Origin of the sequence: Oceanospirillum multiglobuliferum (assembly GCF_900167095.1) — a bacterium.
In the GTDB taxonomy this organism is placed as follows: Bacteria; Pseudomonadota; Gammaproteobacteria; order Pseudomonadales; family Halomonadaceae; genus Oceanospirillum; species Oceanospirillum multiglobuliferum.
On the sequence record NZ_FUXG01000001.1, the window covers coordinates 230686 to 288356 of the forward strand.

The following is a 57671-nucleotide window of genomic DNA, read 5'->3' on the forward strand; positions in this document are numbered from 1 at the left end:
AGTGCATCTTCAGCACCAAAATCTACAAGTATTGAATAGCCTTGCAAGCCCAGCACCATGCCAATAAATAAACCTGAGACACTGATGATCGCAATCGAAAGTACACCAGTAACGTAGATCTGCTTTATTAGCAGCCTGAAATTTTTTAGTACATAGCTTGCGCCGAGTAGCGCCGACAGTAGTAGCTGCGCTGAACGTCCCAATCCTGCAATGAGAGCCAGAATTCGAGCACCGATTTGCTGTAATAAATCCAGCATGAATCACATTACCCCTAAAGCCAACCTGCAACTTATCTTTAAAGCTTTACTAAAGCTTGGTCATTATATCTTTTGCAAAATCATCTGCTGGAAAGCGAAATGCCACTGGGCCATCGGGCAATCCTTGAATAAACTGTTTCACTTCTAGCTTTTCGCTGCGAATAATCTCCTCTGGAGATCCTTCTGCCACCACTTTGCCACCTGAAATAACACAAACGTGGTCAGCAATGCTTAAGCTCTCATCAATATCATGAGATACCAACACGGTTGTCATATTCAGCGCATCGTTTAACTGACGAATAAGCTTTACCAAAACCCCTAATGTAATAGGATCTTGCCCAACAAAAGGTTCATCATACATCATCAGCTCAGGATCTAAGGCTATAGCCCGAGCCAATGCCACACGACGCCCCATGCCGCCAGAAAGCTCTGATGGCATTAAATTACGAGCACCGCGCAAGCCAACAGACTCTAGCTTGATTAGCACCAAGTCTCTAATCATATCCTCAGGCAGCGCGGTATGAACCCTGAGAGGAAAAGCCACATTTTCAAAAACATTCAGCTCTGAAAATAAAGCACCACTTTGAAACAACATACCCATGCGGGTTCGCAGCTCAAACAGAGGCTTTCGTGCAAGGCTAGGCACCTCAATACCATCAACCACAATGGAACCAGAGTGGGGTTTTAGCTGTCCACCAATCAAGCGAAGAAGGGTTGTTTTGCCTGTGCCGCTAGGGCCCATTACAGCGGTGATTTTGCCGCGAGGAATTTTAAGGCTTAAACCTGAAAAAATAGCCCTTTGTTCACGCTTAAAAACCAGATCGGTAATTTCAACAAAACTGTCGTTACCAGATGTCATTAAAGTCGGAACCTTATGTGTGTATAAACTCGATAAAATTCAGGCGGTCACTTTACCCCAGTGCCAACAAAAATACATCTTCTGTTGTTAATCTAAACAGAGGTATTGATAAAAAAGCCTCAACTATTCCGTTAGCGTCTCGCTACGGTTAAACTTGTCGGCACTGACAGCTGTTCCATAATTGCCAGCCGACTCAACCTTCTACCCATCACTTAAATATTGAGCATCATGATTCTTTACTCTGTAATTGCTTTAATTATTGGTCTTGCTTTACTAGTCTGGAGCGCAGATCGCTTTATTGGTGGTGCCGCTGCAACCGCCAAAAATATGGGCATGTCACCACTGCTTATAGGTATGACCATTGTCTCTATTGGTACTTCAGCGCCTGAAATTCTAGTGTCTACTATCTCTGCCATGAGTGGAAACCCTGGTATTGCGATTGGTAACGCCCTTGGCTCTAACATAGCCAATATTGGTCTGGTGCTAGGCATCACTGCATTGATTGCACCTCTGCCAATAAATATGAAACTGATGAAAAAAGAGATTCCACTCTTATTGGGTGTAACGGTACTTGCTGGCGTTTTAATGTTTGATGGTGAGTTAACATTTCTGGACTCATCAATTTTATTGGCTTGTCTAGTCGGCACACTGTTTTTACTCTTTAAAGGTGATGAGGGTGCGGCTCAAAGTGATGATGAAATCCCTGATCTATCTCAGAAGCAAGCGCTGTTCTGGTTAATTGTTGGTTTGGTATTGTTGATTGCCAGCTCGCGTATTCTGGTATGGGGTGCAGTGAATATCGCTCAATACTTTGGTGTTAGCGACCTAGTTATTGGTTTAACAATCGTTGCTATTGGCACAAGCTTACCTGAGCTAGCGGCCAGTGTGGCAAGTGCGCTAAAAAACCACCATGAAATTGCGCTTGGTAACGTAGTAGGTTCTAACATCTTTAACTTGCTGGCAGTATTGCCTGTGCCAGGTTTCTTTGCAGCGACGGTACTTGATGCGGGCGTGATGGAACGAGACTACCTTGTTATGGCTGGTATCACATTCCTGGTTGCTGCGCTCATTGTTATCATGCGCAAAAAAGCCAAGTTAAACCGTTTGGAAGGCGGTATCTTTGTTGCTGTTTATGCTGCTTATATGTATGCACTGTACGCTTCGACTTTAGCTTAATCTGGATCTGAATTATGCACGCATATCTTGCATCGGCTCACCGTACCATTCGTTTAGAGGCTGAAGCAGTTGCACATCAAGCACAGCATCTTGATGAACACTTTGTACAGGCTTGCAATCTAATACTAAACTGCCAAGGTCGTGTCGTAGTAACTGGTATGGGGAAATCAGGGCATATCGGTAATAAAATTGCGGCAACCTTAGCATCAACAGGCACACCTGCTTTTTTTGTACACCCAGGAGAAGCTAGCCATGGTGATCTAGGTATGATCACTCGGGGTGATGTCGTTATTGCGCTATCTAACTCTGGTGAAACTAGTGAAGTCACAACATTAGTACCGCTGTTAAAGCGCCTTGGCATTCCGCTGATCAGCTTAACAGGCGCCAAAGAATCAACATTGGCCAAGCTATCTGATGCGCACCTATTTATTGATATTCAGCAAGAGGCCTGCCCTCTAGACCTAGCGCCCACTTCAAGTACAACTGCAGCCTTGGTACTGGGTGATGCCCTTGCAATTGCTCTGCTAGAAGCGAAAGGTTTTAGCGCTGAAGACTTTGCCTTTTCGCATCCAGGGGGCAGCCTAGGCCGTCGGCTACTTTTAAAAGTGAGCGATGTGATGCATGTAGGTGAACGTTTACCTTTGGTGCAAATAGGTACTGCTTTGCAGGCTGTATTATTGGAAATCACTCGTAAAGGTTTAGGTATGGCTGGAGTGGTAAATAGTATTGGCCAGCTACAAGGTATATACACAGACGGTGATTTACGCCGAACCTTAGATCAGGGTCTGGATATTCATAAAGTAATTGTGGACGAAGTGATGACAGCTCATCCTGTCACAGTTACAGCTAACATGCTGGCTGCGGAAGCAGTTGAAATAATGCAGCAGAAAAAAGTGAATGCACTATTGGTAACTGATACTAAGAAGACCGTTATCGGCGCACTTAATATGCATGATCTCCTGCGGGCAGGAGTGATTTAATCAGAGGTACTTATGAGTAATCTTGAAGCTGTACTCACCAAGGCACGTGCTATCCGCTTATTGGTATTAGATGTTGATGGTGTGCTCACTGATGGCAGTTTGTACTTCCATGCGGATGGCAGCGAGAGCAAAGTATTCAATAGTCTCGATGGCCACGGTATTAAAATGCTACAGGCCAGCGGAGTTGAAGTTGCAATTGTCACTGGACGACGTTCACAAATGGTTGCCCAACGTGCACAGGCGCTAGCTATCAAAACGGTTATGCAAGGTAGGGAAGATAAGCTAGTAGCGCTGAAAGAGATCCAAGAAACCAAAAAATTAGACTGGTCTCAAATAGCCTATTGTGGAGATGATTTACCTGACTTGGCTGCGATTAGAAATGCAGGTCTAGGGATAACAGTACCAAATGCCCCAGAGTATATAAGAGGCTATGCTGACTATTGCTGTAGCGTGCAGGGCGGGCAAGGGGCAGTACGAGAAATCAGCGATCTCATTATGAAAGCTCAAGGCACTCTACAAGATGCAATTGATCATTATTTGCTCGGGTTTTAAGCTCAATGCTATTTGGTAAACGCCTGAAAAAACGTGCTGTCAGCCTTATAGGGCTGAGTATCTTAGCCATAGTTATTCAGTTTTTAGATAACCAAAGACCACAGCCTGTCGACCTGTTTTCAGATCTTCCAGACCAACACTTAGAGCCTGACTATTACACTGTCAAAAGCTTCTATAAGGAGTTTAACACAGAGGGTAACTTGAGCCGGACATTACAATCTGACCGATTGGTTCACTACCCTGAAAGCGAAAACACTTTAATGGAGCAGCCTTTAATCATTACCTTTAATGCGCAGGGCTCTCCACTATGGCAGGCTAAAGGGGACAAAGGTCGCCTTGAAGGTGACGGCGACCATTTTTTACTTACAGATAATGTGATGATTTGGAAGACTGAGACGCTTGCAGCTGAGAGCGCGACACCTAGCAACGATTTCAAACTAAAAACAGAATCAATGAGCATTAATTTAAAAGATGAGTACGCTCATACCAAAGACCCAGTTGAACTAGAGTCAAACTTTGGCAATACTCATGCCATAGGCCTTGAAGCCAATCTAAAAACCAATCAAATCAAATTGTTAGATCAAGTTCGAGGAACCTATGCACAGTAAACGGGTAAAGCAGAGCATTAGTACAGATCAACAATTATTACTGGTGATTGTTGCTACCTGTGTCTTTTTTCTAATAAGTTTTAGTCGTATCAGCTTGGCACTGGAAAGCGATCGCCAGCAACCGATTCAGATAGAGGCTCAGCAGGCAGAATTCAATCCTGAGACTGGCATTGCAGTTTACACTGGCAACGTAAAAATGGAGCAGGGCAGCCTAAAAGTTTCAGCAGATCAGATAACTATCTATCAAAATGATCAAAAAGAGGTCGATAAGGTTGTTGCAACCGCAAAGTCCATCCTTGTACATATGCAGCAGCAACCTAAACCAGATGAGCCACTGGTTCATGCCTATGCACAAAAAATTGAGTATCTTTCTGCGGAACAAGAGATGCTTTTGCAAAAGAATGCTCGTTTAGAAAATGGCCAAGATCAGTTTGCAGGGGATAAGATTCGCTATCATTTACAAACCCGTCATATTAAAGCATGGGGTGCTGAAGAAAGTGATGATTCAGAAGCGGCAGTAAAAGGGCCTCAGGTAAAAATTATTTTATACCCAAAAACACAGACTAATGCGCAGGATAAGGGGCAATGAAAACCCTAAAAGCGGCTCATCTCGCAAAAGCCTACAAAAAACGACAAGTGGTTAAAGATATCAGCCTTGAAGTTAATCAAGGGCAGGTTGTAGGCTTACTAGGCCCTAATGGAGCAGGAAAAACCACCTCATTTTATATGATTGTTGGGTTGATACGCTCTGATGCAGGCTATGTCAAAATTAATGATGAAGATATTACAGCACTTCCCATGCATGGCAGGGCGCAGCGCGGTCTAGGTTATTTACCTCAAGAAGCCTCCATTTTTCGGAAACTTACCGTTGAACAAAATATTCTAGGTATTCTTGAAACTCGAAAAGAACTCAGTAAGGCACAACAAAAAGAGCATCTTGAGCGTCTTTTAAATGAGTTTAGTATCACACATATTCGCAAAAGTTTAGGCATGAGTTTATCTGGTGGCGAGCGTCGGCGCGTAGAAATTGCGCGTGCCTTAGCTACTGAACCAGCCTTTGTTTTGCTAGACGAACCCTTTGCAGGCGTAGATCCTATTTCAGTAAATGAAATCAAATCTATTATTCGTCAGCTTAAGGCGCATAATATTGGTGTGCTAATTACTGATCATAATGTGCGGGAAACCTTGGATATTTGTGAAAAAGCCTATATTGTCAGTGAAGGACAAATTATTGCTGAAGGCGATGCTCTAGATGTGATGAATAATCAACAAGTTAGAGAAGTCTATCTAGGGCATGAATTTAAGTTATAACCACTTATCGGGAATAAGCCGTAACCTATGAAGCCGGCATTACAGCTTAAAATTGGTCAAAGTTTAACCATGACACCTCAGTTGCAGCAGGCGATACGCCTATTGCAGCTTTCAACGTTGGATCTACAACAAGAGATTCAAGAGGCTCTCGAGTCTAATCCTATGTTAGAGCTTGAGGATGAATTCGAATCATCTCCAAGCAGCGATGATAAAGAGCTTGAATTTCAAACTAAATCTGAAAGTCTTGCCAGTAACGCCGAGCACTCAGATGCTGAAGTTGAGCATGAAAGTTATACGGCAACTGCGGAGGATAGCTGGCAGGATTCTATTCCTGAAGATTTGCCCGTTGATGGTGGCTGGGATGATATTTATCAAGAAAGCCTTTATACCTCTTCCTCTGGCTCAGGTGATGATGACAACAGTGTATTTGAGCGTGGTACAGTAACAGAGACACTACAAGATCATCTGCTATGGCAAATCAATTTATCCAGCCTGTCTCCGCAAGATGTATTGATTGCAGAGAGTATCATTGACAGCATTGATCCAGACGGCTATCTGAACTCAGACATTGAAGAGATCTGGCAGGGCTTACAAACTCGGCCAGAGTTTCAAAATACTGAGTTTGAGCTAGAGTTTGATGAGGTTAAAGCTGTTTTAGGTTTTGTCCAGCATTTAGATCCTATTGGCTGTGGTGCCAAAAACCTACAAGATTGCTTACTTATTCAGTTACAAACGATTGATACTACACCTTTTTTATTAGAAAAAACCCGAAAGCTGATCACTTTCTATTTAGAGTTACTAGGCAGTCGAGATTTTGCTCAGTTAATGCGTAAACTACGGATTAAAGAAAATGAGCTACAAGAGATTATCGGCTTAATCCATAGCCTGAATCCTAAGCCTGGCGCGTCGATCTCAACGGAACATGCTGAATATATTACGCCGGACCTTTTTGTGACTAAAGAACATGATCACTGGAAGGTTGATCTTAACCCAGATATTGCCCCAAAAATTCGTATTCATAATACATACTCTGGATTGATCAAACGTGCAGATAGCAGCCCTGATAACACCTTTATGAAAAATCAGCTGCAAGAGGCACGATGGTTCTTAAAAAGCCTTCACAGCCGCAATGAAACTCTATTAAAAGTAGGTTTAGAGATAGTCAAGCGCCAACAGGCTTTTCTAGAAATAGGTGAAGAAGGTATGAAACCCATGGTGCTGCACGATATTGCTGACGCCATTGGTATGCACGAGTCAACAATATCCCGTGTTACAACACAGAAGTATATCCATACACCACGAGGTATTTTTGAATTGAAGTACTTTTTCTCCAGTCATGTGAGCACAAGCTCAGGTGGGGAAGCATCTTCAACCGCAATTAGAGCATTGATAAAAAAACTGATAACCGATGAGCCACCCAGAAAACCTTTTAGCGACAGCAAACTTGCGAATATGCTAGCAGAGCAAGGTATAGAGGTGGCTCGCCGTACCGTAGCAAAGTACCGTGAAGCCATGAATATTCCACCCTCGAACGAACGTAAGAGGCTGATTTAGAATTGCTTTACAAAAAAAAGGTTTGCAAATACCACAAAAGCGATACAATCAAATTGCAGACCGCGAAATAATAAGGAGCTCGTTATGCAATTGAATATTACCGGTCAACAACTTGAGTTAACTGATGCACTTCGTGACTATGTTTCCGAGAAATTCTCTCGCTTGGAACGTCACGCAGATAACATTACTAACGCACAAGTTACTCTGAAAATAGAAAAAGAACGTCAGATTGCAGAATCCACTCTACATGTAGTTGGCGCAGATTTACACGCCACTGCAGAAGCAGAAGATATGTACGCCTCAATCGATCTACTGATTGATAAAATTGACCGTCAACTGATTAAACATAAGGAAAAAGCTCAAGCTCGCAATCATGGCAATGTCGTTCGTTAATATGCCTGTTGCTCACTGAGCCTATAATCTTATCCATGTTACTCAATTCCGTTCTGACTCCCCTAAGAACCCTTGACGGGGTTCCTGGGGGTAGTAAAAAAAGACTCCTCGAATTCTTCGGCAAATATATTTCCCAACAGATATCGACCCTAGATAGCATTGAAGTTTTTGACAACTTAATTGCGCGTGAACGACTGGGAAGTACAGGGGTTGGCGAAGGTATTGCAATACCTCACTGTCGGGTGAAAAACTGTACAGAAAGCATAGGTACATTTATTCGTCTAAAAGATAAAATCGATTTTGATGCAATTGATGGTAAGCCTGTTGATCTTCTCTTTGTGTTATTAGTACCTGAAGAGGCTAATGATCAACATCTTAACTTACTGTCAACGCTTGCTGAAAAGTTCTCTAATCCTGAGTTTTGTCGTCTATTAAGAGAGGCACCTAACGCACAAGAACTGTATCAACTTTGGGTTACAGACTAATCTAAGATATAACTTTTGCAGTTTTATGATTAAAGGGGGGTAACCCAATGAAGCTTGTGATTATCAGTGGTCGGTCTGGCTCTGGCAAAAGCATCGCCTTACATGTGTTGGAAGACCTAGGCTATTTTGCGATTGATAATCTCCCTATTGGGCTACTCAGTGCACTACCCTCACACCTACCGAGCAGCAATCAACGTATTGCTGCTAGCATTGATGCTAGAAATATCGCTACAGATCCAATGGGGATTCAACCCCATTTGAATGCGTTGCGTGCTAATGGGGTTGCGGCCAGTATTATTTACTTAGATTCCGATGAAGCAACTCTGATTGAGCGCTTTAACGCTACTCGCCGAAAGCACCCTCTATCATCAGAGAAAATCTCATTAGCGGAAGCAATTGAAGCAGAAGCCCAACTACTGGAAACAATTGCTGAGCAAGCCGACCTACGTATAGATACCAGCAGCTTAAGTATTTACGACCTGCGCGATATTATCGCTCAGCAGATCAGCAGCACCAGCCCTCGTACAGTCGCATTACAGTTCCAATCTTTCGGCTTTAAACGGGGTGCGCCAAAAGACTGCGATTATATTTTTGATGTCCGTTGTCTACCGAATCCCTATTGGGAAACACACTTAAGAGGTTTTACAGGACAAGACCAACCTGTTATTGATTTTCTCAATCAAGACTTCAGTGTTAGGGCAATGATCTCAGATATTTCTGGGTTCTTAGACAAGTGGCTGCCAAGCATTATTGCCAGTAGCCGTAGTTATATCACGGTCGGCATTGGTTGTACGGGAGGGCAGCATCGTTCAGTCTTTGTTGCTGAAGAGCTGTCTAAGCGCTTTCAACATCAATACCCTCAAACTTTGGTCAGGCATCGCGATCTTTCACAGGCTGTTAAGGAGCATCACTGATGCTTGATTTTACGGTGATGGTCACCAACAGCAAGGGATTTCATCTAAGACCTGCTTCACAGCTTTTGCAGTTAGTATCAAAACTTGAAGCCACAGTGACTTTGCGCCATCCCGCCTCAGGCCGTAAGGCCGACTGCCGCAACATGATGGCGCTAATGCTAATGTCTTCACCCAAAGATACTGAATTTGTCATCGAAGTTATGGCAGAGTGTGAAGCCCATGAACTAGCCGCCAAAGCACAAATCATTAAGCTTTTTGATAACGGCTTTAACGAGCACAGCTAAATCTGCCAATTGTCAAAAAATCCAGTTATTATCAAAGGATACATCACCCAATAACGTAGATGTGATAGCTATGGCCAGCGATAACTATGAAGTAACACCTATGATTGAACGTCTGAACGAAGCGATGGAATCGGGTGCATTTGCACAAGTTCGACGCATGATCAACCGCGGCTTACCTGCACAGGATGTTGCACATCTATTGGAATCGTCACCACCAAAAGAACGTGACTTGCTTTGGAGTATGATTGAAGCTGAGTTTCGTGGTGATGTACTGCAATATCTCACCGATGATATTCAGGCGATCTACCTGAACCGAATGAATCCTGAAGAGTTTTTGGCAGCAACCGAAGGCTTAGATACGGATGATATTGCTGACTTATTACAGCAGCTGCCCGATACCATTATTAAAGAAGTCTTGGTATCAATGGATACCCAAGACCGCCACCGCGTTGAGGCTGTTCTATCATACCCTGAGGACACCGCTGGCGGCTTGATGAACACCGATACCATCACAATTCGTCCAGATATTACTCTAGACGTTGTGATTCGCTATCTACGCCGCCACCAGTCTATACCAGACTCTACCGACTCATTGATTGTGGTCAGTCGTAAAGATCACTTTATCGGCATGCTGCCTCTAACACGCTTATTAGTATCCGATCCGAACATTACTGTTCGAGAGGTCATGAACACCGATGCCATCGTGATTTCAGCTGATATGCCTGACAGTGAAGTAGCGAATCTATTTGAAAAGTATGACTTAATTTCAGCCCCCGTTATTGATGAGAACGGTGCATTGTTGGGGCGTGTAACCATCGATGATGTGGTTGATGTTATTCGAGAAGATGCTGAACACTCATTAATGAGCATGGCAGGTCTGGATGAGGATGAAGATACTTTTTCACCTGTTTTATTAACTGCCAAGCGCCGAGCAGTTTGGTTGGGTATTAATCTGCTTACCGCTCTTTTGGCTTCAGCTGTCATTGGGATATTTGATGCCACTATCGAGAAAGTAGTCGCGCTTGCTGTATTGATGCCCATTGTAGCCAGCATGGGGGGGATTGCAGGTAGTCAGACGCTTACGGTTGTTATTCGAGGTATGGCGCTAGGGCATATTAATTCTGGTAACACAGGCTGGCTAATTAATCGCGAGTTTATTGTAGGGCTAATTAATGGTGCGATTTGGGCAGCAGTCGTTGCTGGAGTTGCTATGTTTTGGTTTGATGATATGATGCTCGGTTTTATTATTGGCACAGCAATTATCATCAACCTTATTGTTGCAGTAGTTGCAGGTGCATCATTACCTTTGTTTTTGAAATGGATGAAAATTGATCCCGCCTTAGCTGGTGGTGTGCTACTAACTACTGTTACTGATGTAATAGGATTTATGGCCTTTTTAGGTTTAGCGACTGTTTTCTATCTTTAATCCTAAGCAACAATCTTAAGCAACCGAAAGCCGTGTTAGCGAATACACTGACACGGCTTTTGTTTCTAAACTAATTTTTGAACACTAGGCTACCTAAGCCCCTGCTATCATCATCTCTCCGATCAGAACAGAGCCTACGTGGGTATTGCCACGCGTGTCGATATCGGTGCCAATCGCCACAATCTGTTGATACATCTGATTAAGATTACCTGCGATGGTTATCTCATGTACCGGATACTGAATCACACCATTTTCGACCCAAAATCCAGCCGCCCCACGAGAGTAATCACCTGTCACCATATTTAAGCCTTGTCCCATTAGCTCTGTCACTAAAAGCCCTGTACCTAGCTTTGCTAGCATTTGATCGGCATCTTCTCCTGTTGAAGTCACACGTAAGTTGCGTGCGCCACCAGAATTAGCAGTAGTACTTAAACCTAACTTACGTGCCGAGTAACTACCTAACATGTAGCTTGCTAATATGCCATTTTGCACAAAAATATTGTCCCTAGTGGCCACGCCTTCTTGGTCGAAAGGGGAGCTGCCCATACCGCCTTTGATATTAGGCTGCTCATAAACAGAGACAAAATCAGGAAATAACTTCTCACCTAAGCGATCTTTCAAAAATGACGCATTGCGGTAAAGACTGCCGCCACTAATAGCCCCCATTAGATGACCAATTAAACCTGATGACACTTCTGGGCTAAACAATACAGGCGCTTTTGTTGTACTGAGCTTTTTAGGGTTCAAACGAGCAATGGTTCGCTCTGCCGCTTTTTGACCAATAGACTGAGGATCCGCTAATGCGAGCCACTGACGCCCCGAGTCATACCAATAGTCACGTTGCATGCCATCACCCTGACCTGCAATCAACACGCAACTTGCAGAATAGTTGGTGCTGGCAATCATGCCTGAAAAGCCATGACTGTTAGCATAGAGAAAAACACGCTCTCCGCTGTAGGCACTTGCACCATCAGAATTAGTGATTAAAGGATCTGCTCGGCCTGCGGTTTCACAAGCTAAAGCTTGTTCGACTAACTGATCAACTGATACGTTAGCTGGGAAATAAAGCTCAGGATCTTGCCAGTTCTTTGCCATAAGCTCAGCTTCCGCTAAGCCTGAAAATGGGTCTTCGGCAGTATGTTGCGCAAAAGCCAATGCTACATCAACCGCGTTGCTAAGCGCTGACTCCGTCAAGTCTGTAATGGAAACATGGCCTTTGCGTTGCCCCTTGTAAAGCGTTAAGGACAGGCTTTGGTCTTGGTTAAATTCTACTGTCTCCACCTCACCTAAACGGGCGTTTACTGATAAGCCACTGCTACCACCCAAAGAGACCTCTACGCTGGTGGCGCCACGCTGCTTAGCTTGCTCAATAAGCTGATTGGCACAAGCTGGCAGTTTTTGCTGCCATAGTTGAATCTGTTCGCTGTATTGTACGGACATAGGTCCCCCTTAATTCTTTATGATTGCTCAGTCGGCCATGTCAATGAACTGTGTTAGACTTATGTCATTTGATAACTGAACAAGTGAATGACATGACTGAAGATACGTTTGATGAGTACGAAGCCCCCAGCAAGAGCCAGATAAAAAGGGAAATGCATGCCCTACAAGTTCTGGGTAAAAAGCTGTTGGAGCTAAATGCTGATCAGCTGAAGCAGATTGTTTTAACAGATGATATGTTGGCTGCCATTGCTGAGTCTCGTCGTATTCGCGCTCATGAAGCACAGCGTCGGCACCTGCAATATATTGGCAAACTAATGCGCCATGAAGATATTGAAGCCATTTCAGCCAAGCTTGCACTATTTGATAGTAGCAGCGATGAATACAACAAACAGTTTCACCAATTAGAGCATTGGCGTGATCGTTTGGTCGCTCAGGGTGATGATGCGCTGAATCTATTGATGAATGAAAAACCAGAAGCTGATCGTCAATCTTTTCGCCAATTGATTCGTCAGGCTCAGAAAGAACAGTCTCAAGGAAAACCACCCGCAGCGGCCAGAAAGATTTTTCGAGAATTGCGCACACTCTATGGTCTTTAACTCTATCATCACAGAGTGATAAAGCACTTTGCAGTTGAGTGGCTACTATCGCCAACTTCAGCTGCAAAGTTTTAGTATTTATGTGCAAAGCAATGATCACTGCCCTGTGCCACCTACGGTCAACTCATCAATTTTGAGAGAAGGCTGACCTACTCCTACAGGCACACTCTGCCCATCTTTACCACAAACCCCTACACCATCATCCAAGCGCAGATCATTACCGACCATAGACACTTTTTGCATGGTTTCAGGACCATTGCCGATCAGGGTTGCACCTTTAATAGGTGCTGTCACTTTACCATCTTCGATTAAGTAGGCTTCACTGGCTGAGAATACAAACTTGCCAGACGTGATATCAACCTGTCCACCGCCAAAGTTAACTGCATAAATACCTTTCTTAACACTTTTGATCAATTCTTGTGGGTCATGCTCACCTGCTAGCATATAAGTGTTGGTCATACGTGGCATAGGTAGATGTGCAAATGATTCTCGACGACCATTGCCTGTTGGGCGCTGTCCCATCAAGCTTGCGTTCATCTTGTCTTGCATATAGCCAACGAGCTTGCCCTGTTCGATTAACGTGGTGCACTGTGTTGGTGTGCCTTCGTCATCAACAGATAAAGATCCTCTGCGATCTAGTAAGGTGCCATCGTCAACAATGGTACAAAGTGGCGATGCCACTTGCTCACCTAAACGTCCTGCAAAAGCAGAGCTACCTTTACGATTAAAGTCACCCTCAAGGCCATGACCAACCGCCTCATGCAGTAAAACGCCCGGCCAACCAGAACCTAATACAACAGGCATATTACCTGCGGGGGCATCAATTGCCTCAAGGTTAACCAATGCTTGGCGAACAGCCTCCTTAGCAACCGACTCTGCTAATCCTTTATCTAATAAAGTTTTCAGCGAATATCGGCCTCCCGCTCCAGCACTACCGCGCTCACGGCGACCATTTTGTTCTGCAATCACACTGACGTTGACGCGAACCAATGGTCGAATATCCGCGGCTAAAGTACCGTCTGATGCAACCACTAAGATTTGTTCGAAATTGGCTGAAAGAGAAGCTGTCACTTCTTTTACACGGCTGTCAGCCATGCGGGCAATAGCATCTGCCTCTTGCAATATTGCCAGCTTCTCATCAGCATTCAGAGCAAGTATGGGATTTTCTGCAGCATATAGCGGTTGGCAACGTACAGGCGTTATAATCTCTACTGCTTTTTGCTGTCCTTGGCGCACAATACTGCGTGCAGCAATAGCCGCTTGCTCTATTGCATGGGCAGAAATATCGCCGCTATATGAAAATCCTGTTTTCTCCCCAGAAATAGCGCGGACCCCCACACCTCGGTCAGCACTGTAACCTGCATCTTTAACAATGCCCTCTTCCAGTACCCAACTTTCACTCATAGATTGCTGAAAATAAAGGTCTGCGAAGTTAATGCCTACGCCCATCGCCTTTGCTAATAAGCCATCAAGTTGATCAACACTCAGGTCGCCAGGTAGTAATAGCTCTTGTGATACTCGCTCAATCATAGTCACTCTCAAAATCTGTAGCCTGCCGATATAAAGGTTTAGGCTAGAAAACGCGCTTCAACTCAATTTTTGGCTGGTCCCAACCACCTTTTACAGAATAAGTAGCACGCGTGAACTTATCGAATAAATTGCCAAATACTTTTTGCACTAAGTAAATTGTGCCACCAATTTGCGGGGCCCCAGCCAAAATAGCTGCTAGAGGCAGAGTTTCTGCTACGGGCAAAGTCACCGTCAGCTCTTGATCCAAGGTTTCATCTACAAAGTTGAGGCTACCTTTCATTTCAAACTTTGTAGAGCTGCCATCTACTTTTAACGGCTCTACAAATTGCCCCTGCCCATTCAGTATAGAAATTTTTCCAGAAACTTTGTTATAAGATAGGCCACTGCCTTTTAGATCAGAGAAATCTAGCTGTAAACGGCGAATCAATGATTCGAAGTTTAATAGAGAAATAAGCTTCAAAGCTGATGCTGACTTTACTTGTTCAAATTTCCCTTTTTCTAACTCAACAGAAGCATTACCTGAAAGGCTATTTGCCTTGAATTCGCTAGGGAGGCCCTGCCAATGTAGCCTGGTAGAAACTGCAGCCTTTTGGCTACTGATCATTACTTCAGAGCCGATAGCTTTTTGCATATCAGCAAGATCGCCACCTGCTATATTGTAGATCAATGAACTTTGCGCAGACTCTCCTGTAACTTTATGTAACAACCAGTCTAGCGTGCCTGAATGTGTCACTTTACCCTGCTGTAATTGATGTAGTTTGAGTTGCCTTGAACCTTCTTGAGCACGGTAGCTGGCACTTAGGGCTTGAGCGCTAAAACTATTAAAGCGCAGCTTTTTCACTTCTAAGTCAAAATCTGGCCAAGCTGCGCTAAACAATGAATTCAGTATCGATAAATCTTCTACAGCAGATTTTTGCTCTTCAGGCTTAGTCTCCGAAGGTTTTTGATAGTCAAGCTTATCCACTGATATGCCTATAGCAGGGTTATGTTCGGAACGCATAAATTTAGCCTGAAGCTCTTGGCTCGTAATGGCCGCGGATAGATCTTGATCTTTCAATGAGCTACTCAGCAAAAAGTCGTTTAGTGCGAAATCACCATAGCTTAAGCGGTCGCTCTTTAAGTTCAGCTGAATTTGATGCTCAGCCTCAGCAGAGTTAATTGAGCCATGCTTATTTTGCTCAGCACTTTTCTGGTTAGAACGAGTAATAGAGTCAGTTAAAGCCTGTTTAGCAAACTCTGCCTTTATAAATTCAACCCAAGGCTCAGTCTGTAGTTGCGGTTGTGAAAAAAACAATTGAGTAAGGTTGAGAGGAGCCTGAGGCATAGGTTGTTGCTGAGGTAAAACACCTGCCCATACATTAACACTGTAACTAGGGGCTGAAGGAATTGACTTTTGTGTCGTCCATAACCCTTTTGCTGTTAATTGGTCGGTATAGGCCACCTCAAAATGGTTGCCTGTAGAGGCAAAGTTCATTTCCAAATTGAAGTCTTTTATTTGCGCCTCTGATTTGCCAAAAGGCTCTGGCAAGTCGACCACGACTCCTTTTAAATCGCTCTTAACCTGTACATGGCTGATAGTATCAAGCTGTACTTGATACTGATACTCAGCTGTGCCTGACAGCCAAGGAGAAAAAACCATAGGTTGCCACTGACTGATGGCTGTTACTAAGGCTTGACCTTGACCTTGAATATTCACGACACCTGTATCCATATTAGTGTCTACATCAAAAGTTGTGTCACCGGCTAAAAACTCCGCCTCTCCCTTTACAATATTCAAGCCTTGCTGAATATCATAACGCACCACGGCATCAATTTTTTTAATAGGTGTTGAAAGTTCTGGTATTAGCAAATGATTGTCTTTGGCTTGCACCTCAACATGGCCGTAACCGTCTCGGCCATCGATAGGAAAGCTTAACTGAGTGTCTAGCTTCAATGGCGCCCCTGATAGTTGCCAGTGTAACAATGAATCAGGGGTTAATTTGGCCAAAGGTGTTTGAGTCAAAACTTGCCAACCCCATTCAGGTACAACCGGACCACTTAAATTTAAGCCCACGATGCTGCCTTGCTGATCTTCGGTCAACGTCACCTGCCCTTGCACATTTTCATTACCCAAGTAATGAGCATGTGAAACTTGAGCATCTAATTCAGTGCCGTCCACATATAACCTTGTATTCACCTCTGTAACACTGGGCCAATCAGGTAAAAACTGTAACTCCCCCTCATACACATCTAATAACAGCTGTGTTGAAGTTTGTCGCTCAGGATTAGTAGATGACAGGTCTAAGCTACCATCATAGATAAATCCACCTCGGCTAACTTTAGCTGTTTTAATGCCATTTTTTAGCCAATTCACCAGAGCGCTATCTACGATCAAGTCGGGAATTAAGCTTAGTCCAAACTCTTTCGCCACATCTGTCACAGCAACATTGAGATAAAACAGATCTTTCTCTGGCTGCTGATGTAACAACACATCAAACTCACCTGAAATACCTGAACTTGCTTTATTGAGCTGTAGGTTTTGACCATATACTCTAATAGCCTCACCAATATCCCAATTCACTTGCCCTTGAGTGCGATTGAAACTCCAGCCATTGCTGTACAGTAGAGGAAATCCCATAGCAAACTGATCGGAGTAAAATTGAATAAACCCCGAACTTGCCGTTGACTGTACATAACCATTTACATGCTGCAACGTCGGTGCACCGTAGTAGGCTGATACTCCCACATCATTTAAGTTAGTTTGTACTAATAATGGCTTTTCACTTGAGCTGGATAAGGTTAGGTTTTGTAGTTTGCCTGTGGGTTTTAAGCGCTCTAAAGCGTCAATACCATCGGTGGGTAGGTCTGGCCATTGGCGTAAAACCTGATCGACTGCTTGTAGGTCTATTTCACCTATTTGAGCCAGCCACTGCTCTGGAGAATATTCTACTAATAGCTGTTGTAGTGGAAACTGCTGCCCCTGTAACTGAAAAGAAAGCCTATCTGCAATCAGCTGCCAGCCATCATTTTGGCGCTCCCAAGACAATAAAGTATTAAGTGTTTCAAAACGAATCGTAGGAAAGCCTGTAGAGGCAAATCGGATACTATCTGCCAGCAAGTCTGCTTTTAAACTTATTAAGCGTCCCCCTTGCCAATGACTCCAAAGCTCCATTCCTGCATTCAGCTCTTGCAGTTTAATTGGTAAAAGATGTGCAAATTTTTCGACCCAAGGCGTCCAAGCTTGATTGTCTGCTTGCAAGTATAATTGAACATCAACACTATTCTGATCAAAGGGGTCTCCGCTTACTTCCATAATAAACGCCACTTGTTGAGCCGATTCTGTATCAAGCTGCAAGTTGCCCTGAATACGCTGTTTACCTTCTGATTCAAATACCTCCATGCGATTGCTAAACGCACGATATTGGCGGCCAAAGCGATCGTAAAATTCAAGCCAGACATATTCCATTTTTAAATGTTGTTGCGCGAGTAAGAACTCTAAAACCTGTGCCAATGGTTCAACATCTTTACGCAGCTGTTTGTTTGCAACATGACTGGGTATATCACTCTTTTTGGTCTCTTTAACAGCCTCCTCTTGTAAGGGAATTTTTCCCTTCAAGCTATTACTGTCCCAGCCTTTTAGCGCCCACAGCAGATCCTCTTGCTGTTGCAAGCGCAGCGTTACACCTTGAATAGAGGCTTGTCGAATAACGGGGAACTGGTAGCGAAAAGAAGCAAAGCTATCCAGCTCTAAAGAAAACGAATCAACTTCAATTGCAGGTAAATCAGTTTCGTTATCTTGATATCGAGAGTGAATTTTCACCCCATCAAATTGCAAGAAGGGGTCAAAACGGTTCCATTGTCCACCGAGCTGGCCAACATCTAAAACAATGGCCAGTCGTTCATTCGCCATGCGAATGAGATCCTCTCGGTAGTTTTCCACTAACGGAAAAAAATAACGGCCAATACTGACATAAGTAGCCAGTACCACCACTATGGGTAGTACCAGCCAAATCATACTATGGTTAAACAGGCTACGAAAAAAAGTCATCGTAAAAAAACCGTTAACCTATGTGCCAGTTAAAGTAACACAACATCAAACTGCTCTTGCCCATATAAGGTTTCAACCTGAAACTTAATGGTTTTATTAATAAAAATTTCTAGATCAGCAACACTAGCAGACTCTTCATCAAGTAAACGATCCACAATAGGCTGCGCAGCCAACACTAAATAGGTATCAGAGCCATAGGCTCGCTCTTCACGCAATATCTCACGGAATATTTCGTAGCAAACCGTTTCAGGTGTTTTTTGAGTGCCACGTCCTTGGCAAGTTGGGCAGGGTTCACACATGACCTGTTCTAAGCTCTCTCGTGTTCGTTTACGCGTCATTTGTACTAAGCCTAGCTCAGTGACCCCTGTCAGTTTAGTTTTTGCGTGATCACGCTCAAGATTTTTTTCTAATAGGCGCAGTACTTGACGCTGATGCTCAGGATCTTCCATGTCGATAAAGTCGATGATAATAATGCCGCCCAAGTTACGTAGTCGTAGCTGGCGCACAATTGCAGTAGCTGCCTCTAGATTGGTTTTGAAAATAGTTTCTTCTAGATTGCGGTGACCAACAAAAGCCCCCGTATTAACATCAATAGTGGTCATCGCCTCAGTTTGGTCTACGACCAAATAGCCACCAGACTTTAACTGCACTTTCCGGCCAAGAGCTTTTTGAATCTCGTCTTCAACACCATAAAGATCAAAAACAGGGCGTTCACCGGGGTAATACTCAATTTTTGACTCTAAAGCAGGTACAAACTCTTGTACAAACTCTTTTAGCTTGACGTAGTTCTCTTTAGAGTCGATACGAATTTTCTCAATTTCTGGGCGTACAAAGTCACGCATAGTACGCATAAATAGAGGCAGGTCTTCGTAAATAACGGTTTTTGGTTGTACATCTTTGCAACGGCGCTCAACAGACTTCCATAATCTTAATAGAAAATGGATATCAGCCATGATCTCTTCATCACCATAACCTTCTGCCGCAGTGCGAATGATAAAGCCACCTTTGGTCTCTTCTGCACTTCTGCCTTCCTGTTCAGCGTCTTGGGCTAAGCTGGCAGCAACGATGTTTCGCAATCTGTCTCGTTCTTGATCACCTTCAATACGCTGTGAAACCCCCGTATGTGGGGTATATGGCATATAGACTAAATAACGTGAAGGAATAGAAAGATGAGTGGTCAGGCGGGCGCCTTTAGAGCCTATAGGCTCTTTTGTTACTTGAACAATAAGCGACTGACCTTCGTGTAATAACGAGCTGATACTTCCAACATCACTGTTACTTCCCCGAGTAGCGGGTGCAACATCTGCGGCATGAATGAAGGCGGCCTTTTCTAAGCCTATATCAACAAAGGCAGCTTGCATGCCTGGTAACACCCTCACAACCTTACCTTTGTAGATATTACCAACGATGCCACGTCTTCTTGTGCGCTCAATGTAGACTTCCTGTAGCACGCCATTTTCAACAACTGCTACACGGGTTTCCATCGGTGTGATATTAATTAAAATTTCTTCACTCATCGCTCTTCCCCCTCGCGATAAAGTCGATAATTCTTCAACCTGTCAGCCAGCACCCGATGTTTGATTTAAAATAATATGGGTAAATGTCAAACTTGATGACAGGTATCATCTGTATGAGTCTTTAAAATCAGTGTAATTGATCAAAAATGCCCAATAATTTGCCGTACTAAAACAATACCACTTAGTCAGATTCAAGTATCTGAATATTAAAGCTTTCCAATAATTGAGCTGTTTCAAACAAAGGCAGACCCACGACATTGCTGTAACTACCCGAAACTGATTCAACAAAGATGGCCGCTAAGCCTTGAATGGCATAACTGCCGGCTTTGTCGGCAGGCTCTCCTGTATGCCAATAACGGCGGCACTCTTGCTCTGTTAAAGTACGAAACTTAACCTCCGTAGTGCTCAGTACAGAGCGTAGCTGGTCATTTTGACAAACAGCAACAGCTGTCATGACTTGATGAGACTGGCCAGATAACTGCATTAGCATTTCAATGGCATGAGCCTCGTTTTCAGGTTTGCCTAAAATGTTATGACCTAAAACGACAGAAGTGTCAGAACCTAATACCGGTAGAGTGGTGCCTGAGCGCTGCATACCAGCTGTCGCTTTCTCCTCGGCTAAACGTATTACATAGTCTTTAGGACTCTCGCCCACTAAAACAGATTCGTCCAAGTCCACTGGGTATTGCTGACAACGTAAGCCTAGTTGCTGTAGCAAAGCCAGCCGGCGTGGTGAGGCAGAGGCCAAACACAGGTCATAAGCTTCAGGCACGACAAGCTCCAAAAAAATATCTAAAAATAATAAGTTAGCGAATTTGAAAACGACGACGAATTGTACGCATTGCAATGAATAACCATGGCCATAAAATCGTGCTGGTTAAGGCTGGCAGCATAAAAGCAATCGTATCAGCAGCAACACCAGTTAAATTCTGGATCCATTGTGCAATCATCAGACTGATGCCAATCAGTACACCGACCATCATTGCTTGCTGCCAAGCACCATAGTTACGTAAACGCTGATAAAGTTGTAGAGAAAGTGCGGCCAATACTGCGCTAATCAATGCGTTTTGACCTAATAATGCCCCCTCCAAAAGATCAACACATAAACCGACAAAAAAACCACTGAACACACCAACACGGTTGGGTAGGGCTATACACCAATAGATTAATACCATTGAAACCCATTCTGGCTGGAACCAAAGTAAGCGATCAGGCAGTGGCATTGCTGAAAGTAGCAATGCGAAAAGAAACGATAGGGAGATGATTAAAGAGGGCACTATTGTTGCACTCCTGATTTTAAATTGTCCTGTTTCTCATCCGCAAGTTCTGGAGCAGTACCGGAGTCTATTGGCAAGCTTTCTAGCTGAATGTCAGCTAAAGATTTTGGGTTGAGCATCAGAACATAACGACTGCGATTTAACTGGGCTAAAGGTTTTGCCGTAACTCTGGCAAAAGGTTTACCTGGTTCATGTTTAACTTGATTGACCTCTGCAACAGGGTAGCCTTTTGGAAAGCGTCCGCCTAAACCAGAAGTCACAAGCAGGTCTCCTTCTTTGACATCAGCTGTATCAGGCACATGAGTCAACTGTAAGAGATCTAAGTCACCAGACCCAATTGCAACAGCACGAAAACCATTACGATTGACCAAAACAGGTACAGCATGAGCCGTATCTGCAATCAATAATACCCGACTGGTAAATGCACTGACTGAAATCACTTGCCCCATCAAGCCCAATGAGTCGACAACCGCCTGTCCTTCATAAACACCATCATTACGCCCGCGATTGAGCAACAGCAAATGTGTGAAAGCATCGGCATCTAACCCAATGACCTCACCTAATAAAAAATTATCATTAGAAGGTTTTTGCCCGTTTAGTAATTCGCGTAAACGTAGATTTTCAGCAATCAAGTAAGCCATACGTTGGTTTTTGCTAGAAAGCTGTAAAGTTTGTTCTTTTAATATTGCATTTTCTTCTAACAAATCATTACGGTCGGCAAAAGTTGTTGCTCCCCAAGACCAAAGACGAGTAGGTAGATCTACCGCCCATTGTAAGGGCGTGACAGCCACTGTCAGGAAGGAGCGCACTTGGTCCATGTGTTGATAACGAAAGTCAGACCAGATTAACAGTAGCGCTAACAGTATGCAGACAAGTAAGCGCAGCCCTACCGAAGGGCCTTTTACAAAAAGCGGGTTAATTGTAGTCTCCTTAAGCCTATCGTTTACTGGCCATGTCCGCAGATGATCGGTGGGCGAGCGCTGAGAGATGATAATGCGTAATAGTTTAAAAGATTAAACAAAAAAATGGCGGTATTCAAACCGCCATTTTTAATATAGGTCTTATTGCAAGTTGATCGAGCCATAAACTCAATCTTTACCGTCTAACCTTCAGTCGATAATAGATCAAAAGTATGTTGATCGATCATCTCTAAAGCACGGCCACCGCCACGAGCAACACAGGTTAGAGGCTCTTCTGCAATAATCACAGGTAAGCCTGTTTCATCGGCAATCAGCTTGTCTATATCTCGCAATAAAGCGCCACCGCCTGTTAGAACTAAGCCGCGCTCTGCAATATCAGAAGCTAACTCTGGGGGAGATTGCTCTAAAGCGCTCTTCACAGCTTGAACAATTGAAGATAATGGCTCTTGTAAAGCCTCTAAAATCTCATTGGAGTTCAAGGTAAAGCTACGCGGGATACCTTCCGCTAAGTTTCGGCCACGCACGTCAATTTCTTTCAACTCGCTACCTGGATAAGCACAGCCAATCTCTTCTTTGATACGTTCAGCGGTTGCTTCACCAATTAAGCTGCCATAGTGGCGGCGCACATAAGCCACAATAGCCTCATCGAAGCGATCACCACCAATACGCACAGATTGTGCGTATACCACACCATTCAAGGAAATAATGGCAATTTCAGTGGTACCACCACCGATGTCTACCACCATAGAACCGTTGGCCTCTTCTACGGGCAACCCTGCACCAATGGCAGCTGCCATTGGTTCTTCAATCAAGAATACTTCACGAGCACCTGCACCAATAGCAGATTCACGAATAGCACGACGCTCTACTTGTGTGGACATGCAGGGTACACAGACCAACACTCGAGGACTTGGCGTTAACCAGCTATTTTCATGCACTTTGTTAATAAAGTGCTGTAACATTTTTTCTGTAACATGAAAATCAGCAATTACACCATCTTTCATTGGGCGAATCGCTGTGATATTGCCAGGCGTACGGCCTAACATGCGTTTGGCATCTAATCCAACTGCAGCCACGCTACGTTGGTTTCCATGATGACGAATGGCCACCACCGATGGTTCATCTAGAACTACGCCGCGACCACGAACGTAGATTAAAGTGTTGGCGGTTCCCAAATCGATAGACAAATCGCTGGAAAACAAGCCTCTCAGTCGTTTAAACATGTGATTTTTTTCACCTAAAATCAATTTACCCTGTGCTGCGGGAACTCTATCAACCACCGCCGCACACGGCAAGATACAAATGTGCTAGGCGGGTGGAAATATGTTAAATTGCCTGCCTATTTTGTTATTAACCACTCACATTGTGCATTTTAACGCTCAATCAGGGTAGGAAGCTTCATGGCTCTAGATCAAACCGATGTTGAAAAAGTCGCTCATTTAGCGCGTCTTCAAATCGAAGAACAAGATATTCCGGAATACACTCGCAATTTGACCAGTATTTTAGACTTGGTCAGCCAAATGCAAGCAGTAGATACCGATGATATCGACCCACTGGCTCACCCGCTAGATGCCACTCAGCGTCTGCGTCATGATGAAGTCACTGAAACAAACCAACGCGAGCACTTCCAAAAAAATGCTCCAGCTATCGAAGCAGGGTTGTTTTTGGTGCCTAAAGTAATCGAGTAACGATCTGGTTATGTACAAAAAATTGCGTGCTGATGCTTAACATCTAGTGCGCAATTTTGCGATAACTCAATCAATATACACAGATTCGGGACACAGGCTGCACCAAAACAGCCCAACACCATAACCTTGTTTAAGGTGCGTGTCTTTAAAATTGGTAGTGAAGGATTTAATCCACCATGCACAACAAGACAATTGCTGAGCTGGCCAAAGGTCTTGCCGACGGTGATTTTTCCAGCGTCGAATTGACCCGCCATTTCCTTCAGCGTATTAACACGCTGGATAGTCAATATAATAGTTTTATCACTGTAACAGGTGAGCAAGCATTAGCACAGGCAGAAGCTGCCGACGCCTTACGCGCAGCAGGTAATGCGGGTAAGCTAGCGGGTATTCCTATTGCACATAAAGACATTTTTTGCACCGAAGGTGTATTAACAACTTGTGCTTCTAAAATGCTATCTAACTTTGTTGCACCTTATGATGCAACGGTAGTATCTCGCTTCAAGCAAGCGGGCTTGGTGACACTAGGTAAGACCAACATGGATGAGTTCGCTATGGGCTCATCTAATGAAAATAGCTTTTATGGCGCAGTAAAAAATCCTTGGGCCTTGGGTGCTGTGCCAGGTGGTTCATCAGGTGGTTCAGCAGCGGCTGTTGCAGCGCGCTTAGTACCTGCGGCAACGGGCACGGATACAGGTGGTTCTATCCGCCAACCTGCGGCATTTTGTGGTATCACAGGCTTAAAACCGACTTATGGTCGAGTTTCTCGTTGGGGCATGATCGCTTACGCTTCTAGCCTTGATCAAGGTGGTCCAATGGCACGCACCGCTGAAGATTGTGCACTATTGCTCAATGAGATGGCGGGCTTTGATCCTAAAGACTCCACTTCGCTGAAGAAAGCTGTTCCAGACTATACAGCGGACTTGAATCAGCCTTTGGCAGGCCTGCGTATTGGTTTACCTAAAGAGTATTTTGGTGAAGGTCTATCTTCAGAGATGGGCGACACCATTATGACTGCTGTCAAAGAGTTTGAAAAATTAGGCGCTACGATACATGAAATTAGCCTGCCTAATACAATGCTAGCTATTCCAGCCTATTACGTGATTGCACCTGCCGAAGCCTCATCTAACTTATCCCGTTATGATGGCGTGCGTTTTGGTCATCGTTGTGAAAACCCTGTGAACTTGGAAGATCTTTATAAGCGTTCTCGTGGCGAAGGTTTTGGTAAAGAAGTGCAGCGTCGCATCTTAGTCGGCACTTATGCGCTGAGCGAAGGCTATTACGATGCCTATTACCGTAAAGCTCAACGTATTCGCCGTTTGATTCAGCAAGACTTCCTGAATGCTTTCAACGAAGTTGATCTAATCATGGGGCCGACCACGCCTTCTGAAGCATTTGATCTGGGTAGTAACACTGATGATCCAGTACAGATGTATATGGAAGACATTTACACTCTAGCGGTCAACCTTGCAGGTCTCCCGGGCATCTCTGTACCAGCAGGACTCGTTAATGGCCGTCCTGTAGGTTTACAGATTCTGGCAGGACACTTCCAAGAATCCCAGTTACTGAATGCTGCTCACCAGTTCCAGAATGCCACCAATTGGCATCAACTGGCACCGACTGCAAATCAGTAATTCACCGCAACCCTGTTTTATCGAGGATAATACTATGGAATGGGAAGCAGTGATCGGCCTGGAAATTCACGTCCAGCTCGCCACCCAATCTAAAATTTTTTCCGGTGCTAGCATTGCGTTTGGCTCCGAACCGAACACCCAAGCTTGCGCTGTTGATTTAGGCTTGCCGGGCATATTGCCAGTACTGAATGAAACCGCCGTTGAAATGGCGGTTAAGTTCGGTTTGGCTGTCGATGCTGAAATTGGCATGAAGTCTGTTTTTGAGCGCAAAAACTACTTCTATCCTGATCTGCCAAAAGGCTATCAAACCACACAAAATGATCTGCCAATTATTGGCCCCGGTTTAGTGGAGATTCAGTTAGAAAACGGCACAAGTAAACATATACGTATCCACCATGCACACTTAGAAGAAGATGCGGGTAAGTCGCTGCATGAAGCGTTCTTCGATGAAAATGGTCGTGGCATGACGGGTGTCGACTTGAACCGTGCAGGCACTCCACTTTTGGAAATTGTTTCTCAGCCTGAAATGAACTCTGCTAAAGAAGCGGTTGCTTACATCAAAGCGGTACACAGTATTGTAACCTATCTAGGCATATCTGACGGCAACATGGCAGAAGGCTCTATGCGTTGCGATGCTAACGTGTCAATGCACTACAAAGGCACACCACTGGGCACACGCTGCGAAATCAAGAACATCAACTCGTTTAAATTTATCGAAAAAGCGATTAACCACGAGATTGAGCGTCAGATTGAGCTGCTTGAAGACGGTGGCCGAGTAATTCAGGAAACTCGCCTGTACGATCCCGATAAAAATGAAACTCGCTCAATGCGTAGCAAGGAAGAAGCTAACGACTATCGCTACTTCCCATGCCCTGATCTATTGCCTGTGGTGTTAGATGAGGCTTATATTGAGCATATTCGCAGTGAAATGCCTGAACTGCCTAAGCAGAAAAAGCAGCGCTTTATTGATGAACTTGGCTTATCAGCTTACGACGCTAGCGTACTCTCTTCTACTCGTGCGATGGCAGATTATTTTGAGCAAGTTTTCCAAACTTGTGGCGATGCTAAGTCTGCTGCGAATTGGGTAATGGGCGAGCTTTCTGCTCAGATGAACAAAGATAATGTTGAAGTTGAAAATTGCCCAGTCTCTGCTGTTCAATTGGGTCAATTGGTTAAGCGTATCATCGACAGTACTATTAATGCCAAAGCGGCTAAGCAAGTATTTGTGGCCCTGTGGGAAAAAGAGGGCAATAGTGTCGATGAAATTATTGCTGACAAGGGCTTAAAACAAGTTACTGATACAGGGGCTATTGCAGCTGTTGTTGATGAAGTTCTGGCTAAAAACCCTCAACAGGTTGAGCAGTACTTAGCGGCACCTGCCGATAAGCGCGGTAAGATGATTGGTTTCTTTGTTGGCCAAATTATGAAGGCTTCTAAAGGCACTGCAAATCCGCAAATGGTAAACCAGCTACTGAGTGAAAAGCTCGGTTAATCTGCTTTATCAACAGGTAACAGAAAAGCCTTGTGATTTATTGTCACAAGGCTTTTCTATATCAAATTAACCTGTTAATTCTGCCTCAATAATACTGACCTGATTCCGGCCATTTTGCTTAGCGTAGTATAAGCAATGATCAGCCCGAGACAGTAAAGCATCCGCACTATTATCTTGTTCAGTGAAAGTTGCCACACCGATTGATACTGTGAATTTTAATATTTTCTGATCAGCAAGTTCCAGCTCCAGCGCTGCCAGTGTTTGTAACATGCGCTCTGCTACTTGCAGTGCTTGTGCTTGATCTGTTTGCGGTAGTACTACCGCAAATTCTTCTCCTCCTAAGCGCCCTGCGATATCGGTGTCTCGAAGTAAGCCTAAGCAGGTTTTTGCCAATAACCGTAGCACATCATCCCCAACGGCGTGACCATATTGGTCGTTAACTTTCTTAAAATGATCAATATCTATCATTAACAAAGAAAGTGGCGTTCCATATCGGTTAGAACGACTGAACTCAACTCCTAAGCGCTCCATAAACTGGCGGCGATTAGGTAGATTAGTCAGCTCATCGGTATTTGCAATGTACAGTAAACGGGCTTCTGCCTGATACTGCTCAATTAACATACTGACAAAGCCTGCATGGCTTTCAATTAGCTCTAAGTCATGAGCGCTGGGGTGAGAGGGCTTAGCGTGATAAATCGCAAAGGTGCCTAATACACGACCATTTTTACCTAAGATAGGCTCAGACCAACAACTGGCTAAACCATAACTGATTGCCAAATCTTTATAGTTAGCCCAATAAGGGTGCTGTTGAATATCCTCTACAATAACTCGGGCTTTGCGATAGGCTGCAGTACCACAGGAACCTACCGCTTCGCCAATTGCGACCCCATCAATCGCCTTGTTATAGGCTTCAGGTAAGCTTGGGGCGGCGGCTAGATGTAAATGTTGTCCAGAGCCATCTAGTAATAATACAGAGCACATAGCCCCTTTATCTTGAGCTTCAATACCCTTAATGATGAGCGTTAATACTTCATTTAATTCATAACCATTCAGTGCTGCCTGCATTGCTTGACTACGGCTACGCTCAAGCAGCAACAGAGCGTGCTGGCGAGTAACGTCTTCACCAGCACTGAGAGTACCTAGTATGTTACCCTCTACATCATATTGCAGCGCATTGTGCCATGCGATTAAACGAAGTTGTCCATTTTTAAGGCGGATAACACTCTCGGTATATCGTACTAAACTCGTCTGCCCTTGCATTAAATCTTTGTACTGTCCGCGCAATACCCTAGCCTGCTCAACAAAGCCCTCACTGAACCATTGCTTGTGCAAAATTTCATGTTCATCATAGCCTAACAGTTCACAACCTTTACGATTAATCAGATTAATATGACCATTAACATCAAGTGCAATAATGATAGTCTCAACCGTATCTAGGTAGGTTTGTGCTTTATCTCGTTCACGCTCTACTCTCTGATGAGTTTTAACTAGATCACGCATAATCCATAAAATTAGTAATGTCACCAGTAAACCAGTGAATAAAACAATATTAGCTCGGTTACTTTGAATGTTGCCTTGATTAACAAGCTCTTCAGGCGATATGGCAAACTCAAAGCGCCATTTACGTCCAACCGTCATAAAATCAATTTGATGATGCAACCAATCTGGTTCAACACTCTCCCAGTTTCTTTTAGCAACGGCTCTATGAGTATTCTCTGTCACATCTACAACACTAAGTGCGACACCTGAGGAGTGTGCAAACTGTTCCAATAGAACTTGTGGTTTAACCAAAGCACCAACAAAACCTTGAATTCTTAACTTACGCTGCTGCGTATCTTGAGAAATATGTTCAGGGCCAAATACGGGCCGAAAAAAAACAACTGAGGCACTACCCTCACTGTCTTGTATCAATTTGAAAGGGGCAGTGGAGGCAAACGGAATACCTTCTTCTAAGGTTGCTTGCATCGCTTTTTGATTCAGTGATCTAGAGCTTGCATCAAAACCAACTATTGAATGGTTTTTTTCCATTGGCTCTGTATAGAACACAGGGTAATACAGGGCATTATTTTGCGAAGGAATAGCAGTATTTTTAGCAGATGACAGTTCTGTAATATGCCCTGAGAAGCCTTGGCTTTGCAAAAAACGCTCAAAATTTGGACGCTCAGCATGCATAACTTTGGGCATCCAATGTATGGCCCAAAACTCAGGATGCCGCTGCAAAACAGTGTAGGTAAAAACTTTAAACTCTTCGCGCTCAACTTTCTCGCTGCTGTCAATCAAAGCGCCAACAGCATCTAGCACCTCTGTTGTTGCGTTGATACTACTTAGTAATAAGGCTTGCCGCTCGTAGGCCATTGTCTCTGTAACAGCACGTTGTTCACGACCAACTAATAATTCCGTATACCAGTAAGCCAACAGGCTAATACTAAAACCAACCACCGCAGTAATCCCTAAATAAAGGCGCTTACGCCCTTTTTTGGGAGATGCTGTCACTGAGGAAGTCTGTAATGGTCTTGCATTTATTGGCGTTTGGGGCATATATAAAATCCGAACCATTACACTAGGGTTAACACAGAAGAGGCCCTATACGATAAACCTATCAATATTGGCCTCTTCTATTAAGTACTCATGCAGAAACCTTTCCAAAAGTGTTCTTATATTCTCTGGCCACTGACCGGAAAATACCAAAATACTTTTATTCAGGTGCTTACCTAGCATTTAAAATGACAAGCTGGCTCACTTCTTACTACTGCTGAACATTGTGATAGACGTTTTGCACGTCATCTAAGTCATTTAGTAAGTCTAAGAATTTTTGGAACATTGCCTTATCATCATCACTGGATATTTCAGTGCTGTTTTGTGGTACAAACTGTATTTCGTCGACCTCAAAATCAATCTCACCGAAAGTATCTGTTAATGCTGTTTTTGCTTTAAAGTAATCGGTATTCGGTGCGAAGACAGTAATTATGCCCTCTTCATTTTCGATCTCACCAACATCCACATCCGCTTCCATTAGTGCTTCTAAAACAGCTTCTTCATCATCATGTTTAAACGCAAAAATTGCGCTGTGATCAAACATGTGGCTTACGCTGCCTTGAGTACCAATTTTGCATTTCGTTTTAGTAAAGCAAGTACGCACATCACCGAAAGTACGATTTGGGTTGTCTGTTAAGCAATCCACAATCACCATACAGCCACCTGGACCAAAACCTTCATAGCGTGCTGTGGCAAAGTCTTCGCCCTGACCACCTTTAGCTTTTTCAATCGCTTTCTCAATCACATGGCTAGGTACTTGATCTTTCTTGGCACGTTCAAGTAGTGAACGTAACGATAAGTTACCAGCAGGGTCAACGCCACCTGCTTTAGCACAAACGTAAATTTCACGACCGTATTTACTATAAACTTTGGTTTTCTGACCAGCCGTTTTGGCCATCGATTCTTTACGGTTTTGGAAGGCTCTGCCCATTGCGATGTCCCATTATCTCGGTTCAAAATGAAAATTTTAAAGTTAAGCTTAAGTATATAAAATATTAAACGAGGATTTAATACCGTGCATTCTAAGGGATATAGTCCTGTTTATTCTTCAGTATTTTTAGCCTTGGCTTTCAGCCACGGATTAACCGCAGGTTGCGTCCCCTTTGTCTGACCTGTATTTCTCTTAGAGACGCTGCCATTTGATCTATTATTTTGACCTTTTTGTGCCGCTGCTGCTTGGCTTGTATTTTTAGATAAGCTTAACGTAGCCCTAGCTTTTTCAGCCTCTAATGCTCTAGTAGTTTTAGTTGCGCGCTTACGAGCAGAGGCACCCTTCATTTTTAAATAGAGTGTCTCAACCTGTTGTCTTGCCCAAGGGGTTTTTCGTAAGAACTTTAAACTTGATTTGATTGTGGGATCACTTTTAAAGCAGTTAATGGCAATCTGTTCAGCCAGTTGCGCCCAACCATAATGCTCAACCAGCTCAGTTAAAATAGCCTCCAGCTTCACGCCATGAAGTGGATCGGACTTAGATATTGGTTTTGCGGACGGTTGATTCATAACATCTCATCAATAAAAGAGCTAATGCATTAAGCTCAACAGTAACAATAGTAACAGCACACCAGATAAACCTTTCCAAAAGACTAACGGGCTACGCTCAGCCAAAGGCATTTGGGTCTCTTTAATATAGTGCGGATTAGGTTTTTTTAGGTCATAAATAAATTCAGATAATCTACGATACCGTAGCTCTGGGTTAGGCTGCAAAGCTCGACGTAAAGCACCATCCAGCCAAACCGGTATCATGGGATTATATTGAAAACTCGGCATATACTCTAATCGAGAGATATCCGCTCGACTGTGCAAGCTATCCATTTGATCAACATAGACCTTTTGTCCGGTTAACATCCAATAAGCAATGGCTGCGAGCGAGAACTGATCTGCATTGGCATTAGGCTCCCGACTTAAGCGATATTCAGGTGCAGTATAGCTAGAGAAGCCAACCATTTTAGCTATCACTAAAGGCGAAGGTAAATCTACAGCCCCTGGCACAGCACATGAGGCAAAATCGATCAGTTTGATCATGCCCATTTGATCTACCAAAATATTATCAGGATGCAAGCCTTGGCATAAAATATCTCGACGATGCAAAGCACGAATTGCTTTCACCATTTGCTCAATTAAGTCGATCATACGCCTTAAATCGGTATTAGGATTTTGAGCAATCCACTCAGTCAATGTACGACCATCAACATATTCACGTAGATAATAGAGTGAGTTGCGAGGCCTAGAGGCATCAACAATCTTAGCAACATAGGGTGAGTTAACACGCTCAACCACCCATTGCTGCATAATAAACTGCCGAATAAAGTCTTTACGCATCGCCAATTGTGGCGCGGGTGCTTTTAGTACCATCTGCCGCCCAGTATGTTTGTCTCTGACACGGTAGATACAGCTCATAGCACTTTTATTGAGCACTTCTTCTATACGATAACCGTCTAGCTCTTCACCCACGTTCATATCATTTGGCACAGGCAAGGCACCAAAGGCGTCAGCAATGCTCTCGCCTTGCTCATCTGGCAATAAGTCTACACGCGCCAACTGAAAGCAAAAGTGCGTACTGCTGTAACCTCTAGCACTGGCCTTTTCGCATGCGGTATGTAGTATTTGATCACAAGCCTGATTCAAGTCAGCGGCATACTGGCGAATTAACTGTACATAATCACTTGCCACCAAAGTGCCTTTGGCAGCTTGTGTCGTAAATAGAAAAATATCACCTTGTTTGAGATTAAATTGGTGATAATCAATATCCACACTAGGGTCTAAACCCAATGCTCGGGAAGGGTAGCGATAACCCCCCATAAAATTAGTGTGCTCTCGGCTGACTTGCTCAAACTCACCACCCCGTAGACGAAACACCAGTGTATCACCCATATGAAAAAGATGGCCCTGCCGCCCTTTCAAAACAACAGCACTAAAAGAGCTGATGTAGTTACCATTGGCAACATTTTTACCTTGGCTGAACAACCAGCTATTCAGTGCACTTAGTACCTTAGTAGCTGATGTTTTAACATCCCAGTTATCAGGGGTTGCATAATAATCTGCGAGAAAGCCTCGAGTACAAGTTTCGGCGGCTTGCTTAGCAATTACATTGCGCCATGTAGAATCGGCCACTACGGCTGCAATACCTTTGGCGGCTAAAGCCGAACCCTCTGGAATTTTGACCGACATAGTGGATCGAACTGAGTTTTTATCCGGTGCGATAAAAGCTTGCCCATAACTGATTTTCAGCTGACTGTCGTTGGTCATCGCTCTCATACCTGAGCTAAAAATGAGCGCCACCTGCCCAAAACTAGGGCAATAATAGCGACTAAATGCACTAAACAGGGGACAACGCCCTGATGCCTGATAATATCCTGCAAATATTATGCTACAGCTAAAAAACCAGTGCACTGAATTCCCAATGATCACTTTAAACTATATGACCAAGCATTCTTTTCGCTGTTCTTTAGTAGGAGTCTGCCGCATAGGCAATGGTATTAAGCGACATCACCCTATATAATCCTGCCAGCTTTTTACAGGGTTACAATCGTATATATTGCAACCTAGTCTCTTCACTTATTTAATTTTTGGGGTCAGAACGATGGATTTCGATAAAATTCCTGCGGGCAAAGATGCACCAAACGATATCTATGTAGTGATTGAAATTCCGGCGAACAGCTCTCCGATCAAATACGAGATCGAAAAAGACTACAGCGCCATCATGGTTGACCGTTTCATGGCAACCCCTATGTTCTACCCAGCAAACTACGGTTTCATCCCTAACACACTATCAGACGATGGTGATGCACTGGACGTGTTGGTCATTACACCATATCCAGTACTGCCAGGTTCTGTAATTCGCTGCCGTCCAGTTGGCGTACTGAACATGACAGACGAAGCTGGCTCTGACGCTAAACTGGTTGCTGTTCCACATGACAAGCTAACCACTGTTTACAAAGATATCCAAGATATTGGTGATCTGCCTGAATTGCTACGTCGTCAAATTTCTCACTTCTTCGAGAACTACAAAGACCTAGAAGATGGCAAGTGGGTTAAAGTTGACGGTTGGGCGGATGCTGCTGCAGCACGTCAAGCGATTGTTGAGTCTATCGCTGCTTTCGAAGCGAGCAAGTAATCCTGCTACGCTAGGCTAAGATGTTGTGCTTACGACAAAGTTGGTATGACATTTAGTTGATAAAAAAACCGCATGGCAAACACTATGCGGTTTTTTATTTTAATCTAGATTCTGCATTAAACGTTTACGCGTTTGAGTCGGTGACTCGCCATACCAGCGTTTAAACGCTCGGCAAAAGTTACCAAGGTGTGTAAAGCCTAAACGGTAACTAATTTCCCCCATCGAAAGATGATTCAAACGCAGCCAATGTAAAGCCTGTTTCTGGCGTACATCATCTAATAGTTGTTGATAAGTTTGCCCTTTCTTTTGCAGCCGTCTCTGTAATGTCCGCTGGCTAAGGTTCAAATGTTCGGCTAACTGCATCAAAGTTAGCGTGCCTATTGGCTCATGTTGTACTAAAAGTGCTTGAATGCGTGCCAATAGATCTTTCTGATCCATGCGCGCCAAATAGTTTGCGACTAGCACATCATTTTGTGCAGCTAGTTCAGGACTAGCGGTTAATAAGGGCTGGAACATTGCAGAGGTGTTAAAAATAATGCGATCAGAAGCACTGTTAAAGTACACCGGACACTTAAACAAGCGTGTCCAAGGGGTTGGGTTTTGAGGTTGTGGGCGGCTAAGCCAAATACTTTGCGGGCCGAAGTCAGGTCGATAAATATGGCGAGCGGTTAGAACACAAGTGCCTATAAAAGCATCACAGGCCTCTGGTGGAATCATTCTAGGGTCAATGCCTTCACGCAGATTCAATTCAATTTCGACTCTATCGCCTTTGGTCAGCACAGTCATATCAGCATAGTCAGCAAACATACGTAAGTTCTGCGCCAGTCGTCCAAAACCCTCCATCAAGGTATCACTGGCCCAAATGGCAAAACCTAAAGCATGCCAAGAGGTGGGACGCATAAAACGTGCAACTGTTAAACCAAAAGCTTCATCCTGTGTCACATTACGTGCTAAGCGCCAAAGCCGATCAATTCTATGAAGGCTATAGCGAGTATCTAAATGATTGGCTTGCTGTTGATCAATACCTACGCGCTCTAAGAACACAGCGCCTTCCAATTGGTAATATTCAAGAGCGCGTCCAATAACAACTGCCCAGCTTCCCATAATACTAGCCTGTTTATTTTCAGGCATTGCTGTGCCTCCTTTTTCTACCAACAGCACTCTACTTAAGCACCTGAACAAAAGTATTTCGGCATTTTAACTCTTTTTCGATCATTAGCCGCCATTTACTTATCTTGTCACGCCAATCACTTGTTTGATCAGGTCTTTTAAGACAAAAATCCCTCAGTGCTGCGCATTGACGCTATCAGCACTGTGCATAAAACAACAACAATGGAGATGCAGAATGCCAACCAAGATCCTTCCCAGCGCAGACGCCGCTCAAGCTTACCCTTTATTGATTAAACAAATTTTTGCTTCCGCAGGTCGATTTGAACCTAATAACCAAATCATTTATCGAGGTGAGCAGAGCTTTAGCTATCAACAATTCCGTGATCGAGTACAACAACTGGCAAATGCAATGACCGCTGCTGGCGTACAGGCAGGGGATACGGTAGCGGTTATGGATTGGGACAGCCATCGCTATCTGGAGTGCTATTTTGCCATTCCAATGCTAGGAGCCGTGCTACATCATGTGAATATTCGCTTATCACCTGAGCAGATCGCTTACACCATGAACCATGCGGAGGACAAAGTAGTACTGGTACATGATGACTTTGTTCCGCTGATTGAACAGATTCAAAACCACTTAAGCACAGTCGAAGGTTATATACGCTTATCAGATGGACAGCCAAGCGTTAGCCAGAAAGTTGAATTTATTGGTGAATATGAGGCGCTTTTAGCCGCAGAGAGCCCTGTCTGCGCCTTCCCTGACTTTGATGAAAATAGCATCGCGACAACTTTTTATACCACAGGCACAACCGGCAATCCGAAGGGCGTATTCTTTAGCCACCGCCAATTGGTATTACACACCTTAAACATGATGGGTATGCTCGGCAGCTATGATGGCCTGCCACTGCTACGCTCTGATTCGGTCTATATGCCAATTACGCCTATGTTTCATGTTCACGCATGGGGCGTACCTTATGTTGCCGTGATGTTGAACGTGACACAGGTTTACCCAGGGCGTTATGAGCCAGATAAGTTGGTTGGTTTGATCCGTGATTACAAAGTAACGATCTCCCACTGCGTACCGACCATTTTACAGATGTTGCTCAGCTGTGAAACCGGACAGAAAACCCGCCTTGATAATTGGAAGGTATTGATTGGTGGTAGCGCGCTACCTATGGGATTAGCCCTTGCAGCCACAGAAAAAGGGGCTGACATCTACTCCGCCTATGGTATGTCCGAAACCTGTCCGCTGCTTACTATTACCCATCTCAACAAAGAGATTCGTGCACTACCCATTGAGGAGCAGTTGAAATACCGCACTTTAACAGGTGTTGCTTCTAACATGGTGGATCTGACGATTACAGAACCAGATGGCCAACTAGCTGACCATGACGGCACGGCTGTTGGTGAAATTACCGTACAGGCACCTTGGCTAACTCAAGGCTACTTCAAAGAATTGCAAAAACAGGAAGAACTTTGGGAGGGTGGGCGTCTGCATACCGGTGATGTGGCCTGTATTCACCCTGATGGTTTTATCGAGATTAAAGATCGTATTAAAGATGTGATTAAAACAGGTGGCGAGTGGGTTTCCTCTATTGAGCTAGAGAACCTGATCAGCCAACACCCCGCGGTGGCGGCTGTGGCAGTGGTTGGTGTGCCTGACACGGAATGGGGAGAGCGCCCTTACGCGATGGTAGTACCGAAAACCTCAGAGGTAGATGCAGCACAAATCAAACAACATCTACAGCAGTTCGTCAGCAGTGGTCAGATCACAAAATGGTCAATTCCAGAGCATATTGATCTAGTAGACGATATCCCTAAAACCTCTGTGGGTAAAATTAACAAAAAAGCGATTCGAGAGCAGTTACAGGCTTAATACTGCAAACTCAACTGAACAAAACACGCTAGGGCATTAGCGTCCTAGCGATAATTGACCTGATATTCAGCATAGATAGGATTTACTATGACACAGCAAGTTGTATTTCTCAGCGCAGTGCGCACCGCTATTGGTGGCTTTGGTGGCAGCTTAAAAGATGTGCCAGCCACGACCCTAGCCGCAGCCGTAACTAAGGAAGCCGTCAGCCGAGCAGGCCTACAGGGCGAGCAAATTGGGCATTGTGTATTTGGTAACGTATTGCACACCGACCGCCGTGATATGTATATCAGCCGTGTTGCTGCTCTTGAAGCGGGCTTGCCTGTGAATACGCCAGCCTTAACGGTTAACCGCTTATGCGGCAGTGGCCTGCAGGCCATTATTACGGCAGCACAACAGATTGAACTGGGCGTTTGTAATGCTGCAGTAGCAGGTGGTGCTGAAGCGATGAGCCGCGCACAATATTGGGTGCCTGCGGCACGTTTTGGTCAGCGCATGGGCGATTCTAATATTATCGACTCAATGACAGGCGCACTGACCTGCCCAATGGAAAACTACCATATGGGCGTTACCGCAGAAAACGTTGCAGAAGAATGGAGCATTAGTCGTGAGCAACAAGATGCCCTCGCAGCACTAAGCCATCAACGGGCGCAAAAAGCGATTGAATCAGGTTTATTTGAGAGCCAAATTCTGCCGATAGAGATTAAAACTCGTAAAGGTATGGTCAGCTTCAATACTGATGAACACGTGCGTTACAACTGCACCGCAGACGAGATGGAGCAGCTACGCCCTGTATTCAAAAAAGAAGGTAGTGTAACTGCCGGTAATGCTTCAGGTTTAAACGATGCAGCTGCTGCCGTCACCATGATGTCAGCGGATGAGGCCAAGCGTTTGGGTTTAACACCTATGGCAAAGTTGGTCGGTTATAGCTTTGCTGCTGTAGAACCTAAAATAATGGGTATTGGCCCTGTACCCGCTATTCGTCAACTATTAGAAAAGCACCAACTGAGCGTCAGTGATATTGATGTTTGGGAGGTTAACGAGGCATTTGCAGCGCAAGCCTTAGCGGTTGCTAAAGAGTTGAATCTGCCAGAAGAGAAGCTTAACGTAAATGGCAGCGGTATCTCTTTAGGTCATCCAGTTGGCGCAACAGGCGCTATTGTCACGGTTAAGGCGTTGTATGAACTTGAGCGCATTCAAGGTCGCTATGCGATTATTAGCCTATGCATTGGCGGTGGTCAGGGTATTGCCATGTTAATTGAGCGTTAATTGCCTTAGATAAAACTCGTGTTTAGAAGCAAAAAAATCCTGAGTAACATCAGTTGCTCAGGATTTTTTTATAGACCTAGAAAATTACAATATCAGTAGAAATCATCACTGGCTTTTGTTTCCACCATTTCACCATTAAAGAGCGAGAGTAGCAGTGCTGAAATGCGCTCATGCATGATAATGGTGTGATAGTTCCCCGTTTCTTGCATATGTGTACGCAATCCATCGCGAACAGCTTTAACGCCAGTTACGTCAATAATAATGTCAATCTGCTGGCTGTCTTTTAGTAAATCCTGCATATCAGTTGTTATGGGTACATGATGCTCTTTTGCCAACAACATACCCGGTGCCTCAGGGTTCTTATCTGCCACACCCACAATATCAATAAAATCAGCGGTAAACAGTTTGTTTAATAATTCCAGTCCCGCGTGTCCACCACCGATCACTGCAATTGTGAATTTATCCGTATTCATAACAGAATCCTTATTGTTCGTTGTTATTGTTTCTAAAAGCAAAAACTCTAAATTTGTTGTGTCCAAGGGTGGCAAAAAATTCCTACTTTGGAAAGTGGCAAAAAGCTGATTCGCTCCGCTGCTTAAGTGCAAACTGGTATTTATTTGTTACACATCATAAAAAAGGCTGAAATCAATCAGCCTTTTTCGTTTTGTTACAAACAAAGTTAACCGCGAGACAACAACTCTCGTAGGTCAATGATTGCAGCATTAGCGCGCGAAATATAAGACGCCATGACCAGAGAGTGATTAGCAAACATACCAAAGCCACTGCCATTTAAAATCATAGGGCTCCATAATGTATCCTGAGTTGCTTCAAGCTCGCGAATAATTTGGCTTAAGCTTACCAGTGCATTTTTATCTTCAAGCACTTTTTTGAAATCCATCTCCACTGCCTTCAATATATGAATCAGCGCCCATGCCGTACCACGAGATTCGTAAAAGACGTCATCAATTTCACTCCAAGGGGTTTTCACCTCTTGCATGCCCGGAGCATGAGTAGACTGCTGGGCTGAAGGGTCACCTGCTAAATCAACATTCAAGCGTGCCTGCCCTACGCTGGCACTAAGACGCTGAGATAAGCTGCCTAAACGGGTTTCTACATCCATTAGCCAGTTACGCAAATTATCAGAGCGAGCATAAAATTGAGCATCAGACTGATTGTCATCAGACAATCTTGCACGATAGCTGATTAAAGCCTTAATGCCTTGACGATACTCTCCTTCTGATGAAGGTAAAATCCAACTGTTACTGTCAAAGTGAAACTGTGGCTCTAATACCGTTAGGTCTTTGTCTTCTGTCGACTGAGATTGCGAACGACTAATGTCTTTACGTAGCGCTCGACTTAAATCTCGCAACTGAACCAAAACACCAAACTCCCAGCTAGGAATATTATCCAGCCAAACACCCGGTGGAAAACGATCATTGCTCAGGTAGCCACCTGGTTTATCCAATAAAGTCTCAGCTAAACGAATCATAGTTGTCGTTGTCGCATAGCCTATAGTGTCTGGTTTATGAGCATTCAGCTCTGCTTGAGTTTGTACATGCTCACGTACTGAAAACGCCTCTGGCTCTTGGCTCCAATACCAGCCAATACCCGCGCTAAAAACCAAATAAAACGCACCTACACCCAGAAAAGCTTTACCCATACCACTGGTTGGCATTCGATCCCTGATACGATCACACTGATCAGAAAAACGCTCTTTTAAACTACTTAACATGATCTATTCCTCAATATTGCTCGGCTTGGTACGCTCAACAGCATGATATGCGGTATAGCCGCTGGCACAAACACTCGGCCTGACCGACTTTAGATAAAAGCATAATACCTGAGTTCAAGCCGCAGCGAAGGTTTTACCGATAAAAACCTGAACAGTCACCTTTGTAAGCGGAAAATTTCTTACAAAACTGAGAAGATATGCCTTCTTAGATTTAAGTAGTAAGTGCAATTCAGTTTAAACATCAACCTAAGTCACGGAACATTAATGTTAATACTCAAGATGTCGCTCCCACATTTTCAACCATCAAAAGCATTGTTACAGCTTATGTTATTCATCAGTCTGTTTGGCTTCAACGCAGCCCAAGCAACTACATTTCAGGCCAACTCAAGCAGTAGCAACCTAGGTTTATTCAAGCAAAACAGCGCCTCTGTCTTTTTGCCCGTGCAAGATGCGTTTCAGCTCAGCGCACAATTACAAGGGCAGCAGCTAAAGCTCAAATGGAGAATTGCCCCTGAGCATTACTTATATCAAGCGCGCATCAAGGTACAGCTAGTAGAAAGCCAGCCTGATATTAAACTTGAAAATATCAGCTTCAGTCCCAGTGAAGCCTATGAAGACGAGTACTTTGGTAAGGTTGATATTTTTCGCAACAATGCTGAAGTTGAACTGCTAGTAAACGCTAATCCAGCTCGCCTACAGCAAGGAGTTAACTTAAAAGTACGTTACCAAGGTTGTGCTGATGCAGGGCTGTGTTACCCGCCACAAGATGCTCATTTCTTCTTAATACCAGAAAGAAAATAGAGCGTGCAGCAAAATAGAAAAAATCGAGTAAAAAGACGCTAACTACATTGATCTACTTGTAATATACGAAAACTGGACAACTTTAAGCAATTTAGGCAAACTACAGTAAATTTACTGCAAAAATAATTAGATTAGCTGTATTTTACTTATCGTTAACAACAAATTTGCTGTTTTTAGCGTATTTTCGTGTAAAACTGCCCCTATCTAAAAAACTCTTGATTGCAACCTTGGAACGTCATCAGATTATGGCATCTATTTTGGTACTGAACGGCCCTAACTTAAACTTGTTGGGTACAAGGGAGCCTGAGATTTATGGCTCGCAAACATTGTCTGATATTTCAGAACAACTAGCCGTTAGTGCTGCTCAGCAAGGTCATCAGCTGAACTGCGTACAAAGTAATGCTGAGTACGTTTTGATCGAGCATATTCATGCTGCCCGTGATGAAGGTGTTGATTTTATTATTATCAACCCTGCCGCCTTTACCCACACCAGCGTAGCGATACGCGATGCATTACTCGGCGTCAATATTCCTTTTATTGAGGTACACCTTTCCAACGTACATGCACGGGAAGCTTTTCGACATCACTCTTATTTTTCTGATGTTGCCGTCGGCGTAATCTGTGGCTTTGGCGCACAAGGCTATGAATTTGCATTACAAGCTGCAATTCAGCGTTTAAACAGCGCACAGTGAACCAACCAAATTCTCTACAGACTAAGGGCTAACCTTTAACCCTCAGTTGATATTTTATTTAACCACCTAATATGAAAGAGACTGATCATGGATATTCGTAAAGTAAAAAAACTAATTGAACTGCTTGAAGAATCAAACATTGCTGAAATTGAAATTCAAGAAGGCGAAGAATCCGTTCGCATCAGCCGTAATATGACCCAAGCACCAGTGCAGTACGCACCGATGCCAATGGCAGCGCCTGCTCCTGCAGCGGCACCTGTTACAGCTCCTGCTGCTGTAGAAACTGCTGTTGCGGCGGCTCCAGCAGGTCACTTGGTACGCTCGCCAATGGTGGGTACTTTTTACGGTGCATCAGCTCCGGGCGCCAAACCTTTTGTAAGCCCAGGCCAAAAAGTGAAGAAAGGTGATGTCATCTGCATCGTTGAAGCGATGAAAATGATGAACCAAATTGAAGCAGACAAAGATGGCACTATTGGTGACGTTCTGGTTGAAGACGGTCAAGCCGTTGAGTTTGATCAGCCGCTTGTGAGCATTGTTTAATTTTCGTTTGGCACTTCCGCCCTGCGTTTAAATGACAATACCGTTTTGCGGTGATCTGAATACCCCAGAAAAGGAAAGGCTTGATCATGCTTGATAAAGTACTTATTGCTAACCGAGGTGAAATCGCGCTACGTATTTTGCGTGCCTGTAAAGAGCTGGGCATCAAAACTGTAGCCGTTCACTCGACAGCTGACCGAGATCTGATGCACGTTCGCCTAGCCGATGAGTCGGTTTGTATTGGCCCAGCATCATCCACTGAAAGCTACCTAAACATTCCTGCACTGATCAGCGCAGCTGAAGTGACAGATTGTGAAGGTATTCATCCTGGCTATGGCTTTCTAGCAGAGAATGCTGATTTTGCAGAACAGGTTGAACGCTGTGGCTTTAAATTTATCGGCCCTAAAGCCGATGTCATTCGTTTAATGGGGGATAAAGTATCTGCCATTGAAGCAATGAGAAAAGCAGGCGTGCCTACTGTGCCTGGTTCTGATGGTGCACTACCTGATGATGCAGAGTATATTTTAGCGACTGCTCGTCGCATTGGTCTGCCTGTAATCATCAAAGCAGCTGCGGGCGGTGGTGGTCGTGGTATGCGCGTAGTACATACCGAAGCACACCTTGTAAATGCTGTACAAGTGACAAAAGCTGAAGCAAAAGCCGCTTTTGGTGATGATACAGTTTACATGGAAAAATTCCTGCAAAACCCTCGTCACGTTGAAATTCAAGTGCTAGCTGACGGCCAAGGCAATGCGATTCATTTAGGTGATCGTGATTGTTCTTTACAGCGTCGTCATCAAAAAGTACTAGAAGAAGCACCAGCACCAGGTATTCCTGAAGAAGCACGCGCAGCAGTATTAGAAAGTTGTGTAAATGCTTGTATCAACATTGGTTATCGTGGTGCGGGTACTTTTGAGTTCCTGTATGAAGATGGTGGCTTCTACTTTATTGAAATGAACACTCGTGTTCAGGTTGAGCACCCTGTGACTGAAATGGTGACAGGTGTCGACATTGTTAAAGAACAGCTACGCATTGCTAGCGGTATGCCACTATCAATCAAGCAAGAAGATATTGTCATTCGAGGCCACGCCTTTGAGTGTCGTATCAATGCTGAAGATGCCAAAACATTCCTACCTTCACCGGGTAAGATCAAGCACTTTCACGCACCGGGTGGCTTAGGTGTACGTATGGACTCTCATATTTATGATGGTTATACCGTGCCGCCTTATTATGATTCTTTAATTGGTAAGTTGATCACATGGGGCGAAAACCGTGAGATCGCACTAACCCGTATGCGCAATGCCCTAGATGAAATTCTAATTGACGGCATTAAAACCAATATCGCCTTACAGCAAGATCTGGTTCGCGACCACGGCTTTATGGAAGGCTGCGTTAACATTCATTATTTAGAGAAAAAACTCTCTATGTAAGTTTTGCTAGCATGACAAAAAACCGGAGGTTTTGACTTCCGGTTTTTTTGTTTTCACAGAACAGGTTACAATTCCCTCCCCGTTTAATTTGAACGCACTTATATTTTCGAATGGCTTGCGTTATCACAGGTTTCATTTTCAATTGGAGACTGCCATGCCTTGGCTACAAATCAAAATCGACACCAATCCAACACAGGCCGAAGTACTAGAAGACCTGTTGCTGGAAGCTGGCGCCAACGCTGTCACTCTTGAAGATGCTGCTGATCAACCCCTATTTGAGCCGATTCGTGGCACTACTCCCTTGTGGCAAGAGACTCGAATTACAGGTTTGTTTGAGGCAACAATGGACAGCCAGCAGATGATTGATCATCTGCAACAAGGTTGGGCAGAAGCCTACCCTGACCAAAGTTGCCCGACTCCTCGTATCGAAATTTTAGAAGACAAAGACTGGGAACGTGAGTGGATGGACAACTTCCACCCGATCCAAGTAGGTGAACGTTTATGGATCTGCCCAAGCTGGCGGGAAGTACCTAATCCAGAAGCTGTTAACCTAGCCTTAGATCCTGGCTTGGCTTTTGGTACAGGTACTCACCCAACTACATTTATGTGCCTGCAATGGTTAGATAGAAATGATGTCTCAGGCAAAAAAGTTGTCGACTACGGTTGCGGCTCAGGCATTTTGGGGGTAGCTGCACTGCTACTGGGAGCAGAACAAGCATGGGGTGTCGACAATGATCCTCAAGCCTTAATCGCCACCAGAGAGAACACCAATCGCAACCAGATTGAGCCTGAACGCTTTAATGTTTACTTTCCTGGAAAAATTGATGGTGTACAAGCTGATCTAATGCTCGCCAATATCCTAGCAGCACCTTTAATTGATCTAGCCTCAACAATTTCAGCACTAGTTAAAAATGGGGGTGATATTGTGCTATCCGGCATTTTAGATCATCAGGCAGAGCAAGTGATGGCAGCCTATGCACCTTGGTTTGAGCTTGATACCCCTACGCAAAAAGATGAGTGGGTTTGCATCAGTGGTAAAAAAATAAAGTAGTCTTATAAATTGTAAATATATCAAAAGATTATTCAGTAAAGGTTGTTTGCGACCTTATCGTAAAATTGCAAATAGCAGACAGCTTTTACTGATTGCTTGAAAGCCTTCAGGCTTTTATGATGTGTAGTTATACCTTGCTGGAAATTAAAGACACCAATGATGGATGAACGGTTAACACGCTGCCCACACTGCAAAACTTGCTTTGTTATTACTGAGGCGATACTTCAACAGGCGCTTGGCGTTGCTCGCTGTGGTAATTGCTTAAAAATCTATAATGCTTCACATCATATGTTTGAACTTGAACAAGGTGATAGCGTTGAGGGTAGCCATCACTTTACACCAGCGGTTGAAGCACCAGTCTCTCCTATTAAAAAAACTACAGAAGCTCAACCTATCCAGCCAGAGATGGCTCCTCAAAAAGCAGAAAAACCTGAAGCAACACCTGTTTTCTCTGAGCCAGAGGAGTTTTCAGTATTACCAGAGATGGAGTCTTTTGAGCTCGATGATGACGAGCTTGCCACTATTCGCCAAGCTCGAAAACAATCTACAATACAAGCATCTGACGCACCTGTTGATCAGGCATTGCAAACCTTAATTGCCGACTCTGATTTTCATCAAGGACATATTGCAGATAACCGTCGCTTTCCAAAAGAAACAGATCGCATACCGCTAACTGAGCAGCTATCCCTGTGGTTAAAAGGCAAACTAATACTACCGCTGGCTTTAGCGCTATCAGTTATATCTGTTATTTTTATCATTTTGTGGGCTAATAGCCGTATATTGGCACAATACCCTGCACTTTCGGGTCTAGTGGAAAGCATTTGCAGCGTTGCCACTTGTGATCATTTACTTATGTCAGACTTTGCCCAATTAGAAGCTAAACAGATGAGCTTGGTCGCTTCAGAGGGCGAACATCTTTATGCTGAATTTGTTTTAGAAAATCTCGGTGAACAGATTCGCTTTCCTGCTATAGCAATCACATTGCAAAGTGCATCAGGTGAAGTCCTAAGCGAACAAACCTTCCAGCCAGATCAATATTTACAGAATAAGCCTTTTGCTGACCATCAACTCCCCTCTGAGCTACCCATCAGCTTGTCATTTCCATTTCCGCCTAGCACGCAAGAAGTGAAACACTTTGCGGTTCTATTTTTACCTCCCCTGAACTAACACCTCCGCTTTTAAACATCAGAGGCTATAAGTCTAAACCCCAGCCTTAAGCCTAGAGCTGAAAACGATTGAATCCCTTTACTCTGAAGGGATTCATAGTATTATTAGCGCCCCTTTTGACAGCCTGTCATATTACACCTTTAATCCAATACCTATGCTTGCTCTTCTCTGCCATGATCAGAGCTAGTATCTTTGGTCTGTTAGATAAAGGTCAGGGTGAGTTTTCAGCCAACATAAAGCGGTCTGCCATGATTAAAATCGGCGCATATGAAATTACAGAACCTGTTGTTTTAGCACCTATGGCAGGTGTAACCGACCGACCTTTTCGACAACTTTGTCGACGCTTAGGTGCTGGGCTTGTGGTATCCGAGATGGTGACTTCAGATGTTAATCTTTGGCATACTCGAAAGTCACAGCAACGCCTCAATCATGTAGGGGAAGATAGCCCACGCTCTGTGCAAATTGCAGGCGGTGATCCTGAAATGTTGGCTGAAGCGGCTAGGATGAATGCCGATCAAGGTGCACAAATCATCGATATTAATATGGGCTGTCCCGCTAAAAAAGTATGTAATAAAGCAGCAGGGTCAGCATTACTTAAAGATGAGCAGCTGGTCAGAGAGATATTAAAAGCGGTTGTAACAGCGGTTGATATTCCTGTTACATTGAAAATTCGTACAGGCTGGAGCCCGGAGCAGCGTAACGGTGTAACCATCGCTAGAATTGCTGAAGACTGTGGCATTCAAGCACTTGCAGTACATGGCAGAACCCGTGCAGACGCCTACAAAGGCGAAGCTGAATACGATACTATTGCACAAATTCGTCAGGCGATTAGCATTCCACTATTTGCCAATGGTGATATCACCAGTCCAGAAAAAGCAAAGTATGTACTCGACTATACAGGGGCAGATGCTGTAATGATTGGCCGTGCAGCCCAAGGGCGGCCTTGGATTTTTCAAGAGATTAGCCACTTTTTACGCACAGGTGAAAAACTACCAGAGCCCAGTCTAGAAACCGTACTCGCTATTTTAACGCAGCATTTACACGCACTTTATGATTTCTACGGTGAGTTCATGGGCGTACGTATCGCACGCAAACATGTGAACTGGTATTTAGGTACAAAAGCGGATGGCCTAGCATTTCGACAGCGTTTTAATCAGCTAGACAACAGCTGCGCACAGCTAGACGCCGTTCAGCAATTTATACTGTCTCAGCCGACATCCATTGATCACCCTTTGCCGATGGTTTGACCATGACTGAAAACAACTTAATAAACAATCTGGCCACTGCCTCGCCTCATTCAGATGTCGCAGATGGTGTAAGTACCACAAAGCCCGAAACCCTAAGACACAGCGTTGAAGTCGCACTGAATAATTATTTTACGCACTTAGAGGGGCAGCCTGTCACTGATCTTTACCAGATGGTGCTATCTGAAATTGAAGCGCCCCTGTTAGAAGCTGTCATGCGCCACACCGGAGACAATCAAAGCCAAGCTTCTGAAATGCTGGGTTTAAATCGTGGCACATTGCGCAAGAAACTAAAACAGTACGGGTTGTTATAAAAAGCCTTTTAATTCAAATGGTAGAGTCACTCTACCGTTTTTGTTTTCTCATCCACAGAAGAAAGAAGAGCATTATGTCTGCAAATGCACAAAACTTGCCGGTTCGCCGCGCATTAATCAGCGTATCTGACAAAACTGGCGTGGTTGAATTTGCCAAAGCACTGACAGAGCGTGGCGTTGAAATTTTATCCACAGGCGGTACCTTCAAGCTGCTGACTGAGCAAGGTGTGCCTGCAATTGAAGTGTCAGACTACACGGGCTTTCCAGAGATGATGGATGGCCGAGTTAAGACGCTACACCCTAAAATTCACGGTGGTATTTTGGCGCGTCGTGGTCTAGACGATGCTGTAATGGCTGAGAATGGTATTCAAGGTATTGAATTGGTAGCGGTTAACTTATATCCATTTGAAGCCACCATCGCTCGTCCAGACTGTACACTGGAAATGGCTGTTGAAAATATCGACATTGGCGGCCCAACTATGGTGCGCTCAACCGCCAAAAACCATGCATTTGTGACCATCGTTGTTGATGTGAATGATTACAGCCGTATTTTATCTGACATGGACAGCCATGACGGTGCTGTTGCGCAGAAAACCCGTTTTGATCTAGCCATTAAAGCCTTTGAGCATACCGCTCGTTATGACGGCATGATCGCCAATTACTTTGGCAAATTGGTTGAAGGCGGTAGCGAAGATTTCGCCCGCACTTACAACGTACAGTACGTGAAGAAACAAGAGATGCGCTACGGTGAGAACCCGCATCAAAAAGCAGCTTTCTATGTGGAGCACAACCCTGTTGAGGCTAGCGTTTCAACCGCTGTACAACTACAAGGTAAAGAGCTGTCTTTCAATAACGTGGCAGACACCGATGCCGCATTTGAGTGTGTAAAATCATTCGTAGAGCCTGCCTGTGTAATCGTAAAGCATGCTAACCCTTGTGGTGTTGCGATTGCAGAAAACCCGCTGCAAGCCTACGAAGCGGCCTATCAGACCGATCCAACCTCTGCCTTTGGTGGCATTATCGCGTTCAACCGTCCGTTGGATGCTGAAACGGCACAGGCCATTGTGTCACGCCAGTTTGTTGAAGTGATCATCGCGCCGGGCGTGTCAGATGAAGCTAATGCAATTGTGGCAACTAAGCCTAATGTGCGCCTGCTGGATTGCTCAGCAAATTGGCCGGGTGAGCGTGATCATGGTTTAGATTACAAGCGAGTGAATGGCGGCTTGTTGGTACAGGATCGTGATTTAGGCATGGTGACCGATGAAGACTTGAAAGTGGTAACTGAGCGTGCACCCTCTACAGATGAGTTACGTGATCTGGCATTCGCATGGAAGGTGGCTAAGTTTGTTAAATCAAACGCCATCGTCTACGTGAAAAAAGGCCAAACCATTGGTGTAGGTGCAGGTCAGATGAGCCGTGTTTACAGTGCCAAAATCGCAGGTATTAAAGCTGCCGATGAGAATTTAGAGGTTAAAGGTTCTGTAATGGCCTCTGATGCCTTCTTCCCATTCCGTGATGGTATTGATGCAGCCGCAGCCGCAGGCATAACTGCTGTGATTCAGCCAGGCGGTTCAATGCGCGATCAAGAGGTGATTGATGCCGCAAATGAACACGGTATGGCGATGGTGTTCACAGGCATGCGCCACTTCCGCCACTAAATACTGAGTTTATGGGCAATTCTGCACAAAGTTTGCATTACACCCAACAAAACGCAGTATCTTTATCTACACAGGTTCAGTACATACTGAACCTGTGTTATTTTCTCTGCCTATAAATACAATAACACTCTATGCTAAAAACAAGTTGGATCATTTAAGGTCGCCCACATACCGATGAATCCTAATAATACTGCTAAGCTCTCTAACCACCCATTAACCAGCGTGATTGGTCGTCGGATCATTCTGATATTGGTGATTATCAGTAGCTGTATCACCTTACTCTCTACCCTTATGCAGCTCTATTTCGACTACAGCTATGAGGTCGATGCAGTACATACTAGGCACGAAGAGCTTAAGCAGGTTCACGTCGAATCTCTTGCTATCAACCTTTGGGAGTTTAATGAGGCTCAGCTGCAACTTCGTATAGAAGGCTTGGTTCGGTTACCTAATCTTGAATATATTCAAGTACGCTCTAATACTGGTAATCAGCAGTGGAGCTCTGGCGAAGCGGTGAAAGGAGATAAATTCAGCAGCCATTATCCATTAATTTACAAAGGCCCTGGTACAGAAGCACCTTTTTCTTTGGGTGAACTTTATGTCGAATCCAGTGCTGAACGCATCTATCAACAACTGATCAAAAAATTTGCCTCCTTATTACTGATCAACGGTATTAAAACCTTTATTGTTTCTGGCCTTATTCTTTGGGTTTTCCACTTAAGTGTAAATCGTCGTATTATGACCATTCTACGCTATCTTGAACGCTATCGACCCTCGCAAAGCCATATACCACTGAAACTTGATAAGCCTAAATATATTACCTCTAGTCACCAAGATGAACTGGATGTATTAAGTGTTGCCATTAATCAACTGAGTGCAATGCTGAATAACCTTTATGCTGAAATAGAGCAGGAAAAAAGCCGCTTTAGTGACTTTGCTAATGTGGCCTCTGACTGGTTATGGGAGACAGATACAAATGGTGAGTTGATCTTTGTATCAGAGCAGATGCAGCAGCAACTTGGCTCTAACAAAAACTTCTCGCAATTACCGTTAACCGATCTTTTTCCTTCACAAAGGGCACAACTCGAACAGTTACTCGTTCAGAAACAAGACTTCCGTAATATTGAGATTCCAATAGTGTTGGATGAAATCACACACTACTTCCTCTTTAATGGTCTAAGACAGACCAACGAATTTAATACTTTCACCGGATTTAGAGGCACTGCGGTCGACATCACCGTACGCAAAGTTGCAGAAAATGCTCTGCAAGAGCTAAACGATAGCCTAGAGCAGAGAGTAATAGAACGTACTCAGCAGCTGAAAGACTCTTTAGAACAATTACAAGTCACCCAGCAGCAGCTAATCGAGCGTGAAAAAATGGCATCTCTTTCAGGTCTTGTTGCAGGCATTGCCCATGAAATCAACACACCTTTAGGTGTTGCTATCACCGCAGGATCGCTTTTAGAGCCAGAGAGTAGTAATACGGAGCAGAAAGAGGTCTACGACCTTATGCAAAGTAGTTTGCAAAGGGTTGTTAAGCTTGTGCACACGTTCAAACAAACCGCCGTACAAAGTAGCAACGCTAGAGTTGAAAATATCAACATCAAGTCTTTTATCTCAGACTTAGCAGTAGGCATTCAGCATAACTTATTGCAAAAACATGTAACGCTGGAAATTGAAGGTGATGAGCAGCTGGAATGGCAGACTGTGCCGAGTAGTTGGGCTCAGATCATTAGTCAATTTATTAACAATAGCCTTGAACATGGATTTAGTGCACCTGATCAGGGATCCAGCCAGGAAAACATGATTCACCTGAATCTGCAACAAGAGGGAGATGAGCTAGTGTTTACCTACAGCGATAATGGTAAAGGTATGGCACTTGAAACCCTTGAAAAGTTGTTTGAACCCTTCTACACCACAAAGCGTGGCAGTGGTTGTACAGGTTTAGGTATGCACATTGTGTTCAATCAGGTGACTCAAGTGCTACAGGGTCACATAGAAGCCACAAGCAGCGAACAAAGTGGTATTTGCATTGTTATTCGAGCGCCAAGGTTAGAGTTGAATACCGATCAGAACTCACACTGAGCGAAGCCGGAATGTAAAACCCCGATTAGTAGCTCACGGTCTGAATAAGCAAAAAGGCCTTGATACTAGAATTCAGTGATCAAGGCCTTGTTTTAGCAATCTATATATCGCACATCTTTATCTAGAAATGTACTGTGGCACCAGCGTAAAAACCACTCATAGAAAGATCTGCGTCAATATCATCTACATCTGACAGATCCAGAGAGAAACTGCGGTAGCCCAGCTCAGCGCCTATTATAAAGTCAGACTCATAAGCGGCATAAAAGCGACGGTCAAATACCGTTGCACCACCGATGTCCAAGTAGTTCACCAAAGCACCAACAGAGAAGTTTGTTGCAGGAATAAAGAAATCTGCCTTGCCGTAAGCCAATGGTACAGGCGCGTTTAAATCTAGGCTTTTAGTATCGACTTTAAACTCACCATCAAAGTTACGCAGTGTCACGCCCACATCAAACGCCATCCAACCTAAACCATCTAACAGTTCATAATAAGCAGTCCAATCGGTATGGCTTAGGTCTAACTTGGCTTTTTTATTCGTACTGTAGTTTGTACCTAAAAAAGTACCGCTTTGCTTAGTTGTGGCTGTTTCTGATAAATGAGTACGTTCAATACGTATATTAGGTATTAGTGGTAGTGGGTGTTCAATCGCAATAAACAGGCTAGTAGCCGAGCTATCATCAAAGCCCAGTGTACTTTCTAGATCGCTGTTATTTGCGCTGCTATCAGAATCGGCTTTGAAAGAGCCAGATAACGATGGCTGCCATAAAGAGGTGCCTGCATATACACCGGCAATATCAGCCTGAGCTCCAGCAGCAGACAACACGCCAGCAGATAACAATGCCACAGAGGCCAATTTTGTAAGCTTCATACTCAATCCTTTTATTGCTGCTCTGGATTTACCAGTAAAGTTAATATCAGCACCGCTAATGCCAATGCACCAGCGGCTAAAGCCAAACCTTTGCCTTTATAGCGCTCAGGTTGTAAGCGTGCCTCTCTAAAACCCATTAAGGCAAAGAGAAGCCCTAATAAAGCTACAAAATAACCCATCGGCACCGACATTGCAGCTGTGCCAATGGCCATAATAGACCAAAAAGAGGTTTGCACAGGGCGGATCTCAGTCTCATCTACTTTTTTATAAGCCGCAGCTTTCATCTGTCCTGAAGGCAGGTTAAATACTTGGTAGGCTTGCTCTGCTTTAGCTTCAAAGCTAACCAAAAGACCAGAATCAGGTAAGCCCCGCCCACGCCATCCGGTCAAGTCAAAAGTGTACTCCTCACCAGTTTCTGTACGAATTGTGCCTTGCTGTTCTGCGGTATCAAACTTGATCACTTCGCCTTGCATGGTTCACCTGTTATTCAGATAGGGTCGTCGATTGCCATAGTGCGACTGAACGGGACAGCTGTTCAATTAACAACGCAAAATTAATATGGCGCTGTTGACGCACCAGCTCAATGCCATCTAGCCAAAATATTAGAGTCGGCACTGTCAGTACTTGATAGCGAGCACAAGCTTGTGGCATCTGCACTAAATCAACGTAATAACATTGAACCTGTTCTGACAAAGTGGCAGCCCATATAGGGAGTTTATGTTTTAAAGACTGGCAGACACCACAGTCTGGCGTAGAAAATAAAACAAATACTGCGCCCGTCGAAACGGGCAGCTGATCTAAATCGTCTACAGTGATTAGCATGAGTTAGTTTGAAATCAATGTCAGATATTCTTGGCGTGTTGCAGCAGAGTTACGGAAAGCACCAAGCATCACTGAAGATTTCATGCTTGAGTTTTGCTTCTCAACACCACGCATCATCATGCACATGTGCTTAGCTTCGATTGTCACGGCAACCCCTCGAGCACCTGTCACTTGCATCACAGCATCTGCAATCTGCTTGGTAAGGTTTTCTTGAATCTGAAAGCGACGAGCATACATGTCAACGATACGCGCAAACTTTGATAAACCTAGTACTTTGCCGTTGGGTAGATAGGCGATGTGACATTTACCAATAAAGGGTAACAAGTGATGCTCGCACATTGAGTACAGTTCGATATCTTTAACGACTACCATTTCGTCAGCTTCAGACTCAAATATCGCATTGTTAGTCACTTCTTCCAATGTTTGCTGATAGCCTTTTGTTAGGTATTTAATCGCTTTGGCGGCGCGCACTGGAGTATCTAATAAACCTTCACGCTTAGGGTTTTCACCCACCTCTGTCAGCAGGGTTTCATAAAGGCTCGCCAGTTTTTCAGTCATTGAGTTACCTTACATTTAGTCAAAGTCATGTTTTATGTGGATATTCTAATACAATGCATTTCGAGGCTTACCCTCTGTGCGACAAGCTTTTGAATTATACCTCAAACAGCCTGATCAGTAGGGTGCGACAATTTGTCCATTTTACCTGACTAAGATGGTCAAGCATAATCTTTGCCGCGAATGAATGCCCATTATGCACCAGTCTAATAGATTCGGTGTCCTGATAAATGAATCAAACCTGCTATAATGCGCAAGTTTTGCAAGCCTAAATAAAATCTGCCAACTGATCGTGCTTACTGTTGGTAGTGCAACACTGCCAACTAAATCTGAATAGTCGGTGGTAGTAGGTGGTAATAAGTAAAGAGGAATCACAGGGACCTCTTTGCTCAGACTGTCAATGTTATCGCCACTTTTTGATATGGATTCCTGTACCTTTTAAAACGGTGAGTTATGAAACGACAATTGCTATCTGTTGCCCTACCTGCGGCCCTTCTTGGCGCATGTTTACCTGCATTTGCTGACAATACTGAAGTGTCTCAAGGTTATAAGCTACCTGAAAACACTATTCTGACGGTACAAGTACTGGTCGACAGAACGATTGCTCAAGGTGAAACTGTTTCTCACCTACTGTTAAAAGCCACCGGCACTGAGACGGAAGCCTCTTTACCTGAGCGCTGCTTAATGTCTGCCGATGCAACTATCAACAATAAGCGCCTAGAAATTAATGTCACCCGAGCACTTTGTGTACAACCTGACGGCCACATTTATGATGGTGCAATGCAGGCTAATGCTCTAGCGAGTGATTCAAAGCTTGGCTTGACGAAAGTTTGTACTGACGGTAGCTGCAGTAGTGCGGAGTTGGTAACAGGACAAGACTATCGTTTGAAACTCACCGCTGATGCCAATATCGCATTGGTCATCAATTACAGTGAGCAGGTCAATATTCAGCGTCGCCAGCATCAAGACGCAGCTGAATAACAAAACCTGATAGCTAGGTAAAAGGCACACATAGAAAAGAAAGAGCCTGCTTGTTTAAGCAGGCTCTTTTTTATCAACGACCTTTTAATTGCTTAGCCACGATAGTAGCGCTGCTCAATAAATGGCATACGCCCCACGATCATAGGTAGCATTTTGCCACGCACGCTGGCAAATACTTGGGTGTCTAGTGCACTAAACTCGGTGGCGACATAACCCATTGCCACAGGCTTATCAATGCTTGGACCAAAAGTACCGCTGGTCACCACACCAATTTTATTGCCTTCTGCATCAAATAGTTCTGCGCCTTCACGAATTGGTGCACGGCCTTCGCCCAACAAGCCAACACGTTTACGTGTCCAGTTTTTGTTGGCAATTTGAGATAGAATCACCTCTGCACCAGGGAAGCCACCTGCGCGCTCACCCTCTGCACGACGCGCTTTAGAAATCGCCCAAATCAGGCTGCCTTCTAGTGGTGTGGTCGTTGTATCAATGTCATGACCATACAAGCATAAACCAGACTCAAGGCGTAGAGAGTCACGTGCACCAAGGCCAATCGCCTCAACTTCAGGCTGCGCCAAGAATAAGCGGCATAGGCGCTCAGCCTCTGCTGAAGGAATAGAAATTTCGTAGCCATCTTCGCCTGTGTAACCAGAGCGAGAAACCAAACACTCAACACCATCAATCGTAACGGCTTTAGCATCCATAAACACCATGCCAGCTACTTCTGGTGCCAAGCGAGATAATGCGGTTGCCGCCATTGGACCTTGCAATGCAACCAGTGCAGCATCATCTAGCACTTCAAGTTGAACATCATCCCCTAGGTTTGCGCGCATATGAGCAATATCTTGTTCTTTACAGGCCGCGTTCACCACAACATAGATGCAGTCACCATAATTGGTCACCATCAGGTCATCCATAATGCCGCCATTTTCATTGGTGAAAAAAGCGTAGCGCTGTTTGCCAACAGGCAGGTCGATAATATCTACAGGCACTAGTGCTTCTAACGCTTTAGCGGCATTTTCACCTGTTAATTTCACTTGCCCCATGTGAGACACATCAAACAAACCGGCTTGTTCACGAGTGTGGATATGCTCTTTCTTCACGCCCAGCGGATATTGAACAGGCATCTCGTAGCCTGCGAAAGGCACCATACGAGCACCTAGCTCTTTGTGAAGGTTGTATAAAGGAGTTTGTTTCAGATCAGCCTGCACGTCTGCCATTGGAGAACCTCATATCAATACAATAACCTTTGAACACACAAGCTGTTCAGAGGAAAAAAGAGTTAGATTGGTTTATAACTTAAAGCACTTGGAGGAAAGCTCAAAGACCGTTAGTCTCAACCAGTGTTTCCTATTGGAAACAAAGCTAACGAAATAGGAAACTTGATGCAAGAAAAGTTTATAGCTGCTTGCAACCAAATTTTAAGCGGTTACCCAGAGCACAATGGCATCTTCAACACTGGTGGAAACCAAGGAGTGCCCCATCGCACAGTCATAGTAAGCAGAATCACCTTCAAACAGTTCAATAGGCTCATAGAACTCGGTATATAACAGTACCGAGCCACTCAGTACATAAAGTAATTCCTCACCATCGTGACGCACCCATTCAGGGTATTCATCAAAAGAACGGGCGCGTACCACTGTCCGGTAAGGAATCATCTTTTTATTGGTCAGCTGAGTGCCTAATAATTCATGCTCATAGGTAGACGTTGGATGAGGTTTCCCTTCGCCTTTGCGAGTAATATCTCTACGCCCAACTGCCCCTACATTACGTTTAGGCTGAGTAAAAAGCTGTGGAATATCAATGCCCAAACCTTTTACTAACTTACTGACCACAGAGAAGGTGGGTGAGATCTGTTCATTCTCGATTTTAGATAGTGTAGAGCGTGCTAGCCCTGTCAGTTTGCTGGCTTCTTCTAAGGTCAGGTTTTGGCTCAGACGGATTTCACGCACACGCTTACCTAGCTGGAGAGGTTCTACGTAAGACTCAGCATTCTCTTCAGCTCGATTAATCTGGATTTTCTCTTCACGTAAAAAATGCGGCTCGTCAGGCATCGGGCTTCCTTAATTTTGTCTGGCAAACTAGTCAGACTAGCGGGAGGGGAATGGTACACAAGGCGCATAGGCTTTTAAAGACACAAAAGCGCTTTTCCCTTATAAGGCAACCTTAGTTTCCTATTGGAAATTTTTATTGCTAACTATAAAGTCAATTTGATAGTCTGGCGCGTGCCGAAGAGAGCACTCTATCGCTTACAGTCTGTACTGCTTTCGCCCATAGGGCATTGATCAACTCAACAATACAGCCTGCATGCCGTAGGGCGGCCTAGACTTACAACAATTACAAAAAAATACCCTGTCTAATTATCCATTGCGATCGGAGTCAGAACCGTATGTCGTTAAGTATTTTTGATCTTTTTAAAATCGGCATTGGGCCTTCTAGCTCTCATACCGTGGGGCCAATGCTTGCAGCGAGTCGTTTTATTGAACAATTAGAAAACCGTGCGCTACTCAGCCAAATCAGCCGAGTGAAGACCGAGTTATTTGGTTCGCTTGCATTGACAGGGGTTGGTCACGCAACAGATACAGCCGTATTGCTGGGTCTGTCAGGTGAAGTGCCAGATCAGATTAAGCCTGAAACAGTTAAGCCACTGGTGCAAACCATACGTCAAGAGCATAGGTTGAAGCTGGCGGGTGAGATTGAAATTCAGTTTAACGAGGACAAAGACCTAGTATTTAATTACGCAGAGTCTTTACCTGAACACCCTAACGGCATGCGTTTTAGTGCTTTTGATAGTGCTGGCATCGTCTGCTTTGATGCGGTGTATTATTCCGTTGGCGGCGGTTTTGTTCTGAGTGAACAAGAGATGAAAACGGCACCGGAACTGGATTCAGCCAGCAGTTTGAACATTCAAAAAGAAGTGCGGCCTTATCCATTTAATAGCGGAAAAGCCTTGTTAGAGCAGGGGCAAAAGTCAGGTCAACAGATTGCCGATATGATGCTAGCCAATGAGTTAGCCCTATGGCAACAGGCTGATCAAAGTACAAGTGAAGAACAGATTAAAGCGCAGATAAAGGAAAAGCTGCTGCATATCTGGCAAGTTATGGACAACTGTGTGCGAGCGGGTTGCTCTAAAACCGGAGTACTACCGGGCGGTTTAAAAATTAAACGCCGAGCGCCAGCACTACATAAAGAATTAACGGAAAAACCTGAAAACGCACTGAAAGACCAGTTAACCGTTATGGACTGGGTGAACCTATTTGCAATGGCGGTTAATGAAGAAAATGCCGCAGGTGGCCGAGTCGTCACCGCACCGACTAATGGTGCCGCAGGGGTTATTCCCGCTGTATTGACTTACTACGTGCGTTTTCTGAACTCCTCTGAAGAGGGCATTGTGCGTTTCTTAGCCACCGCTAGCGCGATTGGCATGTTATATAAAGAAAATGCGTCGATATCTGCCGCAGAAGTGGGCTGCCAAGGCGAAATAGGCGTGGCTTGTTCAATGGCCGCAGGCGCTTTGTGCGCTGTGATGGGCGGCACCAATGAACAGATTGAAAATGCCGCCGAAATCGGCATGGAGCATAACTTAGGTTTAACCTGTGACCCGATTGGTGGCTTGGTACAAGTGCCTTGTATTGAGCGCAACACCATGGGGGCAGTAAAAGCGATTAACGCTGCAAGATTGGCAATACGTGGGGATGGGCAACATCACGTCTCCCTAGACTCCGTGATCGAAACCATGCGTCAAACGGGGCTAGACATGCAAGATAAATACAAAGAAACCTCAATGGGTGGACTGGCTGTTAACGTGGTTAACTGCTAAACCCATTACAGCCTAAGCATAAAGTTCGGCTGAGTAATTACAGATTTATTAGGGAATAATCGCCCTTGGGCATTGTGTCCCGTAAACATTTAAAGATAA

The 57671-nt window shown here is 44.3% G+C and carries 53 protein-coding genes and 2 pseudogenes (1 of these 55 running past the window's edge); 32 read left to right on the forward strand and 23 right to left on the reverse strand.

The annotated features are described in order from the left end of the window. Both mlaE and B5D26_RS01065 read right to left on the reverse strand, forming a co-directional pair. Positions 1-257, reverse strand: partial view of a lipid asymmetry maintenance ABC transporter permease subunit MlaE gene (gene mlaE, locus B5D26_RS01060; RefSeq protein WP_078743825.1) — the start only. 526 nt of this gene lie to the left of the window's left edge; 257 of the gene's 783 nt are visible here — the first part of the coding sequence; it begins with the start codon at positions 255-257; its stop codon lies off the left edge, out of view. A 49-nt stretch (positions 258-306) separates the two neighbouring features. After that, complete coding sequence (locus B5D26_RS01065; protein WP_078743826.1) at positions 307-1116, reverse strand: ATP-binding cassette domain-containing protein; 810 nt, start codon at positions 1114-1116, stop codon at positions 307-309. Between the two features lie 228 nt (positions 1117-1344). Between B5D26_RS01065 and B5D26_RS01070 the strand changes: the two genes are divergently transcribed. The 12 genes from B5D26_RS01070 (at position 1345) to mgtE (ending at position 10799) form a co-directional block, all read left to right on the forward strand. After that, positions 1345-2292 (forward strand): calcium/sodium antiporter, encoded by a 948-nt coding sequence (locus B5D26_RS01070; RefSeq protein WP_327196238.1) that lies wholly within the window; start codon positions 1345-1347, stop codon positions 2290-2292. A gap of 14 nt (positions 2293-2306) precedes the next feature. Then, entirely contained in the window at positions 2307-3272 is a 966-nt protein-coding gene (locus B5D26_RS01075; RefSeq protein ID WP_078743827.1) for a KpsF/GutQ family sugar-phosphate isomerase, read from the forward strand. Positions 3273-3284: 12 nt separating this feature from the next. Further along, the gene (locus B5D26_RS01080) at positions 3285-3824 is read left to right on the forward strand and encodes a KdsC family phosphatase (RefSeq protein WP_078743828.1); all 540 of its coding nucleotides are present in this window, start codon (positions 3285-3287) and stop codon (positions 3822-3824) included. A 5-nt stretch (positions 3825-3829) separates the two neighbouring features. Further along, on the forward strand, positions 3830-4432 hold the full coding sequence (gene lptC / locus B5D26_RS01085) for an LPS export ABC transporter periplasmic protein LptC (protein ID WP_078743829.1): 603 nt from the start codon (positions 3830-3832) through the stop codon (positions 4430-4432). Continuing rightward, positions 4422-5021 (forward strand): lipopolysaccharide transport periplasmic protein LptA, encoded by a 600-nt coding sequence (lptA, locus tag B5D26_RS01090; protein WP_078743830.1) that lies wholly within the window; start codon positions 4422-4424, stop codon positions 5019-5021. The genes lptC and lptA overlap by 11 nt, the downstream gene beginning before the upstream one ends. Further along, on the forward strand, positions 5018-5743 hold the full coding sequence (lptB, locus tag B5D26_RS01095) for an LPS export ABC transporter ATP-binding protein (RefSeq protein ID WP_078743831.1): 726 nt from the start codon (positions 5018-5020) through the stop codon (positions 5741-5743). Before lptA ends, lptB begins: the two co-directional genes overlap by 4 nt. Before the next feature lie 27 nt (positions 5744-5770). Next, the gene (locus B5D26_RS01100; protein WP_078743832.1) at positions 5771-7297 is read left to right on the forward strand and encodes an RNA polymerase factor sigma-54; all 1527 of its coding nucleotides are present in this window, start codon (positions 5771-5773) and stop codon (positions 7295-7297) included. Between the two features lie 84 nt (positions 7298-7381). Beyond that, positions 7382-7690 (forward strand): ribosome hibernation-promoting factor, HPF/YfiA family, encoded by a 309-nt coding sequence (gene hpf, locus B5D26_RS01105; protein ID WP_078743833.1) that lies wholly within the window; start codon positions 7382-7384, stop codon positions 7688-7690. A 35-nt stretch (positions 7691-7725) separates the two neighbouring features. After that, entirely contained in the window at positions 7726-8175 is a 450-nt protein-coding gene (gene ptsN / locus B5D26_RS01110; protein ID WP_078743834.1) for a PTS IIA-like nitrogen regulatory protein PtsN, read from the forward strand. Between the two features lie 47 nt (positions 8176-8222). Beyond that, on the forward strand, positions 8223-9089 hold the full coding sequence (gene rapZ, locus B5D26_RS01115) for an RNase adapter RapZ (RefSeq protein WP_078743835.1): 867 nt from the start codon (positions 8223-8225) through the stop codon (positions 9087-9089). Further along, positions 9089-9373 carry an HPr family phosphocarrier protein gene (locus B5D26_RS01120; RefSeq protein ID WP_078743836.1) on the forward strand — a complete coding sequence of 95 codons (285 nt, stop codon included), beginning with the start codon at positions 9089-9091 and terminating at the stop codon, positions 9371-9373. The genes rapZ and B5D26_RS01120 overlap by 1 nt, the downstream gene beginning before the upstream one ends. A gap of 70 nt (positions 9374-9443) precedes the next feature. Then, positions 9444-10799 (forward strand): magnesium transporter, encoded by a 1356-nt coding sequence (mgtE, locus tag B5D26_RS01125; protein ID WP_078743837.1) that lies wholly within the window; start codon positions 9444-9446, stop codon positions 10797-10799. 93 nt (positions 10800-10892) lie between these two features. Here the strand turns inward: mgtE and pmbA are convergent, their stop codons facing one another. Next, entirely contained in the window at positions 10893-12239 is a 1347-nt protein-coding gene (gene pmbA / locus B5D26_RS01130) for a metalloprotease PmbA (RefSeq protein WP_078743838.1), read from the reverse strand. A 92-nt stretch (positions 12240-12331) separates the two neighbouring features. On the opposite strand from pmbA, the gene yjgA reads away from it, so the two are divergent. Further along, complete coding sequence (yjgA, locus tag B5D26_RS01135; RefSeq protein ID WP_078743839.1) at positions 12332-12835, forward strand: ribosome biogenesis factor YjgA; 504 nt, start codon at positions 12332-12334, stop codon at positions 12833-12835. 96 nt (positions 12836-12931) lie between these two features. Here yjgA and tldD read toward each other — a convergent pair whose 3' ends face one another. From tldD to B5D26_RS01170, 7 genes are all read right to left on the reverse strand, one after another. Then, positions 12932-14365 carry a metalloprotease TldD gene (gene tldD / locus B5D26_RS01140; RefSeq protein WP_078743840.1) on the reverse strand — a complete coding sequence of 478 codons (1434 nt, stop codon included), beginning with the start codon at positions 14363-14365 and terminating at the stop codon, positions 12932-12934. A gap of 43 nt (positions 14366-14408) precedes the next feature. Further along, positions 14409-18392, reverse strand: coding sequence for a YhdP family phospholipid transporter (locus B5D26_RS01145; RefSeq protein ID WP_078743841.1), 3984 nt, complete (start codon positions 18390-18392; stop codon positions 14409-14411). Positions 18393-18421: 29 nt separating this feature from the next. Next, the gene (gene rng / locus B5D26_RS01150) at positions 18422-19909 is read right to left on the reverse strand and encodes a ribonuclease G (protein WP_078743842.1); all 1488 of its coding nucleotides are present in this window, start codon (positions 19907-19909) and stop codon (positions 18422-18424) included. Between the two features lie 181 nt (positions 19910-20090). Beyond that, positions 20091-20681: a Maf family protein gene (locus tag B5D26_RS01155; RefSeq protein WP_078743843.1), complete on the reverse strand. Its 591-nt coding sequence runs from the start codon at positions 20679-20681 to the stop codon at positions 20091-20093. 34 nt (positions 20682-20715) lie between these two features. Further along, positions 20716-21186, reverse strand: coding sequence for a rod shape-determining protein MreD (gene mreD / locus B5D26_RS01160; RefSeq protein ID WP_234985137.1), 471 nt, complete (start codon positions 21184-21186; stop codon positions 20716-20718). Further along, positions 21186-22148, reverse strand: coding sequence for a rod shape-determining protein MreC (gene mreC, locus B5D26_RS01165; protein ID WP_407668506.1), 963 nt, complete (start codon positions 22146-22148; stop codon positions 21186-21188). Before mreC ends, mreD begins: the two co-directional genes overlap by 1 nt. 140 nt (positions 22149-22288) lie before the next feature. After that, on the reverse strand, positions 22289-23329 hold the full coding sequence (locus tag B5D26_RS01170; RefSeq protein ID WP_078743895.1) for a rod shape-determining protein: 1041 nt from the start codon (positions 23327-23329) through the stop codon (positions 22289-22291). 177 nt (positions 23330-23506) lie between these two features. Between B5D26_RS01170 and gatC the strand changes: the two genes are divergently transcribed. The 3 genes from gatC (at position 23507) to gatB (ending at position 26917) form a co-directional block, all read left to right on the forward strand. Beyond that, positions 23507-23794 (forward strand): Asp-tRNA(Asn)/Glu-tRNA(Gln) amidotransferase subunit GatC, encoded by a 288-nt coding sequence (gatC, locus tag B5D26_RS01175; RefSeq protein WP_078743846.1) that lies wholly within the window; start codon positions 23507-23509, stop codon positions 23792-23794. A gap of 176 nt (positions 23795-23970) precedes the next feature. Then, positions 23971-25425, forward strand: coding sequence for an Asp-tRNA(Asn)/Glu-tRNA(Gln) amidotransferase subunit GatA (gene gatA, locus B5D26_RS01180; protein WP_078743847.1), 1455 nt, complete (start codon positions 23971-23973; stop codon positions 25423-25425). Then, positions 25382-26917, forward strand: coding sequence for an Asp-tRNA(Asn)/Glu-tRNA(Gln) amidotransferase subunit GatB (gatB, locus tag B5D26_RS01185; protein ID WP_078743848.1), 1536 nt, complete (start codon positions 25382-25384; stop codon positions 26915-26917). The genes gatA and gatB overlap by 44 nt, the downstream gene beginning before the upstream one ends. Before the next feature lie 66 nt (positions 26918-26983). Here gatB and B5D26_RS01190 read toward each other — a convergent pair whose 3' ends face one another. The 4 genes and pseudogenes from B5D26_RS01190 to B5D26_RS01205 all read right to left on the reverse strand — a co-directional run bounded on the left by B5D26_RS01190 (position 26984) and on the right by B5D26_RS01205 (position 32698). Then, positions 26984-29410 (reverse strand): sensor domain-containing diguanylate cyclase, encoded by a 2427-nt coding sequence (locus B5D26_RS01190; protein WP_159445557.1) that lies wholly within the window; start codon positions 29408-29410, stop codon positions 26984-26986. A 253-nt stretch (positions 29411-29663) separates the two neighbouring features. After that, a complete protein-coding gene (locus B5D26_RS01195) occupies positions 29664-30383 on the reverse strand; it encodes a YebC/PmpR family DNA-binding transcriptional regulator (protein WP_078743850.1) in 720 nt (239 codons plus the stop codon). 350 nt (positions 30384-30733) lie between these two features. Further along, positions 30734-30952 (reverse strand): annotated as a pseudogene (locus B5D26_RS16325) (VF530 family protein); the annotation flags it as partial. A gap of 21 nt (positions 30953-30973) precedes the next feature. After that, positions 30974-32698: a bifunctional serine/threonine-protein phosphatase/kinase gene (locus B5D26_RS01205; RefSeq protein ID WP_234985140.1), complete on the reverse strand. Its 1725-nt coding sequence runs from the start codon at positions 32696-32698 to the stop codon at positions 30974-30976. Between the two features lie 334 nt (positions 32699-33032). On the opposite strand from B5D26_RS01205, the gene ppa reads away from it, so the two are divergent. Beyond that, entirely contained in the window at positions 33033-33566 is a 534-nt protein-coding gene (ppa, locus tag B5D26_RS01210) for an inorganic diphosphatase (RefSeq protein ID WP_078743852.1), read from the forward strand. Between the two features lie 99 nt (positions 33567-33665). Here ppa and B5D26_RS01215 read toward each other — a convergent pair whose 3' ends face one another. After that, a complete protein-coding gene (locus B5D26_RS01215; RefSeq protein ID WP_078743853.1) occupies positions 33666-34697 on the reverse strand; it encodes an AraC family transcriptional regulator in 1032 nt (343 codons plus the stop codon). Positions 34698-34911: 214 nt separating this feature from the next. On the opposite strand from B5D26_RS01215, the gene B5D26_RS01220 reads away from it, so the two are divergent. Beyond that, positions 34912-36552 (forward strand): fatty acid--CoA ligase, encoded by a 1641-nt coding sequence (locus tag B5D26_RS01220; RefSeq protein WP_078743854.1) that lies wholly within the window; start codon positions 34912-34914, stop codon positions 36550-36552. An 87-nt stretch (positions 36553-36639) separates the two neighbouring features. Next, the gene (gene bktB, locus B5D26_RS01225; protein ID WP_078743855.1) at positions 36640-37818 is read left to right on the forward strand and encodes a beta-ketothiolase BktB; all 1179 of its coding nucleotides are present in this window, start codon (positions 36640-36642) and stop codon (positions 37816-37818) included. Between the two features lie 92 nt (positions 37819-37910). Here bktB and B5D26_RS01230 read toward each other — a convergent pair whose 3' ends face one another. Continuing rightward, entirely contained in the window at positions 37911-38291 is a 381-nt protein-coding gene (locus B5D26_RS01230) for a Gfo/Idh/MocA family oxidoreductase (RefSeq protein ID WP_078743856.1), read from the reverse strand. A gap of 206 nt (positions 38292-38497) precedes the next feature. Continuing rightward, positions 38498-39550 (reverse strand): DUF2333 family protein, encoded by a 1053-nt coding sequence (locus B5D26_RS01235; RefSeq protein WP_078743857.1) that lies wholly within the window; start codon positions 39548-39550, stop codon positions 38498-38500. A gap of 264 nt (positions 39551-39814) precedes the next feature. On the opposite strand from B5D26_RS01235, the gene B5D26_RS01240 reads away from it, so the two are divergent. The 11 genes and pseudogenes from B5D26_RS01240 (at position 39815) to B5D26_RS01285 (ending at position 50526) form a co-directional block, all read left to right on the forward strand. Beyond that, positions 39815-40351, forward strand: a complete 537-nt coding sequence (locus B5D26_RS01240) for a protein-disulfide reductase DsbD domain-containing protein (RefSeq protein WP_078743858.1) — start codon at positions 39815-39817, stop codon at positions 40349-40351. Between the two features lie 245 nt (positions 40352-40596). Beyond that, a complete protein-coding gene (gene aroQ, locus B5D26_RS01245) occupies positions 40597-41043 on the forward strand; it encodes a type II 3-dehydroquinate dehydratase (protein ID WP_078743897.1) in 447 nt (148 codons plus the stop codon). A gap of 87 nt (positions 41044-41130) precedes the next feature. Next, a complete protein-coding gene (gene accB / locus B5D26_RS01250) occupies positions 41131-41583 on the forward strand; it encodes an acetyl-CoA carboxylase biotin carboxyl carrier protein (protein ID WP_078743859.1) in 453 nt (150 codons plus the stop codon). A gap of 86 nt (positions 41584-41669) precedes the next feature. Continuing rightward, positions 41670-43010 (forward strand): acetyl-CoA carboxylase biotin carboxylase subunit, encoded by a 1341-nt coding sequence (accC, locus tag B5D26_RS01255; RefSeq protein WP_078743860.1) that lies wholly within the window; start codon positions 41670-41672, stop codon positions 43008-43010. Positions 43011-43164: 154 nt separating this feature from the next. Continuing rightward, positions 43165-44061: a 50S ribosomal protein L11 methyltransferase gene (gene prmA / locus B5D26_RS01260; protein ID WP_078743861.1), complete on the forward strand. Its 897-nt coding sequence runs from the start codon at positions 43165-43167 to the stop codon at positions 44059-44061. A 159-nt stretch (positions 44062-44220) separates the two neighbouring features. Then, positions 44221-44328 (forward strand): annotated as a pseudogene (locus B5D26_RS16650) (MJ0042-type zinc finger domain-containing protein); the annotation flags it as partial. A 21-nt stretch (positions 44329-44349) separates the two neighbouring features. After that, complete coding sequence (locus B5D26_RS01265) at positions 44350-45228, forward strand: DUF3426 domain-containing protein (RefSeq protein ID WP_234985141.1); 879 nt, start codon at positions 44350-44352, stop codon at positions 45226-45228. Positions 45229-45476: 248 nt separating this feature from the next. Continuing rightward, on the forward strand, positions 45477-46475 hold the full coding sequence (gene dusB / locus B5D26_RS01270) for a tRNA dihydrouridine synthase DusB (RefSeq protein WP_078743898.1): 999 nt from the start codon (positions 45477-45479) through the stop codon (positions 46473-46475). A 2-nt stretch (positions 46476-46477) separates the two neighbouring features. Beyond that, positions 46478-46786 (forward strand): DNA-binding transcriptional regulator Fis, encoded by a 309-nt coding sequence (gene fis, locus B5D26_RS01275; RefSeq protein ID WP_078743863.1) that lies wholly within the window; start codon positions 46478-46480, stop codon positions 46784-46786. Between the two features lie 74 nt (positions 46787-46860). Then, positions 46861-48444, forward strand: a complete 1584-nt coding sequence (purH, locus tag B5D26_RS01280; RefSeq protein WP_078743864.1) for a bifunctional phosphoribosylaminoimidazolecarboxamide formyltransferase/IMP cyclohydrolase — start codon at positions 46861-46863, stop codon at positions 48442-48444. Between the two features lie 174 nt (positions 48445-48618). Beyond that, entirely contained in the window at positions 48619-50526 is a 1908-nt protein-coding gene (locus tag B5D26_RS01285) for an ATP-binding protein (RefSeq protein WP_078743865.1), read from the forward strand. A 121-nt stretch (positions 50527-50647) separates the two neighbouring features. Here B5D26_RS01285 and B5D26_RS01290 read toward each other — a convergent pair whose 3' ends face one another. From B5D26_RS01290 to folE, 4 genes are read right to left on the reverse strand one after another with little or no spacing between them, the layout of a single operon-like run. Continuing rightward, positions 50648-51394, reverse strand: coding sequence for a TIGR04219 family outer membrane beta-barrel protein (locus B5D26_RS01290; RefSeq protein ID WP_078743866.1), 747 nt, complete (start codon positions 51392-51394; stop codon positions 50648-50650). 11 nt (positions 51395-51405) lie between these two features. Then, a complete protein-coding gene (locus tag B5D26_RS01295) occupies positions 51406-51867 on the reverse strand; it encodes a hypothetical protein (RefSeq protein ID WP_078743867.1) in 462 nt (153 codons plus the stop codon). A gap of 10 nt (positions 51868-51877) precedes the next feature. After that, entirely contained in the window at positions 51878-52216 is a 339-nt protein-coding gene (locus B5D26_RS01300) for a thioredoxin family protein (protein ID WP_078743868.1), read from the reverse strand. 3 nt (positions 52217-52219) lie between these two features. After that, positions 52220-52774: a GTP cyclohydrolase I FolE gene (folE, locus tag B5D26_RS01305; protein WP_078743869.1), complete on the reverse strand. Its 555-nt coding sequence runs from the start codon at positions 52772-52774 to the stop codon at positions 52220-52222. Positions 52775-53224: 450 nt separating this feature from the next. On the opposite strand from folE, the gene B5D26_RS01310 reads away from it, so the two are divergent. Continuing rightward, positions 53225-53752 carry a hypothetical protein gene (locus B5D26_RS01310; RefSeq protein WP_078743870.1) on the forward strand — a complete coding sequence of 176 codons (528 nt, stop codon included), beginning with the start codon at positions 53225-53227 and terminating at the stop codon, positions 53750-53752. 92 nt (positions 53753-53844) lie between these two features. Here B5D26_RS01310 and gcvT read toward each other — a convergent pair whose 3' ends face one another. Together gcvT and B5D26_RS01320 are read right to left on the reverse strand one after the other, a co-directional pair. After that, positions 53845-54972, reverse strand: a complete 1128-nt coding sequence (gene gcvT, locus B5D26_RS01315; RefSeq protein WP_078743871.1) for a glycine cleavage system aminomethyltransferase GcvT — start codon at positions 54970-54972, stop codon at positions 53845-53847. A 201-nt stretch (positions 54973-55173) separates the two neighbouring features. Then, positions 55174-55806 carry a helix-turn-helix domain-containing protein gene (locus B5D26_RS01320; RefSeq protein ID WP_078743872.1) on the reverse strand — a complete coding sequence of 211 codons (633 nt, stop codon included), beginning with the start codon at positions 55804-55806 and terminating at the stop codon, positions 55174-55176. Between the two features lie 335 nt (positions 55807-56141). Between B5D26_RS01320 and B5D26_RS01325 the strand changes: the two genes are divergently transcribed. Beyond that, positions 56142-57572 (forward strand): L-serine ammonia-lyase, encoded by a 1431-nt coding sequence (locus B5D26_RS01325; protein ID WP_078743873.1) that lies wholly within the window; start codon positions 56142-56144, stop codon positions 57570-57572. The last annotated feature ends 99 nt before the right edge of the window (positions 57573-57671 follow it).

What these genes read in the sequence shown, in the direction of transcription:
- B5D26_RS01265 (WP_234985141.1), top strand. Translation starts at nt 44,350, where the DNA reads ATGTTTGAACTTGAACAAGGTGATAGCGTTGAGGGTAGCCATCACTTT.
- B5D26_RS01205 (WP_234985140.1), bottom strand. Translation starts at nt 32,698, where the DNA reads ATGACCAACGACAGTCAGCTGAAAATCAGTTATGGGCAAGCTTTTATC.
- accB (WP_078743859.1), top strand. Translation starts at nt 41,131, where the DNA reads ATGGATATTCGTAAAGTAAAAAAACTAATTGAACTGCTTGAAGAATCA.
- B5D26_RS01075 (WP_078743827.1), top strand. Translation starts at nt 2,307, where the DNA reads ATGCACGCATATCTTGCATCGGCTCACCGTACCATTCGTTTAGAGGCT.
- B5D26_RS01300 (WP_078743868.1), bottom strand. Translation starts at nt 52,216, where the DNA reads ATGCTAATCACTGTAGACGATTTAGATCAGCTGCCCGTTTCGACGGGC.
- gatB (WP_078743848.1), top strand. Translation starts at nt 25,382, where the DNA reads ATGCCACCAATTGGCATCAACTGGCACCGACTGCAAATCAGTAATTCA.
- B5D26_RS01320 (WP_078743872.1), bottom strand. Translation starts at nt 55,806, where the DNA reads ATGCCTGACGAGCCGCATTTTTTACGTGAAGAGAAAATCCAGATTAAT.
- B5D26_RS01310 (WP_078743870.1), top strand. Translation starts at nt 53,225, where the DNA reads ATGAAACGACAATTGCTATCTGTTGCCCTACCTGCGGCCCTTCTTGGC.
- B5D26_RS01295 (WP_078743867.1), bottom strand. Translation starts at nt 51,867, where the DNA reads ATGCAAGGCGAAGTGATCAAGTTTGATACCGCAGAACAGCAAGGCACA.
- gatC (WP_078743846.1), top strand. Translation starts at nt 23,507, where the DNA reads ATGGCTCTAGATCAAACCGATGTTGAAAAAGTCGCTCATTTAGCGCGT.
- purH (WP_078743864.1), top strand. Translation starts at nt 46,861, where the DNA reads ATGTCTGCAAATGCACAAAACTTGCCGGTTCGCCGCGCATTAATCAGC.
- accC (WP_078743860.1), top strand. Translation starts at nt 41,670, where the DNA reads ATGCTTGATAAAGTACTTATTGCTAACCGAGGTGAAATCGCGCTACGT.
- rng (WP_078743842.1), bottom strand. Translation starts at nt 19,909, where the DNA reads ATGAGTGAAGAAATTTTAATTAATATCACACCGATGGAAACCCGTGTA.
- aroQ (WP_078743897.1), top strand. Translation starts at nt 40,597, where the DNA reads ATGGCATCTATTTTGGTACTGAACGGCCCTAACTTAAACTTGTTGGGT.
- B5D26_RS01290 (WP_078743866.1), bottom strand. Translation starts at nt 51,394, where the DNA reads ATGAAGCTTACAAAATTGGCCTCTGTGGCATTGTTATCTGCTGGCGTG.
- B5D26_RS01325 (WP_078743873.1), top strand. Translation starts at nt 56,142, where the DNA reads ATGTCGTTAAGTATTTTTGATCTTTTTAAAATCGGCATTGGGCCTTCT.
- yjgA (WP_078743839.1), top strand. Translation starts at nt 12,332, where the DNA reads ATGACTGAAGATACGTTTGATGAGTACGAAGCCCCCAGCAAGAGCCAG.
- gatA (WP_078743847.1), top strand. Translation starts at nt 23,971, where the DNA reads ATGCACAACAAGACAATTGCTGAGCTGGCCAAAGGTCTTGCCGACGGT.
- rapZ (WP_078743835.1), top strand. Translation starts at nt 8,223, where the DNA reads ATGAAGCTTGTGATTATCAGTGGTCGGTCTGGCTCTGGCAAAAGCATC.
- B5D26_RS01220 (WP_078743854.1), top strand. Translation starts at nt 34,912, where the DNA reads ATGCCAACCAAGATCCTTCCCAGCGCAGACGCCGCTCAAGCTTACCCT.
- B5D26_RS01145 (WP_078743841.1), bottom strand. Translation starts at nt 18,392, where the DNA reads ATGACTTTTTTTCGTAGCCTGTTTAACCATAGTATGATTTGGCTGGTA.
- bktB (WP_078743855.1), top strand. Translation starts at nt 36,640, where the DNA reads ATGACACAGCAAGTTGTATTTCTCAGCGCAGTGCGCACCGCTATTGGT.
- tldD (WP_078743840.1), bottom strand. Translation starts at nt 14,365, where the DNA reads ATGATTGAGCGAGTATCACAAGAGCTATTACTACCTGGCGACCTGAGT.
- folE (WP_078743869.1), bottom strand. Translation starts at nt 52,774, where the DNA reads ATGACTGAAAAACTGGCGAGCCTTTATGAAACCCTGCTGACAGAGGTG.
- B5D26_RS01285 (WP_078743865.1), top strand. Translation starts at nt 48,619, where the DNA reads ATGAATCCTAATAATACTGCTAAGCTCTCTAACCACCCATTAACCAGC.
- ppa (WP_078743852.1), top strand. Translation starts at nt 33,033, where the DNA reads ATGGATTTCGATAAAATTCCTGCGGGCAAAGATGCACCAAACGATATC.
- hpf (WP_078743833.1), top strand. Translation starts at nt 7,382, where the DNA reads ATGCAATTGAATATTACCGGTCAACAACTTGAGTTAACTGATGCACTT.
- B5D26_RS01230 (WP_078743856.1), bottom strand. Translation starts at nt 38,291, where the DNA reads ATGAATACGGATAAATTCACAATTGCAGTGATCGGTGGTGGACACGCG.
- B5D26_RS01170 (WP_078743895.1), bottom strand. Translation starts at nt 23,329, where the DNA reads ATGTTTAAACGACTGAGAGGCTTGTTTTCCAGCGATTTGTCTATCGAT.
- pmbA (WP_078743838.1), bottom strand. Translation starts at nt 12,239, where the DNA reads ATGTCCGTACAATACAGCGAACAGATTCAACTATGGCAGCAAAAACTG.
- B5D26_RS01235 (WP_078743857.1), bottom strand. Translation starts at nt 39,550, where the DNA reads ATGTTAAGTAGTTTAAAAGAGCGTTTTTCTGATCAGTGTGATCGTATC.
- B5D26_RS01215 (WP_078743853.1), bottom strand. Translation starts at nt 34,697, where the DNA reads ATGCCTGAAAATAAACAGGCTAGTATTATGGGAAGCTGGGCAGTTGTT.
- B5D26_RS01100 (WP_078743832.1), top strand. Translation starts at nt 5,771, where the DNA reads ATGAAGCCGGCATTACAGCTTAAAATTGGTCAAAGTTTAACCATGACA.
- B5D26_RS01080 (WP_078743828.1), top strand. Translation starts at nt 3,285, where the DNA reads ATGAGTAATCTTGAAGCTGTACTCACCAAGGCACGTGCTATCCGCTTA.
- lptA (WP_078743830.1), top strand. Translation starts at nt 4,422, where the DNA reads ATGCACAGTAAACGGGTAAAGCAGAGCATTAGTACAGATCAACAATTA.
- ptsN (WP_078743834.1), top strand. Translation starts at nt 7,726, where the DNA reads ATGTTACTCAATTCCGTTCTGACTCCCCTAAGAACCCTTGACGGGGTT.
- mgtE (WP_078743837.1), top strand. Translation starts at nt 9,444, where the DNA reads ATGGCCAGCGATAACTATGAAGTAACACCTATGATTGAACGTCTGAAC.
- B5D26_RS01240 (WP_078743858.1), top strand. Translation starts at nt 39,815, where the DNA reads ATGTTAATACTCAAGATGTCGCTCCCACATTTTCAACCATCAAAAGCA.
- B5D26_RS01070 (WP_327196238.1), top strand. Translation starts at nt 1,345, where the DNA reads ATGATTCTTTACTCTGTAATTGCTTTAATTATTGGTCTTGCTTTACTA.
- gcvT (WP_078743871.1), bottom strand. Translation starts at nt 54,972, where the DNA reads ATGGCAGACGTGCAGGCTGATCTGAAACAAACTCCTTTATACAACCTT.
- fis (WP_078743863.1), top strand. Translation starts at nt 46,478, where the DNA reads ATGACTGAAAACAACTTAATAAACAATCTGGCCACTGCCTCGCCTCAT.
- B5D26_RS01195 (WP_078743850.1), bottom strand. Translation starts at nt 30,383, where the DNA reads ATGGGCAGAGCCTTCCAAAACCGTAAAGAATCGATGGCCAAAACGGCT.
- lptB (WP_078743831.1), top strand. Translation starts at nt 5,018, where the DNA reads ATGAAAACCCTAAAAGCGGCTCATCTCGCAAAAGCCTACAAAAAACGA.
- B5D26_RS01120 (WP_078743836.1), top strand. Translation starts at nt 9,089, where the DNA reads ATGCTTGATTTTACGGTGATGGTCACCAACAGCAAGGGATTTCATCTA.
- lptC (WP_078743829.1), top strand. Translation starts at nt 3,830, where the DNA reads ATGCTATTTGGTAAACGCCTGAAAAAACGTGCTGTCAGCCTTATAGGG.
- B5D26_RS01065 (WP_078743826.1), bottom strand. Translation starts at nt 1,116, where the DNA reads ATGACATCTGGTAACGACAGTTTTGTTGAAATTACCGATCTGGTTTTT.
- dusB (WP_078743898.1), top strand. Translation starts at nt 45,477, where the DNA reads ATGATTAAAATCGGCGCATATGAAATTACAGAACCTGTTGTTTTAGCA.
- prmA (WP_078743861.1), top strand. Translation starts at nt 43,165, where the DNA reads ATGCCTTGGCTACAAATCAAAATCGACACCAATCCAACACAGGCCGAA.